Genomic DNA, 57,516 nt, shown 5'->3' on the forward strand with positions numbered 1-57,516 from the left:
AAGATCCGCGTCACGGTGCATCCGGAGCACTGCGATGTCTGGTTCTGGCTGATTCCGTTTGCCGGCGGCCGCTGTTCCATCGGCGTGGTGGCGGAAACCGCATTCCTGGAACAGTTCAAAGGTAGTGAAACCGAACGCCTGCAGACGCTGGTGATGCAGGATCCGGCATCGCGTGCATTGCTGCAGAATGCCGGCTGGGATACGCCGGCGCGCCAGATTGTCGGTTATTCATCCAACGTCAAATCTTTGTGCGGCAAGGGCTATGCCTTGCTCGGCAACGCCGGGGAATTCCTGGACCCGGTGTTTTCTTCCGGCGTCACCATCGCGCTCAAGTCGGCCAGTCTGGCCGCTGCCGTGTTGCAGCGCCAGTTCGCAGGAGAAACCGTGGACTGGGAAAGCGAATATGCGATACCGTTGAAAAAAGGCGTCGATACTTTCCGCACTTTTGTCGATTCCTGGTATTCGGGCGGTTTCCAGAAAGTCATTTTTTACGAAAAACAGCAGCCCGAGGTACGCCGCATGATTGCTGCCATCCTGGCCGGTTATGCCTGGGACGACAGCAATCCCTATGCAAAGGAAAGCAGGCGGCGCCTGAGAGCTTTGGAGGAAATATGCAGCTGAAACTGACCGGCCGTAGCGGCTGGCTGCGTACCGGTTTGCTGATTGGCCGTCTGGCTTGGATGCTGGCGCTTGCCGCCTGCACCACCACGCCGAAGCCACCAGCGCCTGCGCTTGCGCGGCTCGAACTGAAGCTGGCGCCGGCGGCCTTGGGCGCCAACATCAGTTTGCAGCAGCATTTGACGGTGGAGCGCCAAGGCCGCGTCGACCAGCTCGACGCCGCAGTGGAAGTCGACCAGCAGCAGTTCAACATGGTTGGCCTGGTGTTCGGCCAGCGCGTCCTGAGCATGAACTACGACGGCAAGACCTTGCAGTCCTGGCGCCATCCCATGCTGCCTTCCCAGGTGCGGGTGGAAGATGTGATGGAAGATACACAATTGACGCTATGGCCGCTCGCTGCGATCCGTGCGGCTTTGCCAGAGGACTGGCAGATCGAGCAGCAAGGGTTGCGGCGCACACTGTCGCTGCGGGGCGAGCCGGTCATGGTGATCGACTACAGTGCGCCGATCCCATGGGAGGGCAAAGTGCAACTCGACAATCTGCGCTATCACTATCATTTGACGATTGAATCGGTCAGCGACGCCGGCGCTCCTGCCGCTGCCGCCGTTACCCCCGCTGCGGCGCCATAACCATGTTTTATCTCAATCAACTCGGCATGGTGTGCCCGCTCGGTGAAAACCATGCGGAGATCAGCCGCCGCCTGTTTGCCGGCGACAGCGGCGTCGGCATGACCGCGCTCTGTTCGCCGGGGCGGGAGTTGGCGCTGGGTTGCGTCGAGACCTTGCTGCCCGATCTCAGTACGCTGCCGCTGGGCCAGCGCAGCCGCAATAACCAGCTGGCCCTGGCCGCGCTGGCCCAGATCCGGCCCGAGGTCGATGCCGCGATCCGGCGGTTCGGCCCGGAGCGGGTGGCGGTCGTGCTAGGCACCAGCACTTCCGGCATCGGGCAGAGCGAAGCGGCGTTTCGCCATCGCCTGGAAAGTCAGAGATTTCCCGCCGATTTCGACTATGCGCAGCAAGAAATGGCTTCGCCGGCGGCGACCCTGGCGTCGGTGCTGGGCGTGATCGGGCCCGCTTATGTGCATTCCAGCGCCTGCGCCTCGAGCAGCAAGGCGATGGCCAGCGCCGCGCGCCTGATCAAGATGGGACTGTGCGATGCGGTGCTGACCGGCGGCGTCGATTCGCTCTGCGCGTTTACCGTGGCCGGCTTCGGCGCACTGGAATCGGTCAGCGCGGCGCGCTGCAACCCGTTCAGCGCCAATCGCAACGGCATCAATATCGGCGAAGGCGCCGCCTTGTTTTTGATGAGCAAGGTCGAGGCAGCCGTGAGCCTGCGCGGCTGGGGCGAATCTTCCGACGGTTATCACATTTCAGCGCCGGATCCGTCCGGCGCCGGTGCGCGCAGCGCGATGGAACAGGCCATGGCGCGCGCCGGCGTGGCGCCGGCGCAAGTTGACTACATCAACCTGCATGGCACTGCCACCGTGCAGAACGACGCCATGGAAGGGCAAGTGGTCGGCGCCATGTTTGCGGACCATGTGGCGCTCAGCTCGACCAAGCCGTTTACCGGCCATGCGCTGGGAGCGGCCGGGGCGGTGGAAGCCGGCTTGTGCTGGCTGGCGATGCAGGACGACAATCCACTGGGCCGGCTGCCGCCGCATCTGTGGGATGGCGTCGGCGATCCTGGCTTGCCGCAGCTGAACCTGGCGCCGGTCGGCGCCCGCCTTGGACATCCCTTGCGCTGGGCTTTGAGTAACTCTTTTGCATTCGGCGGCGCCAATGCAAGCTTGCTGCTGGGGCGCGAATGATGGATCAGTTGCATGCGGTCGAAACCCTGGACATCCGCCGTTTTTTGCCGCACTCCGGCGTCATGGTGCTGCTGGACCGGCTGCTGGAAGTTGGCGTAGAGGATTTGCGGGCGGAAGTGGCGATCCGGCCAGACAGCCTGTTTTGCGACGGCCAAGGCGTGCCGGCCTGGGTTGGCGTCGAGTACATGGCGCAGGCGATCGCCGCCTACGCCGGGTATACCGCACAGTTGCGCGGCGAAGCGGTGAAAATCGGCTTCCTGCTGGGCACCCGCTGCTATGAGGTCAATTGTCCCGGTTTTGCCGTCGGCAGCGTGCTGCAGGTCCATGTGCAGAAGCTGCTGCAGGCAGACAATGGGATAGGATCGTTCGAATGCCAGATCCATGCCGCCGGGCAGCAGCTGGCAAGCGCCACTATTACCGTATTCCAGCCGGCTGACGCGGCTGTTTTTCTTGAGGGAAGTACCGAATGATGTTGGAATCGAACAAGGCAGCGCCGGCTGCCCGCCTGACCCAGAGCGTGCTGGTCACCGGCTCCAGCCGCGGCATCGGCAAGGCGATTGCATTGCGGCTGGCGCGCGAGGGCTACGATATCGTCTTGCATTGCCACCAACAGCGCGCGGCAGCCGATGCCGTGGAGCTGGCGGTGCGTGAGCTGGGCGTGCAGGCGCGGGTGCTGCAATTCGACATCGGCGACCGTCAGGCTAGCGCTGCCGCCTTGCTGGCGGATGTCGAGCAGCATGGCTGTTATTACGGCGTGGTATGCAATGCCGGTGTGGCGCGTGATAACGCTTTCCCTGCCATGCCGGGCGAAGACTGGGACCTGGTGCTGAAGACCAACCTGGACGGTTTCTACAATGTGCTCAATCCGCTGGTGATGCCGATGGTGCAACGGCGTGCGCCTGGCCGCATCGTCACCCTGGCTTCGGTGTCGGGCCTGATAGGCAACCGCGGCCAGGTCAACTATAGCGCCGCCAAGGCTGGGATCATCGGCGCCAGCAAGGCGCTGGCGATCGAGCTGGCCAAGCGCAACATCACGGTTAACTGCGTCGCCCCAGGTCTGATCGAAACCGACATGATCAGCGAGGTGCCGCTGGACGAAGCGCTCAAGCTGATTCCGGCGCGCCGGGTCGGCAAGCCGGAAGAGGTGGCGGCGACGGTGGCCTTCCTGATGCACGCCGATGCCGCCTACATCACGCGCCAGGTGATTTCGGTCAACGGAGGCATGGCATGACGCGTACGCTGACAGAACGGCGGGTAGTGGTGACCGGCATGGCCGGCATCAGCCCGATCGGCAACGGCTGGGATGCGATTCGCAGCCACCTCGGCAGTTATCGCAACGCCATCGTGCGTATGGACGACTGGGCCGGATACGACGGCCTCAACACCCAGCTAGGCGCGCCGGCCGCGGAATTTGCGCTGTCCGAGCGCTATAACCGCAAGAGCATGCGCAGCATGGGACGGGTGGCCTTGATGGCGACCCGCGCCAGCGAACTGGCGCTGACCGATGCCGGCCTGATTGACGATCCGGTGCTGAAAAGCGGCGCCTGCGGCGTCGCTTACGGTTCGTCTGCCGGCACACCGAAGGCGATCGGCGATTTCGGCCGGATGATGGATGAACGCAGCACGCGCGGCATCAACGCCACTACCTATATCAAAATGATGGCGCACACGGCGCCGGTCAATATCGGCGTATTTTTCGGCATTACCGGGCGCGTGATCACCACTTCCAGCGCCTGTACTTCGGGCAGCCAGGGCATCGGCTACGCCTATGAAGCTATCCGCAGCGGCCGCCAGGCAATCATGATCGCCGGCGGCGCCGAAGAATTGTGTGCGACCGAGGCTGCGGTATTCGACACCCTGTTCGCCACCAGCGTGCGCAACGACACGCCGGCCATGACGCCCAGCCCGTTCGACAGCAGCCGCGACGGCCTGGTGATCGGCGAGGGCGCCGGCAGCCTGATCCTGGAAGATTTCGACCATGCGCACGCCCGCGGCGCAAAAATGTACGCTGAAATCGTAGGCTTCGGCACCAACAGCGACGGCTGCCACGTCACCCATCCGAACGCCGACACCATGCAGGTTGCGATGACGCTGGCGCTGGCCGACGCCGCTTTGCCGGCAAGCGCCATCGGCTACATCAATGCCCACGGCACCGGCACCGAGCAGGGCGACATAGCCGAATCTCATGCAACCGCCGCCGTATTCGCGCGGCACACGCCGATCAGTTCGCTGAAAAGCTATACCGGCCACACGCTGGGCGCGTGCGGCGCCCTGGAAGCCTGGATCGGCATCGAAATGATGCGTTCCGGCTGGTTCGCGCCGACCATCAACCTGAAGCAGCTGGACCCGCTATGCGCCGAGCTGGACTACATTGTCGACGAGGGACGCAGCTTGCAATGCGAGTATTTCATGTCGAACAATTTTGCGTTTGGCGGCATCAATACCTCATTGATTTTCAAACGCCTGGATTAAACCATGCGGTCCGCGTTCATCCTGCTATACGACGCCAGTCAGCTGGCGGACGATGACCGCGACCGTTTTCTTGCCTGCCTGGGCGAGTCGGAGTTGCTGCGTTACCGGCGGTTTTTGCGGCCGCTGCGCCAGCGCGAGTTTTTGCTGGGGCGGATATTGCTGCGCTTCGCGGTTGCGCACCTGGCTGGAGTCGCATTTGATGTTGTGCAGGTCGCCGAGCGTAAAAACCAGGCGCCATTAGTCCAGCTGGCTGTCGGCGGCGCTGCGCTTCCTTTTTTCAGTTTGTCGCATAGCCGCGGTTGGGTGGCTTGCGCCGCCAGTGTCGATACCGCACTGGGTCTCGATGCCGAGACGCTGGATGCCGAGCGCGATGTGGACGCCATTGGCCGCGCCGCTTTTTCAGAGGCAGAGAGCAACTGGTTGTCGAGCCGTCCTGCCGAGGATAAAGCGGCGGATTTCTATGCCTTGTGGAGCAGCAAAGAGGCGCTGTTTAAATTGATGTCGGTGCAGGGGTACGGCAGTAGTCCAGCGCCGGAACACGTGGCCGCAGGCGCACGTTTGCGTTCAGGACAGGATTGGCATGCTCGCACGTGGACGCAGCAGGGCCTGGTCATTACTCTGTGCAGTCGCGAGCGTTTACAATCGGTAGCGCGGATTTGCCTGCTCGGCGCCGCGCCATCGGCCTGGAGGCTACAGCTGGACAGCCGCCGGCCTTAGAGTTTTTTCAGGCGTTTTGCATTGGCAGTGGCGCGTGCATGAATCGGCTGCAGGCCGGTCTGCGCAATATGCGCCAGCGAAGTGTTCAATTGCGAAACGACCTCCGCCGAGTTGCGCATGGTGTCGTGCGCCAGCTTGCTCTGGCGGTGTCCGGACTGGTGCAGGCTGCTGCTGCTGGCCACTGACAGCAGGTTGGCGGTGCCGTCCAGCATGTGCTGGATCGCCAGCCTGGCCACTTCCTGATGCAAGCTCATCATGCGGATCGCCATGGCATGCGCCGATTCGGCGGCAACTTCCATTTTTTCCTGGCTCATCAGGTTGAATTCATTGCGGTCGCTCTGGCTTGGCGCTGGTCCGGCCAGGGCCATGCGGGCGGTGCGATGGCCAATCACTTCTGCCGAGGCGTTCATCATTTCCCCGGTTTTGAACAGCAGGTCGGTCCAGGCGCTGAAAGGGCTGGCAGGACTGGCGACGGCGGTGTTGCGGACTCGGTACGACTTCATGGTGACTCCTTGGGACCAAATGGCCTTGATAGCGCTAACAATACCCCTTTTTAGGCATTCGCTGTGGCTTTTATGTGGCGCTGCAACATAATTTTGCAATTGCCCTGTTTACATAGAGAAAAGGCAACTAAAACACCGTGCAAAGTGTGTTTCCGCGGTACTTCGGTAAAATTCCAAAATCTTCATAAATGAGTAACATTGCTTCGGGTAAAATCCAGATATGAAAATTTTGATCAGCAACGATGATGGCTACCTGGCGCCGGGCATCATCGCCTTGGCGGATGCACTGGCGCCGATAGCCGAAATCGTGGTGGTAGCCCCCGACAGCAATCGCTCCGGCTCATCCAATTCGCTGACCCTGGATCGCCCTTTATCCGTGCAACGTGCCGAAAACGGTTTCTATTTTGTCAATGGAACGCCATCTGACTGCGTACACATTGCCTTGACCGGCTTGCTGAATTTTCGACCGGATCTGATCGTCTCCGGCATTAACCAAGGCCAGAACATGGGCGACGACACGCTGTATTCCGGCACCGTTGCGGCGGCCACCGAAGGTTTCCTGTTCGGCATTCCGGCCATCGCTTTTTCGCAGTTGCACAAAGGCTGGGACGAGCTGGAAACGGCGGCCATGGTGGCGCGGGAAATCGTCGAACGCCGCTTCGGCAACCTGCCGCAGCCCTACCTGCTGAACGTGAATATTCCCAACCTGCCTTACGACCAGCTGAAACCGGTATTGGCGACCCGCCTGGGAAAGCGGCACGAATCGGAAGCTGTCATCAAGGACAAGGATCCGCACGGCCGCGACATATACTGGATCGGTCCGCCGGGCGCGGCGCGCGATGCCGGCGAGGGCACCGATTTCCATGCGACCGCCAACGGCCATGTTTCGATTACTCCCTTGCAGATAGATCTGACCCATGCGGCGCAGCTGGCCGCGCTGAGGAAAGATTTGTCATGACCGACAAGGCCAAGCGTTTTCCGCTGACGCTGTCGTCGGTCGTCGACAAGAAGCCAGGCGCCGACCAGAACAAGCGCAGCGTAGCCACGCCGCAGACGGCAACAAAAAATGCCGCCTGGGAGAACTCTCGGCCGGCGCCGCGGACTGCCGCCGGCACGCCGCCGCTGGCGCCGGCAGGCAAGGCGATGGCGCGGCCGGCACAGAGTGCGAGCCATGTCGACCGCTCAGGCTCGATGGTATCCGACGGCGTGCGCAAAGCCATGGTGGACCGGGTCGCCAGGCAGGGCGTTAGCGACGCCAAGGTGCTGGCGGCGATGGAAGCCGTGCCGCGCCACATGTTCATGGAACCGGGCATGTCGAGCCAGGCATACATCGATGCTTCGCTGCCGATCGGCCACCACCAGACCATTTCGCAGCCGTATATCGTGGCGCGCATGATAGAGATCATGCGCGACAACCAGCAAGGCGGGGTCTTGAACCGGGTGCTGGAAATCGGCACCGGCTGCGGTTACCAGGCGGCGGTGCTGTCCCAGGTTGCGAAGGAAGTCTATTCGATAGAGCGGATCAAGCCCTTGCACGAACTGGCAAGAAGCAACTTGCGTCCGCTGCGGATCGGCAACATCCGTTTGCATTACGGAGATGGTATGCTTGGGCTGCCGCAGGTGGCGCCTTTCGACGGTATCATCCTGGCTGCAGCCGGCCTTGAAGTGCCGCAGGCATTGCTGGACCAGATGACGATCGGCGGCCGCCTGGTGGCTCCGGTCGGCGCCCGTCACCAGGTACTGCAGCTGATCCAGCGAACCGGTAAATTTGATTGGACCAGCACCACACTGGAAGACTGCCATTTTGTGCCTTTGCGTGCTGGAACGGTTTGAACAGCGCGGTTTGAGCAGCGCCGGATCGCTTGTTGTGTCCGGCACGAATTGACGAATCAATTGACGAATAATCAGCGACCACGTCGCACATACTAATTAACGTAATGAGAATGAAGAAAACTCGCTTTATAGCTTTGGGATTAATGGTAGGCACGCTTGCCGCATGTACCACTCCGCGCACTCCGGCGCCGGTAGTCGAACGGCGGCCAGGCGGCAGCGGCGCGGTAGCTACCGGGACTGCGCCCGAAACGCCGCGGGCCGCTGAAGGACGCGGCTCTTATACCGTGAAGCAGGGCGACACCCTGTACCGGATCGCGCTTGAATTCGGCCAGAGCTATCGCGATATCGTGGCCTGGAACAAGCTGGACAACGCCAACGACATCAAGGTCGGCCAGGTGCTGCGGGTGCAGCCTCCTGACAGCAGTTCAGGACCGGCCGGCGGCGCCCAGATCGGCAGCGTAGCTTCCGGCTCGGGAGTCGAGGTGCGTTCTTTGGGATCCGCACCATCAGCAGCGGCTGTCGCCAGCGGCGGCAACAAGAGCGGACCGCGCGGCGACAAGCGCCCGTATTCCGACAGCGCCCTGGCTGAGTTGCAAAAGCCCGATGTTGCGTCCAGCGAAACGCCTAAAGCGGCTGCAACGCCGGCCGTGGCGGCGCCTGCCGCAGCTGCCGGCAGCACCGCCGCGACAGCTGCGCCGGCAAGCGGCGATGAAGACAAGGTCGACTGGATGTGGCCGGCCGAAGGCAAGCAGGTCGGCGCTTTCGACCAGGGCAAGAAAGGCATCGATATTGCCGGCAAGGCCGGGCAGAATGTGGTCGCCGCGGCCGGCGGCAAGGTAATGTATGCCGGCAGCGGCATTCGCGGCTACGGTAATCTGGTTATCATCAAACATACCAGCAACTTGTTGTCCGCTTACGCGCATAATAAGAGCATCCTGGTGAAAGAGGGGCAGACGGTGAGCAAGGGCCAGAAAATTGCCGAGATGGGTAATTCGGACAGCGATGCGGTCAAGCTGCATTTCGAAATCCGCCAGCAAGGCAAACCTGTGGATCCATCGAAATTCTTACCTAGTCGATAAATGAGCAAACGGCCGACAGATCATCAGGATGACGAGCTTGACGATGCATCGGAGCGGATTGCCGATGACGGGCAAGAGGATGTTGATGCTGTCGCCGCCGAGCAGGACGTCGACGACGAGGTCGTGGTCGATGGCGTGGTGGTGGTGGTCGACGGCGTCGAGGAGCTGAAGAAAGTCCTGGCCGCCGAGCTGTCGACCGACACCACGCAGCACTACCTGAACCAGATCGGCACCCGGCCGCTGCTGTCTGTGACCGAAGAAGTGCATTTCGCCACCCTGGCGAAACAAGGCAATTTCGAAGCCCGGCAGAAAATGATCGAGCACAACCTGCGGCTGGTGGTTTCGATCGCCAAGCACTACATCAACCGCGGCGTCGCCTTGCTTGACCTGATCGAGGAAGGCAATCTCGGCCTGATGCGGGCGATCGACAAATTCGAGCCTGAGCGCGGTTTCCGTTTCTCTACTTACGCCACCTGGTGGATACGCCAGAGCATCGAGCGCGCCATCATGAACCAGGCGCGCACCGTGCGCTTGCCGGTGCACATGGTGCGTGAACTGAACCAGATCCTGCGCGCCAAATACCACCTGGAAGCGCAGCATCACGATGGCAAGGACGCCAGCGCCGAAGATATCGCCCACCTGGTCGACCGGCCGGTGGAAGATGTGCAGGATGTGCTGGCCTTGTCCGAGCACGCGGCGTCGCTGGATGCGCCGCTGGACCAGGATCCGCTGGCCAGCTTGATGGACCTGCTGCCGAGCGCCACCGAGGAAAATCCCGATTCGCGCGCCGAACAGCAGGAAATGTCGATCCTGGTGCGGGTCTGGCTGGAAAAGCTGACCGACAAGCAGCGTAACGTCATCATGCGCCGTTTCGGCCTGGACAACGACGACCCTTCGACGCTGGAAGAACTGGCGGCCGAAATCGGCGTCACCCGCGAGCGGGTGCGGCAGATTCAGCAGGAGGCGCTGCTCAAGCTGAAACGCTTGCTGGGCGCCAAAGGCGTCGGCAAAGACTCCTTTCTTTAAACCTGCGCCGGCTGGCGCTATAATCTCGCACCATTTTCTTTCTGCTATCGCCTCCGGCGATGAATAACTGTTTCCTATGCAACAAGACACTATCGATATCAAATCCCTAGACATGGATGCGCGCGGCATCGGCCATCTGCAAAATGAAGACGGCAGCCAGGGCAAGGTCATTTTTGTCGAAGGCGCCTTGCCGGGCGAGCGGGTGAGTTTCCTGTCGTATCGCAAGAAGCCGAAATGGGAGGCGGCCACCATGACTGCCTTGCACAAGGAATCGGTGTTGCGGGTGAGGCCGCAGTGTCCGGTATTCGGCATGTGCGGCGGCTGCGCCATGCAGCACCTGGAGCCGACGGCGCAGGTGGCGATCAAGCAGCGCGTGCTGGAAGACAACCTGTGGCATATCGGCAAGGTCAAGGCGGAATCGATGCTGCGGCCGATTTACGGCCCGACCTGGGGTTATCGTTACCGCGCCCGCATTTCAGTGCGCAACGTGCCGAAAAAGGGCGGTGTGCTGGTCGGTTTCCATGAAAGGAAATCCTCTTTCATCACCGACATGAAGACCTGCGAAATATTGCCGGCGAATGTGTCGGCGATGCTGGTGCCGCTGCGCCACCTGATCGGTTCGCTGAGCCTGATCGACCAGATTCCGCAGATCGAACTGGCGGTGGGCGAGGGGCCGCAAGGCAAGGTTACCGCGCTGGTGCTGCGCATCATGGCGGCGCCGACGGCCGACGATGAGGTCAAGCTGAAGGCGTTTGCCGACCAATACCAGGTGAACTGGTGGCTGCAAACCGCCGGCCCCGACAGCGCCTATCCGTTTTATCCGGCACAGGGCGAGCTGTATTACACCTTGCCGGAATTCGGCGTGCGGATGCCTTTCAAGCCCACCGATTTCACCCAGGTGAACCATCAGATCAACCGGGTGCTGGTGGCGCGCGCCTTGCGCCTGCTGGACGTGCAGCCGCACGAGCGGGTGGCTGACCTGTTTTGCGGCCTGGGGAATTTCACCTTGCCGCTGGCTACCCAGGCGCAGCAGGTGGTCGGCATCGAAGGCAGCCAGGCCCTGATCAACCGTGCCGGCGAAAATGCCGCGGTCAACCAGTTATCGGATAAAACCACTTTTCATTGCCGCAACCTGTTTGAGGCGAGCGCCGAGGATTTTGTCGCGCTGGGCAAATTCGACCGGATGCTGATCGACCCGCCGCGCGACGGTGCGGCGGCAGTGTGTGAAGCTCTGGTCGGCCTGGCGGCAATCGACCCGGCATTGATGCCGAAGCGGATTGTGTACGTTTCCTGCAACCCGTCGACCCTGGCGCGCGACGCCGGTTTGCTGATCGCCGGCGGTTATCGCCTGAGCCAGGCCGGGGTGGTGAACATGTTTCCGCATACGGCGCATGTGGAATCGATTGCGGTGTTCGACATGCCTTGATGCGTTTCGCCTGACAATAAAAAAACCGGCCAGAGGGCCGGTTTTTTTATACCTGGTGCTGCTTAGTTCCGGTTGCCGCCGAAAATCCCCAGCAGCGACAGCAGGTTGACAAAGATGTTGTAGACATCCAGGTACAGGCTTAGCGTCGCCGAGATGTAATTGGTCTCGCCGCCGTTGATGATGCGCTGCACGTCATACAGGATGTAGGCCGAGAAAATCGCAATGGCGATCACCGATACCGCCAGGTAAAGCGCCGGTATCTGCAGGAAAACATTGGCCAGCGATGCCAGCAGCAGCACCACGACGCCGGCGAACAGCCATTTCCCCATGTTCGAGAAATCGCGCTTGCTGACCGTGGCGATGCTTGCCATGACTACAAACACGCTGGCGGTGCCGCCGAAAGCCATCATGATCAGCGAGGCGCCGTTGGAGAAGCCGACCAGCGTATGGCCGATCAGGCGCGACAGCATCAGGCCCATGAAGAAGGTGAAACCGAGCAGAAGCAATACGCCCCAGCCGGTGTTCTTGGTCTTTTCAATTGCATAAAAGAAACCAAACGCCACGGCCATGAAAGCCATGAAGCCGATCAGCGGACTGTTTCTGAAGAAACTGAAGTCCATCTGTACACCCAGCCACGCGCCCGCAATCGTCGGCAACATGGACAGGGCCAGCAGCCAGTACGTGTTGCGCAGTACGCGGTGCTGTGCGCTCAGCGCGGTGCTGCCGGGCGAGTAGGTCGGTTGCAGGTTCGGGTTCATCAGGGACTCCTTTGGAAATTGCAAAAATACTAAATTGTTGCGATCATAGCATCTAACTTCAACATCATTACATGAGACAACAACGCCGCAAAGTGGTTCTCGGGCGTATTTTACGACTTTTCTATGGCATGCAGCTTGCGTTTTGGCTGGTTTTGACGATTCTACATGGGTGATTCGTGTTAAAATCAAAGGTTGATTGAACTATTAACCAGTCATTTAAATAAGCAGCTTAACCCTTTCATTTTATTGGAGTTTTTCAGATGGCAATTGAACGCACCCTGTCGATTATCAAACCGGACGCAGTGGCAAAGAACGTAATCGGTCAAATTTACACCCGTTTTGAAAACGCTGGCCTGAAAATCGTTGCTGCCCGCATGACGCACCTGTCGCGCGCAGAAGCTGAAGGTTTCTACGCGGTTCACAGCGCACGTCCTTTCTTCAAGGATCTGGTCGATTTCATGATCTCCGGCCCAGTGATGATCCAAGCGCTGGAAGGCGAAAACGCAGTACTGAAGCACCGCGACCTGATGGGCGCAACCGATCCTAAGAAGGCAGAAAAAGGCACTATCCGTGCTGACTTCGCTGACTCGATCGACGCTAACGCAGTGCACGGTTCGGACGCAGTGGAAGCGGCGAAAGTCGAAATCGCCTATTTCTTCCCGGCGTAATTTGTTTTAAATGTTTTGCATAGTTGGGGGCAGGGAAAAACGCTCATTGTTGTAAAGTGCGGCGACCCTGTCCTGCAATTATCTTGAATTGGAAATGCCATGACTGCTCTCACCAACCTGCTGGATCTGGATCCCGCACAACTGACCGCCTATTGCGGCGAGTTGGGTGAGAAGCCGTTTCGTGCAAAACAACTGCTGCGCTGGATTCATCAATTCGGCGCACACGATTTCGATGCAATGACCGATTTGGCCAAGTCATTGCGTGACAAGCTGGCGACCCGGGCCATGATCGCCGCTCCCGCAGTGATCAGCGATCACACCTCGACCGACGGCACCCGCAAGTGGCTGCTCGATGTCGGCCAGGGCAATGCGGTGGAGACGGTGTTCATCCCCGAAGAGAACCGCGGCACCCTGTGCATTTCGACCCAGGCCGGCTGCGCGGTGAATTGCCGCTTCTGTTCCACCGGCAAGCAAGGTTTCAGCCGTAACCTGACAGTCGGTGAAATCATCGGCCAGCTGTGGATGGCCGAGTTTGAACTGCGTAAATCGAAGGGCATCGAGCCCGGCCATAAAGGCGAGCGCCAGATCACCAACGTCGTGATGATGGGCATGGGCGAACCCTTGCTGAACTACGAACCGACTGTGACCGCGCTCAAGCTGATGCTGGACGATAACGCCTATGGCCTGTCGCGCCGCCGCGTGACCTTGTCCACCAGCGGAGTGGTGCCGATGATCGACAAGCTGTCGCAGGATTGCGCGGTGGCGATGGCGGTATCGCTGCACGCCTCCAACGATACCTTGCGCGACGGCCTGGTGCCGCTCAACAAGAAATACCCGCTGCGCGACCTGATGGCTGCCTGCAAGCGCTACCTGGAGTTTGCGCCGCGCGATTTCATCACCTTTGAATATTGCATGCTGGACGGCGTCAACGATACCGACGCCCACGCCCGCGAGCTGATCGCCCTGGTGCAGGGCCACGCAGGCGGGCCGGCCGTGCCTTGCAAATTCAACCTGATCCCGTTCAATCCTTTCCCTGAATCGGGATTGAAGCGCTCCAACAATCCGCGCATCAAGGCCTTCGCCCAGATCCTGATGGACGCCGGCATCGTCACCACCGTGCGCAAGACGCGCGGCGACGATATCGACGCCGCCTGCGGCCAGCTCGCCGGCGAAGTGCAGGACCGGACGCGGGTGCAGGAACGCATGCAGAAAATGACCGAATATCAGCAGAAATTCGGAAAGAACTTTGGCCGTATCATCGAGGTGTCTCAGTGATAGAAAAAGCAAGTAGCAAGCTCGGGAGCTGGCAAGGCCGGCTGGTGTTCGCCGCGGCCGCGTTGTCGTTATTGGCCGGCTTGAGTGCTTGCACCAGCCCGCCGCTCAGCAGTGACAGCGAGGGTGGTTCGCGCCGCGAACTGGCTACCAGTTCGGACCAGACTGAAGCTCAGCGCCGCGCCGGCATTCGCTTGCAGCTGGCGGTCGGTTATTACGAGCAGCACCAGCTGGAAGTTGCGCTGGACGAGATCAAGCAGGCCCTGGCGGCAGATCCTGAACTGGCCGACGCGTATAGCGTGCGCGGGCTGATCTACATGGGCATGTCTGAAAACCGCCTGGCCGACGACAATTTCCAGCGCGCCTTGCGGCTGTCACCGAACAATCCGGATTATGCCAACAACTATGGCTGGTTCCTGTGCCAGAACGGCCGCGCCAAGGAATCGATAGTGCATTTCGAGACGGCGCTGAAAAGCCGCAATTACCAGTCGCCGGCAAAAGCGCTGACCAACGCCGGTGTCTGCAGCCTCAAATTCAACGATACCGTGGCGGCGCAGCGTTACCTGTCGCAGGCGTTCCAGTTCGACGCCAGCAATCCTCTGACCAACGCCAAGCTGGCGCAGCTGGCGTATGACCGCAACGATTATGAAAAGGCCCGGTTTTATATCGGCCTCGTATTAAAAACCGATGTGCAGAATGCGGAAGCATTGTGGACAGCTATCAAAGTGGAGCGAAAGTTGGGTGACACAGCTGCAGAGGCAAGTTTGGTGACGCAATTGCGCCGTCGTTTTGGCGGCTCCCCGGAATTCGCAGCTTATCAGCGCGGGGCGTTTAATGAGTGAGCCTGAACAGCTGAAAATCACCGATGCCGATTCTGGCGAGGACGCAGTAGTTCCCGCAACTGCCAGCTCCGAACCGCTTTCGCTCGGCGCGCAACTGGGCGGCAGGCGGGAAGAGCTGGGCTGGTCGGTGCAGGACGTGGCCAGCCACCTGAAGCTGGCGCCGCGTCAGATCGACGCCATGGAAAAGGACAATTACGCTGCTTTGCCGACCATGGTGATGACGCGCGGTTTCATCCGTTCCTATGCAAAATTGCTGGGCCTGGATGCAGCCGCCTTGCTGGCGACCATCGCACCGCCGGCAACGGCGCGAGCGACAGTCAGCGTAGTGCATGGCAGCCCGTTGTCGACGCCTTTCTCGGAGTCCCGCTTCAGCTTGATGGGGCGTAATAAATTTGCCTATAAGTGGCTGGTGGTGCTGGCCGTGCTGCTGTTGCTGCTGGCGGTGGCGATACGGCTGGACGTGTTGCCGGTGGTGCAGAACACGTTGCAGTCGCTGGCTGAAAAATCAGCTGCTGCGGGCAGTACGGCAAGCACGGAAGACAAGGATAAGACTGCTGCGCCTGCAGTCGAAACGCAGGCGGCAGATACGGCAGCCAATGCGGCCTTGACTGCCACACCGGCTCCCGCTGCGAGTGCGGCGGCGGTGTCCGAGACCGGCGTCAATGCGGTCCCGGCGAACACCCAGATAGCGAACCCGGCCACGGCCAGCGGCGGCGAGCTGAACCTGAACTTCCGCCAGGACTCATGGGTCGAAATCAAACGCGCTGACAACACCGTGCTGGTTTCGCGCCTGGCCAAGGCCGGCAGTACGGAAACAGTCGACATGTCGCAGCCGGTCAATATCATTATCGGCAATCTTGCCGGCGTCGACGCGACGCTGCGCGGTGTGCCGGTGGACTTGAAGGCCGGTTCGAAAACCAATGTGGCCAGATTGACCCTGAAATAAGCGTGATGGAAAGAGAGCAGCCCATGCCGCAGACGAATTTGCCAACGAATTTAGCAATAAGCTCAGGCCCCAGCGTGCGCCGCCTTAGCCGCGGCGCAACGATCAGTTATGGCGAGCGCAAGATCATGGTCGGCGGCGGTGCGCCGGTAGTGGTGCAGTCGATGACCAATACCGACACCGCTGACGCGATCGGCACCGCGATCCAGATCAAGGACCTGGCGCGTGCCGGTTCCGAGCTGGTGCGCATTACCGTGAACAATCCGGAAGCGGCTGCGGCCGTGCCGGCGATCCGCGAGCAGCTGGACAAGATGGGGATAGATGTGCCGCTGGTGGGGGATTTTCACTACAACGGCCATACCCTGCTGAACGATTTCCCGAGTGCGCCCAGGCTTTGTCGAAATACCGCATCAATCCGGGCAACGTCGGCAAGGGCGCCAAGCGCGACACCCAGTATGCACAGATGATCGAAGCCGCCTGCAAGTATGACAAGCCGGTCCGCATCGGCGTCAACTGGGGTAGCCTGGACCAGGCCTTGCTGGCGCGCATCATGGATGAGAATGCCTTGCGCAGCCAGCCATGGCCGGCGCAGGCGGTCATGTATGAAGCGCTGGTGACCTCGGCGATAGAGAACGCGCAGCGCGCGGAAGAATTGGGACTGGCAGCCGACCGCATCATCCTGTCGTGCAAGGTGTCGGGCGTGCAGGACCTGATCGCCGTGTACCGCGAACTGGCGCGGCGTTGCGACTACCCCCTGCACCTGGGGCTGACTGAAGCCGGCATGGGCAGCAAGGGTATTGTGGCTTCGACCGCAGCCCTGTCGGTGCTGCTGCAGGAAGGCATAGGCGACACCATAAGGATTTCGCTGACGCCGGAGCCGGGCGGCGACCGCACGCGAGAAGTGATCGTCGGCCAGGAAATACTGCAAACCATGGGCTTGCGCAAATTCGCGCCGATGGTGATTGCCTGCCCTGGTTGCGGCCGCACTACCTCGACCGTGTTCCAGGACCTGGCCGACAAGATCCAGACCTATCTGCGCGACCAGATGCCGGTCTGGAAAAAAGCCTATCCCGGCGTCGAAGGCATGAATGTGGCGGTGATGGGCTGCATCGTGAACGGCCCGGGCGAATCCAAGCATGCGAATATCGGCATCAGCCTGCCTGGCACCGGCGAATCGCCGGCTGCGCCGGTGTTCATCGACGGCGAGAAAAAACTGACGCTGCGCGGTGAGCGGATCGCCGAAGAGTTCCAGGCGGTGGTGCTGGATTACGTGAAGAGCCATTATGGCCAGGCAGCGGCCTGATCCGAATAAATATCAACCATAAAAACTGACCACTACTGGTGTACTGAAAAAGAATGTCTGAAAATAAGAAAGCCGAAAAAATCGTCGGCGTAAAAGGTATGAACGATGTCCTGCCGGCCGATGCCGCCTTGTGGGAATTGTTTGAAAACACGGTGGAGTCGGTGCTGAAGAGCTACGGTTTCCAGAAAATCCGCACGCCTATCGTCGAACCTACCGCCTTGTTTGCGCGCGGCCTCGGCGCTGTCACCGACATCGTCGAAAAGGAAATGTATTCCTTCACCGATGCGATGAACGGTGACAACCTGACCCTGCGCCCCGAGAGCACGGCCGGCGTGGTGCGCGCGGCGATCGAGCATAACCTGACTTACGACGGCCCCAAGCGGCTCTGGTACAGCGGCCCGATGTTCCGCCACGAGCGTCCGCAACGCGGCCGTTACCGCCAGTTCCACCAGGTCGGCGCCGAAGCGCTTGGTTTTACCGGCCCGGATATCGACGCCGAGCTGATCATGCTGTGCCAGCGGCTGTGGGACGACCTCGGCTTGCAGGACGTGAAGCTGCAACTGAATTCGATCGGCGATGCGGAAGAGCGCAACCGTCACCGCACCGACCTGATTACCTATTTTGAGCAGCACAAGGAACTGCTGGACGCCGATGCGCAGCGTCGCCTGCACTCCAATCCTTTGCGCATCCTGGACACCAAGAATCCGGCCATGCAGGAAATGGTCAACGGCGCGCCGCAACTGCTGTCCTACCTGGGCACGGAATCGCTGGCGCACTTCGAAGGCGTGCAAAAGATCCTGAACTACAACAATATTCCTTTCACCATCAACCCGCGCCTGGTGCGCGGCATGGACTACTACAACCGTACCGTCTTCGAATGGGTCACCGACCAGCTCGGCTCGCAAGGTACGGTATGCGGCGGCGGCCGTTACGATCCGCTGGTGGAAATGTTCGGCGGCAAGCCGACTCCGGCCTGCGGTTTTGCGATGGGCATCGAGCGCTTGCTGGAACTGATGCGCGCGAACGGCGAGCAAGCCGTGCGCAACGAGTGCGATGTGTACCTGGTGCATCAGGGCGAGGCGGCGCAGCTGCAATCGTTCGTGCTGGCAGAGCGTTTGCGCAATGCCGGGCTGGATGTTGTGCTACATTGCGCCTCGGCCAATGCCGGCGGCAGCTTCAAGTCGCAGATGAAGCGCGCTGATGCCAGCGGCGCGGCCTACGCCATCATTATCGGCGAAGACGAAGTGGCGAACCAGACCGCGACCGTCAAGACCTTGCGCGCCGAGGGCGACGGCGATGCCGAAAAAGCTAGTGCCGGCAATCAAAGTGTCGTACCTTTCGATGCGGTAAGCGATTATCTGGTCGACCAGATCGTCGGCGCCGGCGACGATCATGACCACGACCATGGTGATCATGATGGCCATGGACATGTTCACTATCATCATTAAATTCATCACTAAAAACTAAAATCATATGGCATTCGATCTCGACGAACAGGAACAACTGGCAACGCTTAAGGATTGGTGGAATAAATACGGCAATCTGACGACCTGGGTGCTGATTATCGCCCTGGCTGCCTACGCCGGCTGGTCCGGCTGGAATTATTACCAGCGCAGCCAGTCCTTGCAGGCGTCGCAGCTTTACGACGAGCAGCAAAAGGCGGTGGCGGGCAAGGACAACGCCAAGGTGCAGCGCGCCGCTGCCGATATCCAGCAGAAATTCGGCCGTACGGCGTATGCCGGCATGGCGGCCTTGTCGGCCGCCAAGGTGGCGTTTGACGCCAATGACCTGAATGCGGCAAAGGAGCAGCTGCAATGGGTGGTCGACCATGGCCGCGACGAAGACTACAAGGCGCTGGCGCGGATCCGTCTGGCCGGCATCCTGCTCGACCAGAAGGCCTATGACGACGGCTTGAAAGTATTGGCGGCAGACCTGCCGGCGCCTTTCGCCAGCGCGGCGGCCGATCGCAAGGGCGACATCCTGGTAGCCCAGAACAAGCTGGACGAAGCGCGCGCCGCCTACCAGCTGGCCTTGGACAAGATGGAAAGCAAAAATCCTGGCAAGGAATTGATTCAATTGAAACTTGATGCGATTGGCGGAGCTCCAGCCAAAGCCGCGGCCTGATAATTCGGAAAAAGGAAGAATATGCGTGTGAAGACTCTACGAGCTACTCTGCGAGCTGTTGCCGCCTGTGCCGGTGCGTTGTTGATATTGGGCGGCTGCTCCTTGTTCAGTAGCAAGAAGACAAGTAACCAGCCAGCGCCTTTGGTTGAATTTACCCAAAGCCTCAAGGTGCAACCAGTCTGGAAGCAGTCGGTCGGCAGCGCCGCCATCTTCACCTTCTCGCCCGTGGTTGCAGGCGATAGCGTGTTTGCGGCAGCGGCTGACGGTACAGTGACGCGCATCAACGCCGCCAACGGCACGGTTGCCTGGCGCATCAGCGCCGGCACGCGCCTGACCGCCGGCGCCGGCAGCGACGGTAATACGGTTGCGGTGGCGGGGAGAAAGGCGTTGTGCTGGCGTTTGACGGCCAGGGCAAAAAAATCTGGCAGGCGCAAGCTTCCAGCGAGATCTTGTCGGCTCCGGCTGTAGGCCAGGGCCTGGTGATCGTACGCAGCCAGGACAACCGGATTGCGGCTTATGATGCCGCAACCGGCGAGCGTCGCTGGGCCGTGCTGCGCACCTTGCCGCCGTTGACCCTGCGTTCGGCGCCGGGCATCCTGGTTGTGCCGCAGGCAACTTTCCTGTCCTTGCCGGGCGGCCGCCTGTCAGCGTTGAACCTGACTAACGGCGGTCCTTGGTGGGAAATGGCGATCGGCGATCCGCGCGGCACTACCGAGCTGGAACGGGTAGCCGACGCTTCCGGCATGCCGGTGATTGTCGGCCGTGAAGTCTGCGCCGTCGCCTACCAGGGACGGGTCGGCTGCTTCGACGCCGGCAGCGGCACTGCACACTGGGCCAAGCCGTTTTCCAGCGATGTCGGCGTCGGCAGCGACGGCAAGAATATCTATGCAGCCGACGAGCATGGCGCGGTATCGGCATTCACCTTGGACAGCGGTGCGGTAGTATGGCAAAACAAGCAGCTCGCCAACCGTGTCCTGACTGCCCCGGCAGTCCTGCCTAAAGCGGTAGTCGTGGGCGACTTTGAAGGTTATATTCACTTCTTGTCGCGCGATGACGGCGCCCTGATAGCACGGATCCGTGCAGACAGCAGTGCGGTGCTGCCGAATCCGGTGGTGGCAGGCTCCAATGTGATTTTTCAAACAAAATCCGGAACACTGATCGCTATCGCGACAGAGTAACAACTAAGTAACAACTGAGTGAAAACAACTTAATGAAGCCAGTAATTGCACTTGTAGGACGTCCCAATGTCGGCAAATCGACCCTGTTTAATCGCCTGACGCGTTCACGCGATGCCTTGGTCGCCGATTTGCCCGGCTTGACTCGCGATCGCCACTACGGCGAAGGGCGGGTCGGCGAACGCCCGTTCCTGGTGATCGATACTGGCGGTTTCGAGCCGGTTGCCAAAGACGGCATCATGCACGAAATGGCAAAGCAGACCAAGCAGGCGGTGGCGGAAGCCGATATCGTGATTTTCATTGTCGACGGCCGTCAGGGCCTGACGCCGCACGACAAGACCATCACCGATTTCTTGCGCAAATCCGGCCGCTCCGTGATGCTGGTGGTGAACAAATCCGAAGGCATGAAGTACACCTCGGTCACCGCCGAGTTCTATGAACTCGGCATGGGCGATCCCTACGTCATTTCCGCCGCCCACGGCGACGGCGTGACTGACCTGGTGGAAGAGTCGCTCGACCTGGCTTTCTCCCAGCGCCCGTCGGAAGAGCCTGAGCCGGAAGACAAGGAGCGCGGCATCAAGATCGCCATCGTCGGCCGTCCGAATGTCGGCAAGTCGACCTTGGTCAACACTTTGCTGGGCGAAGAGCGTGTGATCGCGTTCGACATGCCGGGCACCACGCGCGACTCGATCGAGATCCCGTTCGAGCGCGACGGCAAGAAATACACCTTGATCGATACTGCCGGCATCCGCCGCCGCGGCAAAGTTTTCGAAGCTATCGAAAAGTTTTCCGTGGTCAAGACTTTACAGTCGATCTCGGAAGCCAATGTGGTCTTGCTGCTGCTCGACGCGCAACAGGATATTTCCGAACAGGATGCCCACATCGCCGGCTTTGTGCTGGAGACCGGGCGTGCGCTGGTGGTCGGCGTCAACAAATGGGATGGCTTGACCAGCGACCGCCGCGATGAAATCAAGATGGACATGGATCGCAAGCTGAACTTCCTGTCATTTGCGAAATTCCATTTCATTTCGGCGCTGAAATCTACCGGCATCACGCCGTTGATGAAATCGATAGATTCCGCATACGCGGCGGCCATGTCCAACCTGACTACGCCGAAGCTGACACGCGCCCTGATCGAAGCAGTAGAGCACCAGCAGCCGCGGCGCAAGGGTTCGATCCGTCCGAAGCTGCGTTATGCCCACCAGGGCGGCATGAATCCGCCTATCGTCGTGATCCACGGCAACGCCCTGGAGTCGATCGAAGACAACTATAAGCGTTATCTCGAAAAACATTTCAGAGAAACTTTTTCGCTGGTTGGGACTCCATTACGCATCGAGTTCAGATCCAGTCGGAATCCATACGCTCGCCAGGAAAAATAATTTTTTAAAAACACTTTTTCCGAGCAGTAAATCCGAAAATCGTTTACATTCGTAAAACACCCACCGAGTCATTCGCTTAGAATCTTATTGGTTCTATATTTTTAGTTTGCATCTGACTTCTAATCACAACAACACAGTGGAGTAGCCATGAGTAATAAAGGGCAATTGTTACAAGACCCGTTTTTGAACGCCTTGCGTAAAGAGCATGTTCCAGTGTCGATCTATCTGGTCAACGGCATCAAGCTCCAGGGTCATATCGAATCCTTCGATCAATACGTCGTTTTACTGCGTAATACCGTTACCCAAATGGTATACAAACACGCCATTTCAACCGTTGTTCCTGCACGCGCTGTCAATCTGAATCTTGAAGCCGAAGCAGAATAACTATTCACTGTCGGCGAGGGCCGCAGCTACACGAATGTACCCATGCGCGCAGCGCTAGTCGGAGTGGACTTCGGCAAAGGCGACTTTGCCGCAAGTCTGGAAGAACTGTCTTTGCTGGCCAAGTCAGCCGGCGCGGTGCCTCTCGTCACCATCACCGGCAAGCGCAGCAGTCCTGACGCCGCCTTGTTTGTCGGTTCAGGCAAAGCACAGGAAATCGCCGACGCGGTATTTGACGATGAGCTTGAAATAGTCATTTTCAACCACGCCTTGTCGCCAGCCCAGCAGCGCAATCTCGAACGTGTACTGAAAGTAAGAGTGCTGGATCGCACCAGCCTCATACTCGACATCTTTGCCCAAAGAGCCAAAAGCCATGAAGGTAAAGTGCAGGTAGAGCTTGCGCAGCTGCAACATCTGGCGACGCGGCTGATCCGCGGCTGGACTCACTTGGAGCGGCAAAAGGGCGGTATCGGCTTGCGCGGACCAGGTGAAACCCAGCTGGAAACCGACCGCCGTTTGCTCGGCGACCGGGTCAAGGCCCTGCGCGCCAGGCTCGACAAGCTGCACCGGCAACATGCAACGCAACGGCGCGCACGCGGGCGCAGTGCGACTATCTCGATTTCGCTGGTGGGTTACACCAATGCCGGCAAATCGACCTTGTTCAACGCGCTGGCGAAAGCCGGCGTGTATGCCGCGGATCAACTGTTTGCTACGCTGGACACGACATCCAGGCGGGTTTACCTGGGCGAAGCGGGCAGTGTGGTGATTTCCGATACGGTCGGCTTCATTCGTGAGCTGCCGCATCAACTGGTTGCCGCATTCCGGGCAACCCTGGAGGAAACCATCCATGCCGACCTGTTGCTGCACGTGGTGGATGCTGCAAGTCCGGCGCGTTTGGAGCAGATCGAGCAGGTGAACCTGGTGTTGAAAGAAATCGGCGCCGACCATATTCCGCAGATTCTGGTGTGGAACAAGATTGACGCAGCGGAACTGGAGCCGGCGGTCGAACGTGATGAGTATGATAAAATTCAGCGAGTTTTTGTTAGCGCGCAAAAAGGCCTGGGCCTGGATTTATTAAGGCAGGCCATCGCGGAATTCGTGACCGGCAATCGGCCGGGCGGCGATCCGGCGGCCGGCGATCCGGTGGCAACTGTATATCCGTTGCCAGCCGCGGAAAATACGCAGCAGCAGGTGTAAAGCATTGTTAAGCCGTTGTTTCAAAAGTAAGCGCCTCAAACGAGCATTCCCACCTATTTGTTTTATTTACTTAAAGATAACGATCGAATGCTTGGTACCTTATTCAAAAAACTTGGTGTGAAATTTTCGTTGAACGACCCGCAATGGGGCCGGAATTCGCAAAATGACAACAAGCAAAACAATGACGGCAAAAAGCCGAATAACGGCGGCCCGCCGGACTTGGACAAGCTGTGGCAGGATTTCAACCAGCGCCTGGCGCGCCTGCTGGGCAATAAAAACGGCGGTGGCGGCGATTCCAGCGGCGGCGGCTTCAATCCGGGCATGAAAGGCGCCGGTGTCGGCGTCGGCGCGATTGCGGCGGTGGTGGCCTTGCTGTGGCTGGCCAGCGGTTTCTTTACCGTGCAGGAAGGCCAGACCGGCGTTGTCATGACATTCGGCAAGTACAGCCACTCAACCACTCCTGGTTTCAACTGGCGCTGGCCTTACCCGATCCAGAGCCATGAAATCGTCAATGTTTCCCAGGTGCGCACGGTCGAAGTCGGCTATCGCGCCAACGCCAAGAACAAGCAACCCAAAGAAGCCCTGATGCTGACCGATGATGAAAACATCATCGATATCCAGTTCGCCGTCCAGTACACGCTGAAGAGCGCATCGGACTGGGTCTTCAACGTCCGCGATCCGGAAGAAACCGTGCGCCAGGTGGCGGAAACCGCGATTCGCGAGGTAGTCGGCAAGAACAAGATGGACTTCGTGCTGTACGAAGGCCGTGAAAAAGTCGCGCTCGACACCAGCCAGTTGATGCAGCAGATCCTGGATCGCTATAAGGTCGGCGTGCAGATCACCAATGTCACGATGCAGGGCGTACAGCCGCCGGAACAAGTGCAAGCCGCATTCGATGACGCGGTAAAAGCGGGGCAGGACCGCGAGCGCCAGAAAAACGAAGGCCAGGCTTACGCCAACGACGTGATTCCAAAAGCGCGCGGCGCGGCTTCGCGCCTGCTGCAGGAAGCGGAAGCATACAGCGCCCGCGTCACCGCCAATGCCGAGGGCGATGCTTCGCGCTTCAAGCAAGTGCTGACCGAATACCAGAAAGCGCCGGCCGTGACGCGCGACCGGATGTACCTGGACACCATGCAACAGATTTTTGCGAATACGACAAAAGTGATGGTTGATGCTAAAAGCGGGAGTAATTTATTGTATTTGCCATTGGATAAGCTGATTTCGCAGTCGGTGGCCAATGCCGTGCCGGGTGCGGCGGCAAGCAGCGCCGGCACCAGTGCATCGTCATCGGTGATGAAGGATGGCGCCAGCACGGTCGAAACCCGGCCGCAGCCGGATGACCGTTCGCGCGACAGCCGCGACTCGCGTGATCGGGAGGGACGATAATGAACCGCCTTATCTCCCTGCTGATATTCGTATTTGCCGCGCTGTGGCTGGTGTTTTCGACCATCTTCGTGGTTGACCAGCGCCAGTACGCGATCCTGTTCGCCCTTGGCGAAGTGAAACAGGTGATCAGCCAGCCCGGCCTGCATTTCAAGCTGCCGCCGCCGTTCCAGAACGTGGTGTTCCTCGACAAGCGCATATTGACCATCGATCCGCCGGATACCGACCGTTTCATCACGGCGGAAAAGATGAACATCCTGATCGACGCCTTTACCAAATGGCGGATTACCGATCCGAAACTGTATTTCGTCAGTTTCGGCGGCGATGAAAAGCGCGCCCAGGACCGCATGTCGCAAATCGTCAAGGCGGCGCTGAACGATGAAATCACCAAGCGCACAGTGCGTGAAGTGATCTCCGGCCAGCGTGGCAAGGTGATGGACGCGATCCGCAGCAAAGTGGCGGAAGAAGCCAAGCAGATCGGCGTCGATATCATCGATGTGCGCCTCAAGCGGGTTGATTATGTCGACCAGATCAATGCCTCGGTGTACGACCGCATGAAGTCCGAGCGCCTGCGGGTTGCCAATGAATTGCGTTCGACCGGTTCCGCGGATTCGGAAAAGATCCGCGCCGACGCCGACAAGCAGCGTACCGTGATCCTGGCGGAAGCTTATCGCGATGCTGAAAAGATGCGCGGCGAGGGCGATGCCAAGGCTTCGCAGATTTATGCCCAAGCGTTCGGCCAGAATCCGGAATTCTACAAGTTCTACCGTAGCCTTGAGGCTTACCGCGCCAGCTTCAAGACCCGCCAGGATCTGATGGTGATCGATCCGAACTCGGAATTCTTTAAATATTTCCGTAGTCCGGCTGGCGGCGGGCGGCAGCGCCTGCAAAAAAATAGGCCTTTTCTGCTGGGCTGAATTATCCGGGAATGGCGCCCTCGCTAGCGGCGCCATTCCTTATTTTCGACAGCCGTATATTGTTATTGCCGTATTGATAACCGGGCCCTGCATTTAGCCGAATTGATCCACAAAAGTAATTTTCCCTAGATTCATTTTTCTTATGCCGAATTGGCTTCTCCCTGAAAACATCGCCGACGTCTTGCCGTCCGAAGCGCGCAAGATCGAAGACCTGCGTCGCCTGATACTGGATAATTTCCGCCTGTACGGCTACGAGCTGGTCATGCCGCCCATGCTGGAGTACCTGGAATCCTTGCTGGCCGGCGCCGGCCAGGATACCGACCTGCGCACCTTCAAGCTGGTCGACCAGCTGTCCGGCCGTACCCTCGGCATCCGCGCCGACATGACCACCCAGGTGGCGCGCATCGACGCCCACCTGCTGAACCGCGAATCGGTCACCCGCCTGTGTTACGTCGGCAGCGTCTTGCATACCCGCCAGATCGGCTTGCACGCCACCCGCGAGCCGCTGCAGATCGGCGCCGAGATTTACGGCCACCTGGGCTTGGAAGCCGATGCCGAGATCCAGGAACTGGCACTGGCGACCCTGGCCCTGGCCGGGATCACCCAAGTACGCCTGGATTTGTGCCATGTTGGCATTTTGCGCACGATTATCGGCGGCGACGATGCCGCCAAGCTGGATGAAACCGAGCTGGTCGCCTTGCTGGAAGCCAAGGATGTGCCTGGCTTGCGCACCATCAGCGTCAATTACAAGCCGGATACCCGGGCCGCCTTGCTGGCCTTGCCCGGCCTGTATGGCGACGCCGGCGTCTTGCAGCAGGCGCGCCAGGTGCTGCCTGCGCTGCCGGCCATCGCCAAAGCCCTGGATGAACTGGAAACTTTGGCAGAAGCGGCCGGGAAAGATTGCGTTACCGTCGATTTAGCCGATTTACGCGGGTATCATTACGAAAGTGGGCTGATTTTCGCCGCTTACGTGCCTGGCCTGCCGAATGCGATTCTGCGCGGCGGCCGTTACGACGTTGGCGCGGCATTCGGCCGTTCACGCCCGGCCACCGGTTTTTCGATGGATCTGCGGGAACTGGCAAGACTGATTCCGGTAGCAACCCGCAAGCGCGCGATCCATGCGCCTTGGGGAATTGAAGCAGGTTTGAAGGAAAAGATCGTTGAATTGCGCAAGGCTGGGGAAGTTGTGATCCAGAGTCTGCCCGGCCATGAAAACGATCAAGACGAGTTCGATTGCGACCGCGCGGTTGTACTCGAAAATGGAAACTGGATTATCAAAAATTTGGACTAAGTGATGTTACAGAAAAGCACCGCAAAAAACGTCGTTGTGATTGGCACCCAATGGGGCGACGAAGGAAAAGGCAAGATCGTTGACTGGCTGACCGACCACGCACAGGCAGTCGTGCGTTTTCAGGGCGGCCATAACGCTGGCCATACATTGGTCATCGGCGGCCACAAGACGGCATTGCAGCTGATCCCGTCCGGCATCATGCGTCCCGGCGTGGCTTGCTACATCGGTAACGGCGTGGTGCTGTCGGTGCCCGACTTGCTGCGCGAGATCGACAAATTGCAGGTGGCCGGGGTGGAAGTGGCATCGCGCCTGAAGATCTCCGAAGCCTGTCCGATCATCCTGCCTTACCACACCGCACTCGATGCGGCGCGTGAAGCAGCGCGCGGCGACGCCAAGATCGGCACCACCGGCAAGGGCATCGGCCCGGCCTACGAAGACAAGGTTGCGCGCCGCGCGATCCGCGTCGCCGACCTGCTCAACGAGAAGCGTTTTGCGGAAAAGCTGGCAGCCAACCTGGAATACCACAACTTTGTCCTGACCAATTACCTGAAGGCGCCGGCGGTCGACTATCAAAAGACGCTGGACGACGCCCTGGCGACCGTGCCGCGCCTGCGGCCGATGGTGGCCGATGTGTCGAGCGACCTGTACGCAGCCTACAACAACGGCGCCAGCCTGCTGTTCGAAGGTGCGCAGGGCAGCCTGCTGGACGTTGACCACGGCACTTATCCGTTCGTCACATCGAGCAACTGCGTGGCCGGCAATGCCGCTGCCGGCAGCGGTGTCGGTCCTAACATGCTGCACTACATCCTGGGCATCACCAAGGCTTACACCACGCGTGTCGGCTCCGGTCCGTTCCCATCGGAACTGGCGACCGACGAGGGCGTCGGCAAGCACCTGGCCAGCGTCGGCCACGAATTCGGCACGGTGACCGGCCGTGCCCGCCGCTGCGGCTGGTTCGATGCCGCGCTGCTGAAACGTTCGGTGCAGATCAACGGCGTGTCCGGCATGTGCCTGACCAAGCTGGATGTGCTGGACGGCCTGGAAACGCTGAAGCTGTGCACCGGCTACACGCTCAACGGCAAGACCGTCGACATCTTCCCGGTCGGCGCCGAAGACGCTGCACTGTGCCAGCCGATCTACGAAGAAATGCCGGGCTGGAGCGAATCCACGGTCGGCGCCAAATCGATGGACGCCTTGCCGGCCACCGCCCGTGCCTACATCAAACGTATCGAAGAACTGGTAGGCGTGCCTATCGATATGGTTTCGACCGGTCCGGACCGCGAAGAAACCATCGTTTTGCGCCATCCATTTAAATAAAAGCAATATGAACAAATCAGATGATAAAGACCTGTGGGTCTCGTGGGATGAATATCACCGCATAATTGAAAAACTGGTACTGAACGTGCACGCCTCCGGCTGGCAGTTTGACCAGGTCTTGTGCCTGGCGCGCGGCGGCTTGCGTCCGGGCGATGTGTTTTCACGCATTTTCGACGTGCCGCTGGCGATCCTGTCCACCAGTTCTTATCGCGAAGATGCCGGCACGGTGCGTAGCGAACTCGATATCGGCAAGCACATCACCATGAGCCGCGGCGCCTTGTCGGGCCGGGTGCTGGTCGTAGACGACCTGGTCGATTCGGGCGTGACGCTGGACAAGGTCCTGCATCACCTGAAGGAAAACTATGCGCCGGTGACCGAGGTGAAATCGGCAGTGATCTGGTGGAAGGCATGTTCTTCGCTGAAACCGGATTTTTATGTCGATTACCTGCCGACCAATCCGTGGATCCACCAGCCTTTTGAAGAATACGACAGCCTGCGTCCGCACCAGCTGGAAGCATGGAGCAAAAAAGGCGTATCGAGATAATCGAACGCGCTGAACAAAAAGCCCCGTTGCTTATACAACGGGGCTTTTTACGCCTATTGTCCGAGGCTGACCCAGCTGGCGTCCTGCGCATGGCTGCGCAACACCGCTTCAATGAATTCCATGCCTTGCACGCCATCCTCGACCGTGGTGAGGAAACGGCTATGGCTCGGAATGGGCCGGCCATCGTTGCGCGCGGCGATCTGCTGGGCGGCGTCGACATAGAGCTGGGCAAACGCTTCCAGGTAGCCTTCCGGATGGCCGGCCGGCACCCGGGTAGCGTGCGCTGCTGCCTGGCCCTGCGCGCGGCCGCGCGTCAGGCATTGCGCCTGGCCGCCTTGCGGCGTGAACCACAGCTGGTTCGGGTTTTCCTGGTCGAACGCCAGGCTGGCCTTGCTGCCGTACAGGCGCAGCCGCAGTGCGTTCTCGCAGCCGGTGGCGACCTGGCTGGCCCACAGCGTGCCGCGCGCGCCATTGGCGTAGCGCAGCATCACCTGCACATGGTCATCGACCAGTCGTCCCGGCACAAAGGTATGCAGTTCGGCCAGCAACTGGGTCGGCGTCGCGCCGCTGACGTATTGCGCCAGCTGGTAGGCATGGCTGCCGACATCGCCCAGGGTGCCTGCCGGGCCGTTGCGTGCCGGATCGGAGCGCCAGCCGAGCGCCGCCGGATCTTGCGTGCCGTCGTCGGCAGCGGCGGCAGCAGCGGGTATTTCGTCGGCCAGCCAGTCCTGGGAATATTCCACTTGCAGCAGGCGCAATTCGCCTAGCGCGCCCGATTCGACCAGTTCCTTGGCATGGCGAACCATCGGATAACCGGTGTACGTATGGGTGAGGGCGAACACCAGGTTCTTGCGTTGCGCCAGGGTCGCCAGCGTTTGCGCCTCTTGCAGTGAGACGGCAAGCGGCTTGTCGCAGATGACATGGATGCCGGCTTCCAGGAAAGCGGTGGCGACCGGCGCATGCAGGTAGTTGGGGGTGACAATCGCCACCACGTCGATGCCGTCCGGGCGGGCCGCTTCACGCCGCGCCATGTCGCGATAATCGGAATAACTGCGGCTGCGGTCCAGGCGTATCGCGGCGGCGCTGGACGCCGCTCGCAGCGGGTTGCCGGACAGCGCTCCCGCCACCAGTTCGTAGTGGTCGTCGAGCCGCGCAGCCATGCGGTGCACGGCGCCGATGAAAGCGCCGTCGCCGCCGCCCACCATGCCCAGGCGCAAACGCCGTGGCAGCCTGGTTTCCTGCTTGCCGTGATTGATGCCCATGTCTAGTCCAATCCTAATATTTGTGCAATTTGCGCCGCCTGCACCTGGCCGCCGGCAAAATCGTCGAAGGCGCGTTCGCTGACGCGGATGATATGGCGGCGGATGAATTCCGCGCCCTCGGCCGCGCCGTCTTCCGGATGTTTCAGTGCGCATTCCCATTCCAGCACGGCCCAGCCGGGAAAATCGTATTGGGCCATCTTGGAAAAAATGGCTTTGAAATCGATCTGGCCATCGCCCAGCGAACGGAAGCGTCCGGCACGTTCCTGCCAGTCGGAAAATCCGCCGTAGACGCCTTGCCGGCCGTTAGGGCGGAACTCGGCGTCCTTGACGTGGAAGGCTTTGATGCGCCGGTGGTAGATGTCGATGAACGCCAGGTAGTCCAGCTGCTGCAGCAAGAAATGGCTTGGATCGTACAAGATGTTCGCGCGCGGATGATGATCGACCGCTTCCAGGAAACGTTCGAAAGTGACGCCGTCATGCAGGTCCTCGCCGGGATGCAGTTCATAACAAAGATCGACGCCGGCGTCGTCAAAAGCGTCGAGCACAGGACGCCAGCGCCGCGCCAGTTCGGCGAATGCAGTTTCCACCAGTCCGGCCGGACGCTGCGGCCAGGGATACAGGTAGGGCCAGGCCAGCGCGCCGGAAAAAGTGACGTGTGCGCGCAGGCCCAGTCGGCGCGAGGCGATGGCTGCGCAGCGCAGCTGGTCCTCGGCCCAGGCGCTGCGCGCCGCCGTATTGCCGCGCAGCGCCGGCGGCGCGAAGCCGTCGAACAGCACGTCGTAGGCCGGGTGTACCGCCAGCAGCTGGCCTTGCAAGTGGGTCGACAGTTCGCTGACCTGCAAGCCGTAGCCGGCCAGCATGCCGGCGATGTCGTCGCAATATGCCTGGCTTTGCGCCGCCTGTTCGAGGTCGAACAGGCGTACATCGGTGGGTAGCTGCAGCGCCTTGTAGCCCAGCGCGGAAGCCCACCTGGCCAGGTTTTCCAATGTGTCGAACGGCGCCTTGTCGCCCATGTACTGGGCCAGAAACAGGGCCGGACCTAGTATCGTTTTCACGGTGCAATCCTTTCGTGCAGAGCAACTGCGCCGCCGAAGCGGCGCGGCCCCGCATTAAAACGGCGAATCGGGGAAATAGAACTGCTTGGCGTTCTGGTTGGTGATCAGGACCGACGGGATGATGGTGGTCGCCGGCAGTTTCTCACCCTTGAGACGGGCCTCGGCAGTCATCTTGATGGCGTCGTAGATGAATTTCGGCGAATACGATACGTCGGCCTTGATCATCTTGTCGCCGTCGATGATTTTCTTGACGGCTCCCTTGGCGCCGGCGCCGCCGAAAATCTCCTTGATGTCGCTGCGTTTGGCCTGGTCGATGGCTTTCTGCACGCCGACCGCCATATCATCATCCGCCGCCCAGACCGCGTCGATCTGGCGGAAGCGCGTCAGGTAGTCCTGCATTACCTTGAAGGCGTCGTCGCGGTTCCAGTTGCCGTATTTGGCGTCGAGGATCTTGATGTCAGGATGGCCTTTCATGACGGCGCTGAAGGCGTCGAAACGTTCGTTATCGAGGGTGGTCGGGATGCCGCGCAGCACCACGATGTTGCCCTTGCCGTTGAGCTGCTTGGCCAGGTACTCGGCCGGCAGCTTGCCGAAGGCGGTATTGTCGCCGGCGACATAGGCGTCCTGGGCGGCGGTATTGGTCAGGCCGCGGTCAACCACCGTGACGTACACGCCCTTGCTTTTGACTTGCGTCACCGGCTGGGTAAGCGCAGCCGATTCCAGCGGGAAGATCACCAGCGCGTTGATCTTGTTGACGGTCAGCATGTCTTGCAGCTGGTTGGCTTGTTCCGATGCCGCGGCCGATGTCTTGACGATGATTTTCAGGTCGGGATGGGCTTTTTCCAGTTCTTTCTTGGCTTCGTTGGCCCACCACACGATGCCCGCGGTGAAACTGTGGGTAGCGGTAGGAATGGCGACGCCGAGCGTCACCTTTTCGGCGGCGTGGACGGGCAGGGCGGCACTGTATGCAAATGCGGCCAGGGCGGCAGCCGGCAGCAAGCCGCGGCTAAAAATACGATGGATCGAATGCATGGTATCTCCTCCAGTTGGTGGTGCCGCTATCGGCATCCGGTTTTGAAACTACAAACGACATAACGCTGCCGGCAGCAACACTCAATGCCGGCCGCGCTGGAAATAAGCGACTGCGATGATGACGACGCCTTGTACTGCCGCATTCAGGTACACGCTGATGATGCTGGTCAGGTTAAGGATGTTGCTGATCACCGATAGCAGGATCGCGCCCACCACGGTGCCGACGATGCGGCCGGAGCCGCCCTTGAGCGCGGTGCCGCCTACTACCACGGCGGCAATCGCTTCGAGTTCCCACAACAGGCCGGTGGTGGGCGAGGCTGAACCCAGGCGCGGCACGTACAGCACGGTGGCGATGCCGACGCATACACCCAGCAGCATATAAGTGCAGGTCTTGACGAAATCGACCCGGATGGCGGCGTAGCGGGCTACCTGTTCGTTCGAGCCGATCGCCTGCACGTGGCGGCCAAAAGCGGTACGGTTCAGTATCAGCGCGCCGCCAGCGCTACTGCCAGGAACACCCAGATAGGGATCGGCACACCCAGCAGGTTGGTGTAGTAGACCGGGCTGTACAGGTCGGACAGCTGGTTGTCCAGCGTCAGCGCGCCGCCGTCCGCCAGGTAGGTCAGCACCGAGCGGAAGATGCCCAGCGTGCCCAGCGTGACGATGAATGCTTCGATCTTGCCTTTGGTGATCAGCAAGCCGTGCAGCAAGCCGAAGACCAGGCCAAGCAGCAGCGCCATCGCGATGCCGGTCACGACGATGGCCAGCGGCCCGAGGGTGCCTGCGCTCATCAGCATGTTCATGAAATAAATCATGCTGCCGGCAATCAGCGCGGCCATGGAGCCGACCGACAGGTCGATGCCGCCAGAAATGATGACAAACGTCATGCCAACCGCAATGATGCCGATGAAAGCGGTGCGGGTCAGCACGTTCATCAGGTTGTCGACGGTGGCGAAATCGCCGTTGAGCAAGGTGCCGGCGATGCACAGGCCGACCAGTCCGAGCACCGGGCCCAGTCCCTTCAGATGATTGAGGTACTGGAAGAACCGGGCGGATGCGCGGGAATCAACGGGTGCCGGTAGCATGGGAAATCAACTCCTCTTCGGTCAGCTGATCGCTAGCCAACGTGGTTTGCAGAACGCCGGCGCGCATGACGGCGACGCGATGGCACAGGCCGATCAGTTCGATCAGTTCGGATGAAATGACAATTACCGCCCGCCCCTCGGCGGCCAGGCGCTGGATCAGGAAATAGATGTCGCGCTTGGCGCCGACGTCGACGCCGCGGGTCGGCTCGTCGAGGATGACAACCTGCGGGTCGGCATGCAGGTATTTGGCCAGCGCCAGCTTTTGCTGGTTGCCGCCGGATAGCATGCGCGCCTTCATTTGCACCTGCGCCTGAGGGTTGCCGGTGCGGATGTTGAAGTCCTGGATGGCGCGGGCCAGCGCCTGTTTTTCCGCCTGCAGGTCGAGCAGGGGATGGCTGTAGCGCTCCAGCGTCATCAGGGTCAGGTTTTCGCGCAGGCCGAGATCTACGTGCAGGCCCTTGCCTTTGCGGTCTTCGCTCAGGTAAGTCAGGCTATGCTGCATGGCTTGCCGCGGGCTGCGCAAGTCCAGTTGTTTGCCGCCGATGGCGATGCGGCCGCCGCTGCGCGGGCGCAGGCCGATCAGCGCCTCCATGGCTTCGGTGCGGCCGGCGCCGACCAGCCCGGCAAAACCCAGGATTTCACCGGCGCGTACTTCAAAACCGAGGTCCGGGATCCAGCCCGGCACCGCCAGGTTTTCCACCTTGAGCAGCACCGGCGCATCCGCCGCCGGCATCACCTTGGGCGGGAACATGTCCGACACATCGCGTCCCACCATCAGGTTCGCCATCTGGTGGCGGTCCAGGCTGGCGGTCGGCTCGCGCGCGACGAAACGGCCATCGCGCATGATGATCACTTCATCGGTATGGTTCTCGATTTCATCCAGCTTGTGCGAGATGTAAATGATGGTGACGCCTTGCTGCTTGAGCTGCGCCATCAAGGCAAACAGCCTTTGCGTCTCGTTCGATGTCAGGGTCGCGCTGGGTTCGTCCATGATCAGCAGGCGCGCCTTGCGCGACAAGGCCTTGGCAATTTCCACCAGCTGTTTTTCGGCGACGATCAGGGCGCTGACCTTGGTGTCCGGGCTCAGGTCGAGGCCGACCTGGGCCAGGCAGGCAGCTGCTTCGCTGCGCATGGCGGCGTCATCCAGCAGCCAGCCCTTGCGTTTTTCATGGCCGAGGAAAATGTTCTGGGCGATGGTCAGGTGCTCGGCCAGGTTGAATTCCTGGTGGATCAGGACGATGCCGCATGCCTCGGCCTGGCGCGAACCGGTGAAATGGCGACTCTTGCCGTCAATCGTCAGCTCGCCTTCGGTGATGCTTTCATAACCGGCCAGTATTTTCATCAAGGTCGATTTGCCGGCGCCGTTTTCACCCAGCAAGCCGTAGACCCGGCCCAGTTCGAGGTCGAAGCTGACGCCGTGCAGCACGCGCACTGCGCCAAAATCCTTGCGTATATTCTCGAAGCGGACGGCGACGCTCATCTCAACTGCTCTCCCTCTGGACCAGTTGATGCGGCAGCAGCACCCCTTGCACGGTTGCTTCCGGGTCGGCCAGCCGCTGCAGCAGCAACTGCGCGGCAGTTTCGCCGAGGGCGCGCATGGGCTGGGCGATGGTGGTCAGCGCCGGCCAGGTTTGCGCGGCAATGGCAATATCGTCGAAGCCCACCACGGCGACTTCTTCGGGGACGCGCTTGTTCAACTGGCGCATGGCGCTCAGGGCGCCGATAGCCAGTGTGTCGGATACGGCGAAGACGGCGCTGGGCGCGTCCGGCTGCGCCATCATCTGCAAGGTGGCGTGTTTGCCGGCCTCATAGTCGAGGTTGTCGACCTGCTGCCGCCATTCAGGGCGTGCCTGCAATCCGGCCGCCTGCAGGGCGTCGAGATAACCGCGCTGGCGCTCGCGCGCATAGCGGTAGCGCTGGTCCGAGTTGATCAGGCCGATCCGGGTATGGCCGCGGTTTATCAGGTGGCGCACGGCGTCGCCGGCGGCGCGGTAGTTGTCAACGCCGACATACGGTACGGCGATGTCGGGATCGAATTCACAGCAGGCGACCCACGGCAGGATATTCGATTCATTGGCAAGGGCATGCTGCACGGTATCCGGGTCAAGGCAGATCGCGCCGTCGGCGCGGTGCGTGCGCAGCAGGTCGAAATAGGCGCTCTCGCGCCCGGCTTCGGCGCCGGTGTCGCACAGCATGACGAAATAACCGTGCTCGCGCGCCACGCTGTCGATGCCACGCACGATTTCCGAATAAAACGGATTGCCGACGTCCGGCACCATGGTCAGCAGCAGGCGGCTGGTGGCGGTGCGCAGGTTGCGCGCCAGGTGGTTCAGCCGATAGCCCAGCGCTGTCACGGAGGTCATTACCTTGTCGCGGGTCCCGGGCCGTACGCCATCCATGTCGTTCATGACGCGAGACACGGTAGCCACGGATACGCCGGCATGCAGGGCGACAGCGGAGATCGAGGCAGACGTGGATTTAGGCGGCATGTGAGGAATTCGTTTGCGGTGGTCAATTTAAATGTAATCGATTACATTTGATTTATACGTGCTCGCCGCGTGGCTGGCAAGATGAATTCATGCTGTGATGCAACATCAAAATCGAACTTGGAAAAGGCAAGGAGGGGGAGAATCGAAGCGCAGGAAAGGAAGCAGTAAAGGAAGCAGTAAAGGAAGCAGTAAAGGAAGCAGTAAAGGAAGCAGTAAAGGGAAGAAAACCAAAACCGAGGGTATCACCGTGGTCAAACAAAAAAGGATATGTCTATGAGCAGCATTGCAAGCCGCAGCACCGTCGCAACGCCTTTCGAACAGCACCCGCAGACCTGGCGCGCCGTCATTTCGTCGTCCATCGGCAATGCGCTGGAATGGTTCGATGTCTTGCTGTACAGCGCCATGGCGGTCACCATCGCCAAACTGTTTTTCCCGACGGCGAACCAGACCGTTTCGCTGCTGATTACCTTTGCCACTTTCGGTGTGTCGTTTTTCATGCGGCCGCTGGGCGCGGTCGTCATCGGCGCCTATTCCGACCGTGTCGGCCGCAAGGCGGCCTTGACGCTGTCGATCCTGCTGATGATGATCGGCACCTTGCTGATCGCGATCATGCCGACCTATGCCCAGATCGGCTTGTGGGCGCCGGCCGGCATCGTGCTGGCGCGCTTGCTGCAAGGCTTTTCCGCCGGCGGCGAATTCGGCAGCTCGACCGCCTTCCTGGTGGAGCATGCGCCGCACCGGCGCGGATTCTTTTCCAGTTGGCAGGTCGCCAGCCAGGGCCTGAGCATCGTGCTGGCGGCGCTGGCAGGGGCGCTGCTGTCATCCCAGCTCAGTACCGAACAGCTGGAATCCTGGGGCTGGCGCCTGCCGTTTTTCTTTGGCTTGCTGATCGGACCGGCCGGTTATTACATCCGCAAGAACCTGGAAGAGTCGCCTGAATTCGCCCAGGCCGACGCTACCCGCACGCCGCTGCGCGACATCATGACCAGCCAGAAGATGCGGCTGCTGATCGGTTCCGGCAGCGTCATCATGGCTACCGTGTCGGTCTACCTGGTGGTCTACATGCCGACCTATGCGGTCAAGCAGCTGGGCATGACGTCGACCGCTTCGTTCAGCGCTACTATCCTGGCCGGCCTGATCATGCTGCTGTTCTCGCCGGTGGTCGGCCAGCTTTCCGACAAATATGGGCGCACCCCGTTCATGCTGGCCAGCAGCGTGCTGTTCGTGTTGCTGACTTATCCTTTGTTCGCCTGGCTGTCGTTCAACCCGAGCTTCATCAACCTGCTGCTGGTGCAAGGCGTGATCGGCCTGTTGATGACCATGTATTTTGCCTCGATGCCGGCGCTGCTGTCGGATATTTTCCCGGTCCAGACCCGGGGCACCGGCATGTCGCTGAGTTACAACATCGCGGTGATGATTTTCGGCGGTTTTGCAGGCATGACGATCACCTGGCTGATCGCCGTTACAGAGAACAAGCTGGCGGTGACCTTCTATGTAATCGGCGGTGCATTATTGAGCGTGATCGCTACGCTTGCAGCGCGTTACAAGTTGCGCCTGCGCTAACGGCCTGCGCGGCCCGTCCAGGAAATGCATGACAGTCGACGCCAGTGTGGCTTGTCTGTCATGCAAAAAATATTCGATTAAAAAAATAAACGAAAAATTGTTTCTATTTTAGGGATTCGTGCCTACAATGGCGGAAAGCGATACCAAAACAAACTACGCCAATTACACGGAGATAAAACATGACGAACGTGGTAACTGAGGTCGCAGTATTCGGCGCCGGCCGCATCGGCAAGATCCATGCGGGCAACCTGGTGCTGCAGCCAGGCGCCAACCTGAAATATGTCAGCGACATCAATACGCAAGCCGCACAGGAACTGGCTCAGCAGCATGGCGCGCAGGTGGCGGATATCGACAGTGTGCTGGCCGATGCGAGCATAGGCGCGGTGCTGATAGCCTCCAGCACCGACACTCACGCAGACCTGATCATGCGCGCGGCGGCGGCAGGCAAGGCGATTTTTTGCGAAAAGCCGGTAGACCTGACGCTGGAGCGCGCCAAGGCATGCGCGCGCGCGGTAGCAGACGCCGGAGTGACTTGCATGATCGGTTTCCAGCGCCGTTTCGATCCGACCTTCAGTGCATTGAAAACGCGCCTGGCAGCCGGCGAAATCGGCGATCCGGAAATGCTGATCGTCACCAGCCGCGACCCTGGTGCACCGCCGGTATCATATATCAAGAGCTCAGGCGGCATTTTCAAGGACATGCTGATCCACGATTTCGATATTTTCCGCTGGATACTGGAAGACGAAGCCGTCAGCATCTCGGCCACCGGCAGTTGCCTGACCGATCCGGCGATTGCCGAAGCCGGCGATATCGATTGCGCGGCTGTCACCATCCGCAGCCGCCGCGGCCGTTTGTGCCAGATCAACACCAGCCGTCGCGCCGCCTATGGCTACGATCAACGCTTTGAAGTGCTTGGCAGCAAAGGCATGCTGCAAGCCGGCAATCACAAGCCGACCGAGGTAGTCGCTGCCGGCGCCCATCACGTCAGCCAGGACAAGCCGGAGCACTTCTTCCTGGAGCGTTACCGGGCTGCATATGCCAGCGAGATTGCCCATTTCTTCGATGCCGTGGTCAACCAGGCTGCGGTGCGCACCACCATCGAAGACGGCGTCAAGGCGCTGGAACTGGCGGAAGCGGCGACGCTGTCCTGGCGTGAAAATCGTACTATCGAGCTGGCAAAATGAATCCATCATCACATCACGCGCCAATACTGAAGGTCGGCATCGTCGGCCTTGGCAGGTTAGGGCGCCGCCATGCAGAAAATCTCATGTCGCGCGTCGCCGGAGCAACCCTGGTTGCGGCCTGCAGTCCGCTGCAGAGTGAACTGGAATGGGCGCGCGATACCTTGCAGGTGCCGCACCTGTACGAAGACTACGCCGCTTTACTGGCGCATGGCGGCCTGGATGCGGTGTTTCTGGTGACGCCGACATCCCTGCATCCGCAGCAGATCATCCAGGCCCTGCGGGCCGGCAAGCACGTGTTTTGCGAAAAGCCGCTGTCGCTTGACCTGGAGGATTGCCGCCGCGTCAGCGCTGAAGCTGCGCTGCATCCGCAGCTGCAGGTCATGATCGGTTTTGTGCGGCGCTTCGACGCCAGCTATCAGGACGCCTACAGGAAAATCCAGCAAGGCGCCATCGGTTCGCCATTCATGGTGTATTCGCAAACCTGCGATCAATACGATCCGGATGGTTTCTTCGTCAAGTTTGCAGCGACCAGCGGCGGCATATTCCTCGACTGCAGCGTGCACGATATCGACCTGGCGCGCTGGCTGCTCGGCAATCCACAACCGGTCCGGGTCTACGCCAGCGGCACGCGCGCGATCCATCACGACCTGCAGCAGTTCCAGGATGTCGACAACGGCGTCGCCATTTGCGAATTCGATAATGGCAAGCTGGCCACTTTCTATGCGTCGCGCACCATGGCGCATGGGCATGACACCATGACTGAAATTACAGGAACGGCAGGGCGCTTGACCGTGGGCGGCAATGCGCGCAAGAACCGCCTGGAGATTGCCGACGCGCACGGCGTTCGCAATGAGTGCCTGCCCAGTTTCTTCGAGCGCTTCGAAGATGCTTTCCTGACCGAGGTCACCAGTTTCGTGGAGGCGATACGCCGCCAGCGCAAACTGGAGCTGACTCTGGATGACGCTACCGAGGCGACTCGCATCGGCATCGCGTTACGCGAATCGCTGCTGTCGAAACAGCCGGTGTTGCTCTGACAGCGTTTGCCTGCGCGATGGCAGCGGCATTTGATCGGGGAAAGTGACTATTTGATCGAATGCGATATTTGGCGACGGGGGAGAAAATGCGGGGTCAAGGTTTTACTTGCGTAGCAATGAAATACACGGCTGAAACCAGCAGTCCCACAGCGCCTGTCAATTTCCAGGTCAGCCCGTCCAGCACTTTATACAAGGTGGCGAACTCCTTGTGCATAACAGCGAATTCTTTGTACATAGTGGCTTCAAGATCTTTAACGTCCGCTTTTGTCGCGCAGTTATCCAGCCTGGTCTCTATACGAGAAAGGCGGTCGCGCGTCTCGATCGCGAATTCTTCAAGTTTGTTGACTCTTGCTTCCATGGCATCATCATAACCACCGCCTCCACCCGTGGCAAGCCCGGATTTCTCGCTCCGCCGCGTACTGCCCTTGCTCTCGATATGCTTAAGTTCAGCCATATTTCTCCCCAATCCGTATTGCCAGCTTACGGCGACTGCAGATGGGAAATTGTACTGTAATTATCTTGTCATTTATTCATCGTAACCTTCGATTGCGCCCGTTTCCTCCACATTAAGCTCAAGCCTATAAGCCAGCGCAATGAACAGGGCCTGGCAAAGGCACATGGCGTTGGTCAGCGAGCGAAATGCAAATGCGCTGCCTTCCTTGACGGTCAGCAATACCGATGCATGGCGGGCCAGCGGACTCAGCTGGCTGTCGGTGATCACCAGCGATTTTGCCTGGTGATGATGGGCCAACCGCACGCAGGCCTGGGTTTCCTTGCCGTAGGGCGTAAAGCTGATCGCGATCACGACGTCGTTCTTGCCTATGCTGCGGATCTGCTCGCGGATCATGCCGCCCAGGCCTGACAGCAGGTGCACGCGCTTGTTGGTGTGCTGCAAGGCATATACGATGTAGCTGGCGATAGGGAAGGAACGGCGCACCCCGATCACATAGATATTTTCGGCCTTCTGCAACAGCTTGACCGCTGCGTCGAACTGCACGTCGTCCATGCCGTTCAGCAGTTCGTCCAGGCCGCTGCGGCTGGCGGCGATGAATTCGCGCGCCATCGAACCACCGGTGAGCGGGGTTGGCTTGGCGTCGATCAGCTTGCGTATCCGTTGCTGGTAGTTTTGCGAAGGGATCGCCTGCGCCGTATAGGCATCGCGGAAAACCGCCTGCATCTCGCTGAAGCCACTGAAGCCGAATTGCTTGGCGAAGCGCACGATGGCGGACGGCTGCACATCGCAATGCTCGGCGATGTCGCTGATCCGTTCCAGCATCAGGCTGCTGCGGTGTTGCTCCACATAGGTGGCGATAATCTTCAGCTGGCGCGAAAGCGTTGCGTATTGTTCGGCGATTTGCAGCATCAGCTGGTCGACAGTCGGCGTATCTGCCATGGTGTTCTTTCTGATTTATGTCGTGAAGCAATTATAAAGAAAATTTGGCAAGTGAAAATAAAATTCTAATTTAAATTTAATTGAAAAAAACGTTGCATATTGAATCCGCTTGTTCTATTGTTTAATACCGATGACGCTGTCGGATCCGGGCGATCAGCCTAAAGGGTAGTGAACAAAACAACAACGGAGACAACTATGCAACGAATCAGATGCAAGGGCCTGGCCAGGGTCCTGATGGTGACGGCGCTGGCGATGAGCTTTGGCGCGATGAATGCCACTTATGCAGCAAATGAAAAATTCGTCCTGATCAGCCACGCACCGGATTCCGATTCCTGGTGGAACACTATCAAGAACGCCATCAAGCAGGCCGGCGAAGATTTCAACGTTACAGTCGATTACCGCAATCCGCCCAATGGCGACCTGGCCGACATGTCGCGTCTGATCGAGCAGGCCGCGGCCCGTCATTATGATGGCGTGATCGCCAGCATCGCCGATTTCAGCGTGCTGAAAAAAGCCATGGAAAACGTCACTGCCAAGAAAATCCCGCTGGTCACCATCAATTCCGGCACCCAGCAGCAAAGTGAAGAGCTGGGCGCGATCATGCACGTTGGCCAGCCGGAATACGACGCGGGCAAGGGCGCCGGCGAAAAAGCCAAGGCCGCCGGCATCAAGTCTTTCCTGTGCGTCAATCACTATGCCACCAATCCTTCTTCCTTCGAACGCTGCCGCGGTTTTGCCGAGGCTATCGGTGTCGATTATAAAAAATCAACGCTGGATGCGGGCCAGGATCCGACTGGCATAGAGAGCAAGGTCAGTGCCTATTTGCGCAACAATCCCGGCACCCAGGCGGTGCTGGCGCTTGGTCCGGATTCGGCTTCGCCAAGCTTGCGCGCGCTGCAAAAAATGGGCTTGAAAGGCAAGATGTGGTTCGCTACCTTCGACCTGTCGGAAGAAGTAGCCAAGGGCATCAAGGATGGTTCCGTGCAGTTTGCGATTGACCAGCAACCCTACCTGCAAGGTTATATCCCGGTCGCCGTGCTGGCCATCATGACGCAAAACAAGACCACCGATGTCGCCACCATCCAGGCCAAGCTGAAAGCCAATCCGAAGTTCCAGGCCCGGCTGGCCGAATATGGGCTGGCGCCGCTCTACGGACCGCGCCACATCAGCTCCGGTCCTGGCTACATCACCAAGGATAATCTCGACAAAGTGCTGAAATACGCTGGCCAGTATCGCTGATCCGGGCCTTGTTTTACACGGCTGCCCGTAACGGCGACGGCACGGGCAGCCGGCAAACGGAAATCCAGGGGGACTATGCACCCCGGGCTTTGTTACGCCCGCCGCATTTCGCCATTCCCCCGCCAGGCCGGTCCGACACGCGGCTAACGCGGTTAAGTTAATACATGCAGGAGATACACAATGAATTCAAGCAGTGTGCACGCTGACAAGCTTGGCGCCGACGGTGTCGCCCCGGCGCAGCAGAAGGCGGCGCCGAATGATGAGCGGGTCCGCAAGGAAGGGGCTTTGAAACGGTTCCTGGGACGTCCGGAATTTGCCTCGCTGGCAGGCGCGATCCTGGTCTTTATCGTATTCGGTTTCGCCGCCGGCGATTCCGGCATGTTCAACCTGGATGGCGTCGTCAACTGGATGCAGGTGGCGGCCTACCTGGGCCTGATCTCTATCGGCGCCTGCGTGCTGATGATCGCCGGCGAGTTCGATTTGTCAATCGGTTCGATGATCGGCTTTGCCGGCATGATGGTGGCGATTCCCACCGTCTATTTCCACTGGCCGTTCTGGCTCGCGGTACTGTTTGCCTTTGCCGGCTCGATGGCGCTGGGCTGGCTCAACGGCTACCTGGTAGTCAAGACCAGGCTGCCTTCCTTTATCGTCACGCTGGCGTTCATGTTCATCCTGCGCGGCCTGACGCTGGCGTTATCGATCATGTTCGCCAACCGTACCATCGTCAGCGGCGTCGGCGACCTCGCCGCGAACGACTGGCTGGGCAGCTGGCTGTTCACCGGCAATCTCGGCAGCGGGCTGTTCCACTGGATGGCCAATCATGGCTGGATCGCCACCATGGCCAACGGCCAGCCGCTGGTGGCAGGCATTCCCAAGGTGATCGCCTGGTGGCTGGTGCTGGCGCTGGGGGCGAGTTTTGTCCTGGCGCGCACCCAGTTCGGCAACTGGATCTTCGCCGTCGGCGGCGACGCCAACGCCGCCAAGAATGTCGGCGTGCCGGTGAAGCGGGTCAAGATTTCGCTGTTCGTATTCACCGCTTTCTGCGCCTGCCTGTTTGCCGTGCTGCAGGTGGCGGACGTCGGTTCGGCTGCGGCCGACCGCGGCTTGCAGAAGGAATTCGAAGCCATCATTGCTGCCGTGATCGGCGGCGCCTTGCTGACCGGCGGCTACGGTTCGGTGATCGGCGCCTGCTTCGGCGCCCTGATCTTCGGCGTGGTGCAGATCGGCATTACCTATACCAATCTCAATTCCGACTGGTTCCGCGTGTTCCTTGGCGTGATGCTGCTGGTGGCTGTATTGTTCAATAATTATGTCCGTCGCCGCGTGACGGAGGCGAGGTAATCATGAGTGAATCCATATTGGCCTTGGAAAACGTCAGCAAATATTTCGGTTCGGTGATCGCCTTGCAGAATGTCACATTGCGCTTGAAAAAGGGCGAAGTGCATTGCCTGCTGGGCGACAACGGCGCCGGCAAGTCGACCCTGATCAAGACGCTGGCGGGAGTACACAAGCCGTCCGAAGGAGAGTACCTGGTCGACGGCCAGCCGGTCTCTTTCAATTCGCCGAAAGAGGCGCTGGATGTCGGCGTGGCGACCGTGTACCAGGACCTGGCCCTGGTGCCGCTGCTGTCGGTGGCGCGCAATTTTTTCATGGGGCGCGAGCCAACCAAGAAGGTATTCGGCATCACCGTCATGGACATCAATTATGCGGCCGAAACGGCGCGTGAAAAGCTGGCTGAAATGGGCATCATGGTGCGCGATCCGCACCACGCGATAGGCACCATGTCGGGCGGCGAAAAACAGTGCCTGGCGATTGCCCGTGCAATCCATTTCGGCGCCCGCGTCCTGATCCTGGACGAACCGACCGCGGCGCTTGGCGTCAAGCAGTCTTTCAATGTGCTCAAGCTGATCCACAAAGCGCGCGAGCGCGGCATTTCGGTGATTTTCATCACCCATAATGTGCATCATGCCTACCCGATCGGGGACTCGTTTACCTTGCTCAACCGCGGTAAATCGATGGGTACTTTCACCAAGGATAATGTGACCAAGGATGAAGTGCTGGACATGATGGCGGGCGGCGCGGAAATGCAAACGCTGATGAACCAGTTAGAAGGCATCCAGGTTTAAAGGAATACACATGCAAGCCACAAACAATCAATTCGCCGCAGACCGTAAGCTCGACGTCATTTGCATCGGGCGCCTGGCGGTAGACCTGTATGCGCAGCAGGTCGGCGCGCCTCTGGCGGATGTCAGCAGCTTTGCCAAATACCTGGGCGGCTCTTCCGCCAACATCGCTTTCGGCTGCGCCAGGCTGGGCCTGAAATCGGCGATGCTGGCGCGGGTCGGCAATGAGCATAACGGCCAGTTCCTGACTGCGGCGCTGGCGGCCGAAGGCTGCGATGTCAGCCAGATCAAGGTCGATCCGGAGCGGCTGACCGCGCTGGTGATGCTGGGCCTGAAAGACAAAGACACTTTTCCCCTGATTTTTTACCGCGACAACTGCGCCGACATGGCGCTGGCGGAAGAAGACATCGATGAGGCGTTCATCGCCTCCAGCAAGGCGCTGCTGATTACCGGCACCCATTTTTCCACGCAGCAGGTGCATCGCAGCAGCAGCCTGGCGCTGGAATACGCGCGTCGCAACAACGTCCGCACGGTGCTCGACATCGACTACCGGCCGGTATTGTGGGGCCTGGCCCAAAAGGGCGACGGCGAGACGCGGTTCATCGCCAACGACGGCGTAACCAGTCACCTGCAAGGCATCCTGCCGAAATTCGACTTGGTGGTCGGCACCGAAGAAGAATTCATGATTGCCGGCGGCGGCCGCGACATCATCGCCTCCCTGCAGGCGGTGCGCGCCGTCAGCCAGGCGACGCTGGTGGTCAAGCGCGGGCCGCTGGGCTGCGCCGTGATCCACGGCGCGATTCCAAAGTCGCTGGATGAAGGTTTCAACTACAAGGGCGTGCGGGTCGAAGTACTCAATGTGCTGGGCGCCGGCGATGCCTTCCTGTCGGGTTTCCTGAAGGGCTGGCTGAACGGCGAAGACGATCAAAGCTGCTGCCGTTACGCCAATGCTTGCGGCGCCCTGGTGGTATCGCGCCATGCTTGTGCGCCGGCGATGCCGACGCCGGTCGAACTGGCATATTTCCTTGAGCATGCAGAACGCATGCAGCGGCCCGACCAGGATGCACACCTGCAGCGCCTGCACCGGGTCACGGCGCCACGCAAAACCTGGGATGAGGTGAATGTCTTCGCCTTTGACCATCGCAACCAGTTCTTTGAGCTGGCGCGCGAATTTGGCGGCGGCGCCGGCGAAGCGCGCCTGCCGCAGCTCAAGCAGCTGCTGGTGCAGGCGGTGGCGGCTACCGAGCAGGCGCTCGGATTGCAAGGGAAGATCGGCATATTGTCAGATGACCGTTATGGCCAGGATGCGTTGAATGCCGCTACCGGACGCGGCTGGTGGATCGGCCGCACAGTGGAACTGCCGCTCTCGAATCCGCTGGAATTCGACTACGGCCGTTCGATAGGTTCGCATCTGCTGAGCTGGCCGAAGGAGCACGTGGTCAAGTGCCTGGTGCAGTTTCATCCGGACGATGCGGTAGAAAAACGCCTGGAGCAGGAAGCGCAGATCCGCGGCCTGTACAACGCGGTGCAGGTCAGCGGCCATGAACTGCTGCTGGAAATCATCCCGCCCAAGGATTTGCCGAGGGCTGACGATACCGTGCTGCGCGGCATCAAGCGCCTGTACAACCTGGGAGTTTATCCCGAATGGTGGAAGCTGGAATCGATGTCGGCCCAGCAGTGGCAGGCGATCGACAGCCTGATTGCCGAGCGCGATCCCTATTGCCGCGGCGTAGTGCTGCTGGGGCTGGCGGCGCCGGTGGAAGAACTGGCCGCGGGCTTCCGTGCCTCGCGGCACAGCACGACCTGCCGTGGTTTCATGGTGGGACGGACGATTTTCCATGAGCCATCCAAGCTGTGGCTGCAAGGGCAAATAGACGATGCCGCCTTGATCCGGCAGGTAAGAACCACTTTCGAAAAACTCATCGGCGTCTGGCAGGCCAGTCGCAGCGAAGAGCAGGCAGCGGAGCGCGCAGCATGAATGCAAAAACCATACGCCTGACCATGGCGCAAGCATTGGTGCGTTACCTGGCCGCCTTGCGGGTCGATACGGCGGACGGCCAGGCGCCATTGTTCGGCGGCGTCTTTGCCATCTTCGGCCATGGCAACGTGGCTGGCCTGGGAGAGGCGCTGTACCAGCATCGGGAACAGTTGCCGACCTATCGCGCGCATAACGAACAGGCCATGGCGCATGCCGCGATCGCCTATGCCAAGACGCACATGCGACGGCGCATGATGGCGGTCACCAGCTCGATCGGCCCGGGCGCCACCAACTTGTTGACGGCGGCGGCCCTGGCTCACGTGAACCGCTTGCCGGTGTTGCTGCTGCCGGGCGATATCTTCGTTTCGCGGCGGCCCGATCCGGTGCTGCAGCAGGTGGAAAATTTCCAGGACGGCGGCGTCTCCGCCAACGATGCGTTCAAGCCTCTGTCGCGTTATTTTGACCGCATCTGCTATCCGGAGCAGTTGCTGACAGCCTTGCCGCGCGCGATCCAGGTGCTGACCGATGCCGCCGAATGCGGCCCGGTGACGCTGGCGTTGCCGCAAGACGTTCAGGCCATGGCTTACGATTATCCGGTTGAGTTTTTTGCGCCGCAGACGGTCAGGTTCCGCGCCCGCGGACCGGCGGCGGACGAGCTGCAAGAGGCGCTGGCATTGCTAAAAAACGCCCGGCAGCCCTTGATCGTGGCCGGCGGCGGCGTGTTGTATGGCGAAGCCACCGAAGCGCTGCGTGCTTTTGCTGAAAAACATGCGGTGCCGGTGGCGGAAACCCAGGCCGGCAAAAGCGCCTTGGCCTGGCGCCATCCCTTGCAGCTGGGGGCGCTCGGCGTGACCGGTTCGCCGGCTGCCAATGCGCTGGCGCAGAAGGCCGATGTTGTGATTGCGGTAGGCACCCGGCTGCAGGATTTCACTACCGGTTCGCACTCCCTGTTCGGCCAGGCAAAACTGCTGTGCATCAATGTCAACGCGGTCGACGCCATGAAATGGCAGGGCACGCCGATGTTGTCCGACGCCCGGCTGGGGCTGGCTGCCTTGTCGCAAGGCTTGCAGGACTGGCGTTCCAGCACCGGCTGGCACGCATTGGCGCTGGAGCAGGCCAACAGCTGGCGCGCCACGGTCGACAAGATCACCGGCCAGAGGGAAATAGAAGCGCCGGCCCTGCCGTATGACGGCGAGGTGATTGGCGCGGTCCAGCGGTCCAGCATCGACTCGACCGTGCACGATATCGTGGTCTGCGCCGCCGGCACCTTGCCGGCCGAGCTGCACAAGCTGTGGCGCACTTCGACGCCGGGTGGTTACCACGTCGAATATGGCTATTCGTGCATGGGCTATGAAATCGCCGGTGCGCTCGGCGTCAAGCTGGCGCAGCCGGAGCGCGACGTGATCGTGATGGTGGGCGACGGCAGCTACCTGATGATGAATTCGGAGATCGCCACCTCAGTCATGCTGGGCAAGAAACTGATCATCGTGGTGCTGGACAACCGCGGCTACGGCTGCATCAACCGCCTGCAGCAGGCTTGCGGCGGGGCGCCGTTCAACAACATGCTGGAAGACTGCCTGCAAGGGCCGCAGGGGGCGCCGGCCATCGATTTTGCTGGGCATGCAAGATCGCTTGGCGCGCTGGCGGAAAACGTCAAGACCATCGCCCAGCTGGAAGCTGCGCTGCAACGGGCGCGCGCCGCCGACCGCACCTACCTGGTATGCATCGATACCGACCCCGCGCGCACTACCGACGATGGCGGCTGCTGGTGGGAGGTGGCGGTGCCGGAGGTATCTGAACGGCCGCAGGTGCAAGCCGCGCGCGCCGAATATGAACAAGCCCGCCACAGTCAAAAAGTGTGAGTGTTAATAATGTAATGCAGCGGAGAGACCATGACATTTAACGTAAAGATCGGCATCAACCCGATTTCCTGGATGAACGACGACTTGCCTTCGCTGGGCGGCGAGACGCCGCTGGAAACGGCGCTGGCCGAAGGCGCGCAGATTGGCTATCGCGGCTTCGAACTGGGTAACAAGTTTCCCAAGGAGGCGGCTGCGCTGGCGGCCGTGCTCGGCAAATACCAGCTGGAATGCATTTCGGGCTGGTATTCCGGCCGCCTGGCGACCGGCTCGGTCGAGGATGAAATCGCCGCTGTCGGCCCGCATCTGCGGCTGCTGGCGGAAAACGGCTCCAAGGTCATGGTGTATGGCGAAGTAGCCAACGCCATCCAGGGTCGGCCGGATCCCTTGTACAAGCGGCCACGTTTCCTGAACGACCTGGAATGGCGCCAGTATGCCGACCGGTTGACCGCTTTTGCGCGCTTCACCTTGTCGCACGGGGTGCGCCTGGCTTACCACCATCATATGGGCGCCTACGTTGAAACCCCGGCCGATGTCGAACGCCTGATGGCACTGACCGGCGATGAAGTCGGTTTGCTGTTCGACAGTGGTCACATCATGTTTGCCGGCGGCGATCCCTTGCAGGTGCTGCAGCAACATATCAAACGCGTCTGCCATGTCCATTGCAAGGATGTGCGGCCGGCGGTGGTGAAAATGGCGCGCAACGGCAACTGGAGTTTCCTGCAGGCGGTGATCAACGGTGCGTTTACGGTGCCGGGCGACGGCGCCATCGATTTCGACGGTCTGCTGCGTCTGCTGCACAGGCATGGTTACGCCGGCTGGCTGGTGGTCGAAGCGGAGCAGGATCCGGCTGTCGCTCCCAGCTATCAATATGCCGACATGGGTTATCGCCATCTGGCCGGACTGGTGCAGGCCATCGGCAACGAGCAGGAGGCAGCATGAGCCTGCTTGTCAAAGGCCAGCCGCAAGGACGGGAAATCGTCAGCGTCACGCCGCAGTCGGCCAATTGGCGCTTTGTCGGTTTTGCCGCCTACCGCCTGGCGGCTGCTGAACGGATCCGCTTCGATACCGCCGAGCGCGAAGTGTGCATAGTGGTGTTGCGCGGGGTGGTCAGCGTGCAAGCCGGCGACCAAACATGGAAAGAAATCGGCGAGCGCCAAAGTGTATTTGACCAGGTTTCTCCGTACGCCGTGTATGTGCCGCACAACCATGCCGTCACCGTCGGCGCCCACGGCGACGCGGAAATTGCAGTCTGCAGCGCACCCGGCCATGGCGACCTGGGGGCGCGACTGATCGAGCCGGGCATGGCCAAGCGTTCGGTGCGCGGGCAGGGCAGCAATACGCGCTATGTCTGCGATATCCTGCCGCAGGGCGAGCCGGCCGACCATCTGCTGGTGGTGGAAGTGGTTACGCCCGGCGGCCATTCTTCAAGCTATCCGCCGCACAAGCACGATACCGATAACCTGCCGCAAGAGAGTTCGCTCGAAGAGACCTATTACCATCGCCTCAATCCGCCGCAGGGTTTTGCTTTCCAGCGCGTATATACCGATGATCGTTCGCTCGACGAATCGATGGCGGTGGAAAACCACGATGTGGTGATGGTGCCGCGCGGTTATCACCCGGTGGTGGCGCCGCACGGCTACGACAGCTATTACCTGAACGTGATGGCGGGGCCCAGGCGTGAATGGCATTTCAAGAACGATCCGGCCCATGAATGGATGTTGCAGCGTTGATCCGATGCCGGACCAGGGCGCCGTCTATCAAGCGTCGTAAAAAATTGCATAAAAATCGCAAACTCCGATTGACCGAAGCTATCAAATGCACGTATTATTCGGTCTTCGGAATTGCAGTGAGTCTTACGGGGCTTCGCATTACGGCCCACGTGGCGGAATTGGTAGACGCGCATGGTTCAGGTCCATGTGCCGCAAGGTGTGGGGGTTCGAGTCCCTCCGTGGGCACCAGGAAACTGGTGTGAGAAGTGTAGAGAAACCGCATAAACAGTCATGTTTATGCGGTTTTTTTGTTTTCCGGGCTGTCTTTGCCGGTTTGTCATGAGGGAAGTTTGCCGTATTATGTAAAAATCATAACAAGTTCGAGGCTGTCCATGGTTTTTATCGCATCGCTCGCGTTGCTTTCCCTGTTTGTGCTGTGGGGTGCGCTGTCGCCGCTGAGCCTGGCTGCTGTGATGCAAGCGGCGCTGGGCAGCACGATCGTTAATTTCGGCTGGTTCTACCTGCTCTCGATGTTCAGCTTCCTGGTGTTTGCGCTTTACCTGGCGTTCGGCCGCTTTGGCGCGATCCGCCTCGGCGGCGAGGATGCCGAGCCGGATTTCAGCCGGCATAGCTGGTTTGCCATGCTGTTTGCCGCCGGCATGGGAATCGGGCTGGTGTTCTGGGGCGTGGCGGAACCGGTTTCGCATTTTGCCACGCCGCCCAGCGGTCCGGCCGGCGGTCCCGAGGCAGCCCGGATCGGCTTGCGCTATGCGTTTTTCCATTGGGGCTTGCATCCATGGGCGGCCTATTGCGTGGTGGCGCTGGCCCTGGCATTTTTCCAGTTCAACCGCAATCGGCCGATGCTGATGAGCACCACCTTCGAGCCGCTGATCGGCAAATATGCCCAAGGTTTCCTCGGCCAGGCCATCGATATCCTGGCGATCATCGCTACCGCCATCGGCGTCGCTACCTCGCTCGGCTTCGGCACCCTCCAGATCAGCAGCGGCTTGCACAAGGTGTTTGGACTGGATAACGGCCTCAGCTTGCAGCTATCGGTAATTGCGGTGGCCGCGGTGCTCTACCTGGCCTCGTCGCTCAGCGGCCTCGACCGCGGCGTCAAGATCCTCAGCAACCTCAACATGGTGCTGGCGCTGCTGCTGATGCTGTTTGTGCTGGCATTGGGGCCGACCCTGTTCATCATGGATGCGCTGACCACCACGCTGGGCGATTACCTGGACAACCTGATCAGCATGAGCATGCGCATGACGCCGTTTTCCAAAGGCACCTGGATTGCCGACTGGACCTTGTTCTACTGGGCCTGGTGGGTGACCTGGGCGCCGTTTGTCGGCACCTTCATTGCGCGCATTTCGCGCGGCCGCACCATCCGCGAATTCGTCACCGGCGTATTGCTGGTGCCGTCACTGATCAGTTTCCTCTGGTTCGCCACCTTTGGCGGCGCCGCGCTGCACGGCATCATGTTCGAGCATCTGCCGCTGGTGGATATCGTCAAGCAGGACAGTTCGCTGGCCTTGTTTGCCTTGCTCGATCACCTGCCGTGGGCTACCTTGACGTCACTGATTGCGATCGTGCTGGTGTCGGTATTTTTCATCACTTCCGCCGATTCGGCCACCTTCGTGCTGGGCATGATGAGCAGCAAGGGTAGCCCGGCGCCGTCGGCCCGGATCAAGCTGACCTGGGGTGTGCTGACTGCCCTGATCGCGGCGGTGCTGCTGATGGCCGGCGGCTTGAAAGGCTTGCAGACAACCTCGATCGTGATTGCCTTGCCGTTCATGATCATCATGCTGCTGATGTGCGTGAGCCTGTTCCGCGCGCTGGGCGAGGAGGCCGATACTCTGGAACGCCGGCGCCACGCGCGCGATCGGCTGCTGGAGCGTTTGCTGCGGGAGCGCGAGCAAACGCCGTCCTGATCCTTGATTCAAGCGGCTTCAGATTCTGGCCGGCGCCGCCGGGCAGCCGCGCCAGTTGGTGCCTGCCGGAATCGATTCGCCTTTCATCACCAGCGTCAGCGCGCCCAGCTTGGCGTTGTCGTTGACCGTCGCGCTGTACAGCACGAAGCTGCGCGGCCCCATGTAAACCCGGCTGCCGATGTTGACGTGGTCGATCTTCATGACCCGGTCTTCGAACAAGTGCGTCTGCGGGCAGGCCTGGGCGTTCAGTTCGCTGTAGTCGCCGATGGTGACGCAGTCGAATTCGGTGATGTCGGTGGTATTCATGTAAACCCCGCGGCCGATATGGCAGCCCAGCAGGTTCAGGGCCAGCGGCAGCCACGGTGTGCCGCGCAGGTAGCTCATGAAATTCGGTATTGCGATTCCTTCATACAAATTGGTGACGCCTTCAGACAGCCAGACGAAACGCGTCCACATCGGTACGCTGCATTTCTTGTAGCGCCCGATCAGCAGCCACTTGAGGGCGGCGATGAAGATGAAGGTGCCGATGCCGTACAGCAGGCCGGCGCTGGTGAGCAAGGAAACCACTTCGCCCCACTGGCCGGCGCCGGCCAGCGGCATCAGGTTCAGCACAACGGTATAACCGACCGCGATCACGATCGCATGCGGCGACACGATGCGGAAGCCTTCCACCAGCGCACGGCCCAGGCGGCGCCGGCGCGACGGACGGAACGTCAGGTGTTCCGGGAAACCGCTGGTCTGCTCGCGCGCCGGCAGGTTGATCGGCGGCGAGCCGAGCCAGGTGTCGCCGGGCTGCATGCGGCCATTGTCCGGCGTGCGCGAATGGACGCCGATCAGGACATTTTCCGGCAGGATGCTGCCGTCCGGCACATAAGCGCCGTTGCCGACGAAGCTGCGGCGCGAGATTACGGTCGGCTTCATGGTCATCCAGCCGCCGTCGATCTGTTCGTCGCCGAGCAAGACGGCATCGGCGATAAAGGTGTCGTCGCCCAGGGTCAGCATGTCCGGCACCACGCCCAGCGCGGTCGATATCTCGGCATGGCGGCCGACCTTGGCGCCCAGCAGGCGGTACCAGAGCGGCGCGTAGACGGTAGCGTAGACGCCATGCAAGACGCTCAGGCTGGATTCCTGAATCTGGTTGACCAGCCATTTGCTGCAATAGATATTGCTGCGCACCGGCCAGCTGCCGGCCCGCATGCGCGGCAGCAGGCTCCAGCGGATGCCGGCCGAGAGCAGGGCGGTGCACACGATCAGCACGGCAGTGGCAGGGAACGCCATGACGAAATATTTGGACAGCTGGAACGGCACATTGCCGTTGCTTTGCAGCCAGGGGAAACGATCGGTATCGTCGAGCCAGTCGATCAGGATGAAGCTGGGAAACACCGGCATGAAGAACAGGGTGGTGATCAGGAAAGCGCCGAACAGGAAAAATACCGATTCACCCAGCTGGCGCCTGCGCGTAACCGGCGGCCGCGGCGGTTTGGAGGCGTGATCGAAAACACCGGCATCGCGCGCCGGCGAACCGGTCCAGATGCGGCCCGCCGGCACCGCCTGACCTTCGCTGATGGCGCTCTGGCCTTCCACATGACCGAAGGCGCCGACATTCGTGTTGCCTTCCATGACGACATAGGAACCGATACAGCTTTCGCGCTGCAATGTAATCGGGCCTAGCCACAGCTCGCCGTGTTCGACGCGGGCATTTTCAAAATTGACGGCATTGCCGATGCTCACGCCGTCCTCTATGGTAAGCAGGTCGTGCGCGCGCAAGGTCATGGAGCCGATAACGACTTCCGAGCCGATGCGCGCACCCAGCGCCCGCAGCCACCAGCTGTACAAGGTCGAGCCGCTCAGCAGGTAGGCCGGCGCCGCTTCGATCAGGCGGTCGGCCAGCCACCAGCGGTAATAGGTCAAGCCCCAGAGCGGATAGCGGCCGGCTTTCAGGCGTCCGGCGATCAGCCATTTGGCGGCAATCGCAATGGCGAACTCAAACAGGGTGGCCAGCAGGAATACGCCTACCGACACCACGATTGCCAGGGCAATCGAATCGCCTGGATCGCCGGTGAAGAAGTGATAGGTGAAAAACGGCGCCAGCCATTGCATCATGCGCATTGCCACCAGCCACGGCACGGCGGCGGCCTGGGCGGCGCCGCACAGCCAGCGTTTCAGGTCCGACGGCGGGCTCCAGCTGGTGTCGACCGCGATGCCGGCCGCCGGCGCTACCGCCAGCACCTGGGCGATGCGGCCGACGGTGCGGTTCATGTAAATGTCGCGCACCGTCACATGGGCAAAATCGGGATTGGCGCGCAGGGCGGAGGCGAGTTTTGCCGCGAACAGCGAATGGCCGCCGAGATCGTTGAAAAAATCGGCGCTGCGCTGGATAGGCTGGCCAGGGAACAGTTTGTTCAACGCCGCGAACAGGGCCAGTTCGGCCGGCGTTTCAGGGACGTCGGAATCAAGGCCGCCGGCGCTGGTTAGCGCCAACGGCCTGGCTTTCAGAGTCTTGCGGTCGATCTTGCCGGAAGTCAGGCGCGGCATCTCTTGCATCGCTTCGAAGAAACCCGGCACCATATAGGGCGGCAGCCGTTCAGCCAAGGCGCTGCGCAGAACCGCAGGCACGATTTCTGCGCCGCTTTCGGCGACGATGAAAGCGATCAGCTGGTCGATGCCATCCTCCTGGCGCAATACGACCGCTACCGTGCCGACTCCCGGCTGGCGCGCCAGCACTTCTTCGATTTCACCCAGTTCGACGCGGAAGCCGCGGATCTTTACCTGGTCGTCGGTGCGGCCCAGGCACTGGACCCGGCCATCGGCTTCGATCCGGGCCAGGTCGCCGGTACGATACAGGCGGCGGTCATGTTCGCCGCTGGCCCAAGGATTGGCCAGGAATTTTTCGGCAGTCAGTTCCGGCCGTCCCAGATAGCCTTCGGCAACGCCGGGGCCGGTAATGCACAGTTCGCCGACTTCGCCGCGCGGCAGCAGGAGCAGGCCGTTTTCCGGAGACGGCTCAGTCCCCACCTCAGTCACTACCTCAGTCATCACCTTAATCACTAGCAAACCGTAATTCGGCAAGGGCCGGCCTATGGTGACCGTTTCATTGGCATGCAACTCAGCCAGGCTGGCCGATACCGTGGCTTCGGTCGGGCCGTAGGTGTTGAAGATATGCCGGCCGCTCCGTGTCCAGCGGCTGACCAGCGCTTCCGGGCACATTTCGCCGCCCAGGTTGATGATGCGCAGGCTTGGCACGTCCTGGTTGAACAAGGCCAGCAGGGTCGGCACGGCGTGCAATACGGTAATGCCTTGTGCGGCCAGCGCCGGCGGCAAGGCTTCCGGATCGGACGCCAGCTCCTTGGGCGCGATCCAGAGCGTGGCGCCGGCCAGGTAGCTGATCCAGATTTCTTCGAACGACATGTCGAAGGCTACCGAAAAGCCCTGGTAGACGCGATCGCTGGCGGTAACTCCCAATACCGCGTTTTCACTGCGCAGGAAATGGCAGATCGCGCCCTGGGTGATGGCGATGCCTTTCGGCTTGCCGGTCGAGCCGGAAGTGTAGATGACATAGGCCGGATCGCCGCGCTGCACGTTCTGGCGGCGCAGCAACGGCGCCTCTGTGGGCGCCAGCAATTGCTCGGCGGTCCAGACCTGGCAGCGGCCCGCGTCCAGGCGCGGCGCGAACTGCTGGCAGCTGACGATACCCGGCGCTTGCGCGTCCTCCAGGCAGACAGCGATCCGCTCCGGCGGCGTATCGGCATCCAGCGGCAGCCATGCGGCGCCGCTCTTGGCGATGCCGGCCTGCATGATCAGCAGGTCAATGCCGCGCGGCAGCCACAAGCCGACGATCTGGCCCGGACCGACGCCTGCAGCGATCAGGCGTGAAGCGACCAGGTCGGCGCAATGGTTGAATTCCTGATAACTCAGCTGGCGCTCGCCGAACACCATGGCGGTCTGGGCCGGCATGCGCTCGGCGGTCGCTTCAAGCAAGTCGGCCAGTACCTCATCGCGTATCAGCTCAGGCCGTGCCGGCCCTTGCAGAACGTCCGGGTGACTGGAAAAACCGCTGGCAGCCGCGTTATCGGCGAGCAAAGACTGAGTCATGGATAAGGCAAATAAAAGGGACGGGTGAACGATGGCAAGCGGGCGATGGTAGCACGCTGATATAGGTAACGTTCAGACAATTTTGCGCTGGACCGACGCTGTGGTTTTCCTGCTGGCGGCGGGCCTCACCTGCGCTTGTCCGAGGGCGTTTACGCGAGTGTAGGCAAGGCATTTTTTTATTCCCCGCTAACTAACTTGCAAATTGGAAACTATTGGTCGTATGATGGGGTATTCAGGGCCGGGTTTCAAGTACTGTCGTTTTTCGCAATTTCCTGCAATTCCGCTAAAGCTTTCTGACTGTGCAGTGTTTTTGCCAGTGGAGATCAGTGAGGTTTTGTGATGCAGCGATTGAAGAAATTTTTCACCATGGACAGCGGCATGCGCTGGATCAAGGTGATCTTGCCTTTCCTGGCGATTGTGGCCTTGATGGTGGGGCTGCTGGCGTTCAGCATGAACATCCTGTCTTCGGTGCGCGCTTTGGTCGGCGGCGAGAGCCTGTGGTCGAAGGCGCAGAAAGAGGCGGTGTTCTATCTGAACCAGTATGCGGTGACGCATGCCGAGGCCGACTACCAGAATGTGCTGAAGGCGCTGGCGGTGCCCATGGGCGGCCGCCGCGCCAGGGATGAACTGGACAAATCCGAGCCGGATTTGCAAGTGGTGCGGCAAGGTGTCCTGGACGGCGGCAACCATCCCGACGACATCGACGGCATCATCAGCCTGTACCGCAACTTCAAGAATTTCAGCCTGTTGCGGGAACCGATCGCCAACTGGAAGATAGGCGACCAGCTGATCGCCGATCTGAGCGTGGAAGCCAGCCGTCTGCATGCGGCGATTGCCGGCGGCAATCCGGATCCGCAAACCATGATCGCCAGCGTCGCCCGCATCCGCGAGATCGACGCCCGCCTGGCCCCCCTGGAATTGCGCTTTTCCGCCAGCCTGGGGGAATCCTCGCGCCGGGTCCAGCGCCTGCTGCTGTTTGCGACGCTGACCATCGCCGTCGGGCTGATGATTTTCGGCAGCTGGATTTCGCGCTATATCCTGACCAAGAGCGACCAGTTCGAAGAAGCACTGAAGGTCAGCCAGGAACGGCTGCACCTGGCGATGCTGGGCAGTAACGACGGTTTGTGGGACTGGGATATCCAGGCCGACAATATCTACTATTCGCCGCGCCTGAAGGAGTTGCTGGGGTACTCCCTGGAAGAAGAGGAGCCGACGCCGCTGCAGTTCCTGAACTGCATCTATCCGTCGGACCTGGATGCGGTGCGCGCCAAACTGACTTCGCACCTGCACGACAATTCGCCGTGCGACATCGAGTTCCGGATCGTCACCAAGGGCGGGGAATTGCGCTGGGTCCGTTCGTGCGCGCAGTCCACCAGCAATTCGGCGGGCGAGCCGGTGCGCATGGCTGGTTCGTTTACCGACATCACCGCCCGCAAGCGCTCCGAGGAGCAGCTGTATGCCGCCAAGGAACGCGCCCAGGTCACATTGGAATCGATAGGCGAGGCGGTGATCA

50 protein-coding genes, 1 tRNA gene and 2 pseudogenes (2 of these 53 only partly in view) are annotated in these 57,516 nt (G+C 60.4%); 42 read left to right on the plus strand and 11 right to left on the minus strand.

Going from position 1 to position 57,516, the window contains the following annotated elements:
- The 7 genes in view from CFter6_RS10875 to CFter6_RS10905 are tightly spaced (at most 3 nt apart) and all read left to right on the plus strand, a layout consistent with a single transcriptional unit that may run on beyond the window.
- Positions 1–621, plus strand: the end of a protein-coding gene (locus CFter6_RS10875) for an NAD(P)/FAD-dependent oxidoreductase (RefSeq protein ID WP_061539931.1). The gene continues 624 nt to the left of window position 1, outside the view; 621 of the gene's 1,245 nt are visible here — the last part of the coding sequence; its start codon lies beyond the left edge, outside the window; the stop codon is at positions 619–621.
- Positions 612–1,247 carry a DUF3261 domain-containing protein gene (locus tag CFter6_RS10880; protein WP_061539932.1) on the plus strand — a complete coding sequence of 212 codons (636 nt, stop codon included), beginning with the start codon at positions 612–614 and terminating at the stop codon, positions 1,245–1,247. Before CFter6_RS10875 ends, CFter6_RS10880 begins: the two co-directional genes overlap by 10 nt.
- A 2-nt stretch (positions 1,248–1,249) precedes the next feature.
- Positions 1,250–2,425 (plus strand): beta-ketoacyl-ACP synthase, encoded by a 1,176-nt coding sequence (locus CFter6_RS10885; protein ID WP_061539933.1) that lies wholly within the window; start codon positions 1,250–1,252, stop codon positions 2,423–2,425.
- On the plus strand, positions 2,422–2,895 hold the full coding sequence (locus tag CFter6_RS10890; protein ID WP_082814703.1) for a hotdog family protein: 474 nt from the start codon (positions 2,422–2,424) through the stop codon (positions 2,893–2,895). Before CFter6_RS10885 ends, CFter6_RS10890 begins: the two co-directional genes overlap by 4 nt.
- Complete coding sequence (gene fabG / locus CFter6_RS10895) at positions 2,892–3,656, plus strand: 3-ketoacyl-ACP reductase FabG2 (RefSeq protein ID WP_061539935.1); 765 nt, start codon at positions 2,892–2,894, stop codon at positions 3,654–3,656. The genes CFter6_RS10890 and fabG overlap by 4 nt, the downstream gene beginning before the upstream one ends.
- On the plus strand, positions 3,653–4,897 hold the full coding sequence (locus CFter6_RS10900) for a beta-ketoacyl-ACP synthase (protein ID WP_061539936.1): 1,245 nt from the start codon (positions 3,653–3,655) through the stop codon (positions 4,895–4,897). Before fabG ends, CFter6_RS10900 begins: the two co-directional genes overlap by 4 nt.
- A gap of 3 nt (positions 4,898–4,900) precedes the next feature.
- On the plus strand, positions 4,901–5,614 hold the full coding sequence (locus CFter6_RS10905; protein ID WP_061539937.1) for a 4'-phosphopantetheinyl transferase family protein: 714 nt from the start codon (positions 4,901–4,903) through the stop codon (positions 5,612–5,614).
- On the opposite strand, the gene CFter6_RS10910 is transcribed toward CFter6_RS10905, so the two are convergent.
- Positions 5,611–6,117, minus strand: coding sequence for a polyhydroxyalkanoate granule-associated phasin (locus CFter6_RS10910; RefSeq protein ID WP_061539938.1), 507 nt, complete (start codon positions 6,115–6,117; stop codon positions 5,611–5,613). The two genes, CFter6_RS10905 and CFter6_RS10910, sit on opposite strands and share 4 nt — an antisense overlap.
- Before the next feature lie 220 nt (positions 6,118–6,337).
- Here CFter6_RS10910 and surE point away from each other — a divergent pair, with 220 nt between their 5' ends.
- From surE to rlmD, 5 genes are all read left to right on the plus strand, one after another.
- Complete coding sequence (gene surE / locus CFter6_RS10915) at positions 6,338–7,075, plus strand: 5'/3'-nucleotidase SurE (protein ID WP_061539939.1); 738 nt, start codon at positions 6,338–6,340, stop codon at positions 7,073–7,075.
- On the plus strand, positions 7,072–7,950 hold the full coding sequence (locus CFter6_RS10920) for a protein-L-isoaspartate(D-aspartate) O-methyltransferase (RefSeq protein ID WP_061539940.1): 879 nt from the start codon (positions 7,072–7,074) through the stop codon (positions 7,948–7,950). The genes surE and CFter6_RS10920 overlap by 4 nt, the downstream gene beginning before the upstream one ends.
- Before the next feature lie 110 nt (positions 7,951–8,060).
- Positions 8,061–9,029 (plus strand): peptidoglycan DD-metalloendopeptidase family protein, encoded by a 969-nt coding sequence (locus CFter6_RS10925; protein WP_061539941.1) that lies wholly within the window; start codon positions 8,061–8,063, stop codon positions 9,027–9,029.
- The gene (gene rpoS / locus CFter6_RS10930; RefSeq protein WP_183081756.1) at positions 9,030–10,055 is read left to right on the plus strand and encodes an RNA polymerase sigma factor RpoS; all 1,026 of its coding nucleotides are present in this window, start codon (positions 9,030–9,032) and stop codon (positions 10,053–10,055) included.
- A gap of 76 nt (positions 10,056–10,131) precedes the next feature.
- Positions 10,132–11,481, plus strand: a complete 1,350-nt coding sequence (gene rlmD / locus CFter6_RS10935) for a 23S rRNA (uracil(1939)-C(5))-methyltransferase RlmD (RefSeq protein WP_061539942.1) — start codon at positions 10,132–10,134, stop codon at positions 11,479–11,481.
- A 62-nt stretch (positions 11,482–11,543) separates the two neighbouring features.
- Here rlmD and CFter6_RS10940 read toward each other — a convergent pair whose 3' ends face one another.
- Positions 11,544–12,239 carry a Bax inhibitor-1/YccA family protein gene (locus tag CFter6_RS10940; protein ID WP_061539943.1) on the minus strand — a complete coding sequence of 232 codons (696 nt, stop codon included), beginning with the start codon at positions 12,237–12,239 and terminating at the stop codon, positions 11,544–11,546.
- Positions 12,240–12,499: 260 nt separating this feature from the next.
- Between CFter6_RS10940 and ndk the strand changes: the two genes are divergently transcribed.
- The 17 genes and pseudogenes from ndk to CFter6_RS11020 all read left to right on the plus strand — a co-directional run bounded on the left by ndk (position 12,500) and on the right by CFter6_RS11020 (position 28,975).
- On the plus strand, positions 12,500–12,907 hold the full coding sequence (gene ndk, locus CFter6_RS10945; protein WP_061539944.1) for a nucleoside-diphosphate kinase: 408 nt from the start codon (positions 12,500–12,502) through the stop codon (positions 12,905–12,907).
- Positions 12,908–13,006: 99 nt separating this feature from the next.
- Positions 13,007–14,182 (plus strand): dual-specificity RNA methyltransferase RlmN, encoded by a 1,176-nt coding sequence (gene rlmN / locus CFter6_RS10950; RefSeq protein ID WP_014005899.1) that lies wholly within the window; start codon positions 13,007–13,009, stop codon positions 14,180–14,182.
- The gene (gene pilW / locus CFter6_RS10955) at positions 14,179–15,021 is read left to right on the plus strand and encodes a type IV pilus biogenesis/stability protein PilW (protein WP_061539945.1); all 843 of its coding nucleotides are present in this window, start codon (positions 14,179–14,181) and stop codon (positions 15,019–15,021) included. The genes rlmN and pilW overlap by 4 nt, the downstream gene beginning before the upstream one ends.
- Positions 15,014–15,967: a helix-turn-helix domain-containing protein gene (locus CFter6_RS10960; protein WP_061539946.1), complete on the plus strand. Its 954-nt coding sequence runs from the start codon at positions 15,014–15,016 to the stop codon at positions 15,965–15,967. The genes pilW and CFter6_RS10960 overlap by 8 nt, the downstream gene beginning before the upstream one ends.
- Before the next feature lie 23 nt (positions 15,968–15,990).
- A pseudogene (ispG, locus tag CFter6_RS10965) lies at positions 15,991–17,267 on the plus strand (flavodoxin-dependent (E)-4-hydroxy-3-methylbut-2-enyl-diphosphate synthase).
- A 53-nt stretch (positions 17,268–17,320) separates the two neighbouring features.
- A complete protein-coding gene (gene hisS, locus CFter6_RS10970; RefSeq protein ID WP_061539947.1) occupies positions 17,321–18,715 on the plus strand; it encodes a histidine--tRNA ligase in 1,395 nt (464 codons plus the stop codon).
- A gap of 25 nt (positions 18,716–18,740) precedes the next feature.
- On the plus strand, positions 18,741–19,391 hold the full coding sequence (locus tag CFter6_RS10975; protein ID WP_061539948.1) for a tetratricopeptide repeat protein: 651 nt from the start codon (positions 18,741–18,743) through the stop codon (positions 19,389–19,391).
- A 141-nt stretch (positions 19,392–19,532) separates the two neighbouring features.
- Positions 19,533–19,859, plus strand: a complete 327-nt coding sequence (locus CFter6_RS26805) for an outer membrane protein assembly factor BamB family protein (RefSeq protein ID WP_335340324.1) — start codon at positions 19,533–19,535, stop codon at positions 19,857–19,859.
- Positions 19,781–20,569 (plus strand): outer membrane protein assembly factor BamB, encoded by a 789-nt coding sequence (gene bamB, locus CFter6_RS10980; RefSeq protein WP_335340325.1) that lies wholly within the window; start codon positions 19,781–19,783, stop codon positions 20,567–20,569. Before CFter6_RS26805 ends, bamB begins: the two co-directional genes overlap by 79 nt.
- Positions 20,570–20,601: 32 nt before the next feature.
- Positions 20,602–21,945, plus strand: coding sequence for a ribosome biogenesis GTPase Der (gene der / locus CFter6_RS10985; protein WP_014005905.1), 1,344 nt, complete (start codon positions 20,602–20,604; stop codon positions 21,943–21,945).
- Positions 21,946–22,092: 147 nt separating this feature from the next.
- Positions 22,093–22,329: an RNA chaperone Hfq gene (gene hfq / locus CFter6_RS10990; protein ID WP_061539949.1), complete on the plus strand. Its 237-nt coding sequence runs from the start codon at positions 22,093–22,095 to the stop codon at positions 22,327–22,329.
- A gap of 42 nt (positions 22,330–22,371) precedes the next feature.
- Positions 22,372–23,523 (plus strand): GTPase HflX, encoded by a 1,152-nt coding sequence (hflX, locus tag CFter6_RS10995; RefSeq protein ID WP_061539950.1) that lies wholly within the window; start codon positions 22,372–22,374, stop codon positions 23,521–23,523.
- An 87-nt stretch (positions 23,524–23,610) separates the two neighbouring features.
- Positions 23,611–24,909: an FtsH protease activity modulator HflK gene (hflK, locus tag CFter6_RS11000; RefSeq protein ID WP_061539951.1), complete on the plus strand. Its 1,299-nt coding sequence runs from the start codon at positions 23,611–23,613 to the stop codon at positions 24,907–24,909.
- Positions 24,909–25,823, plus strand: a complete 915-nt coding sequence (gene hflC / locus CFter6_RS11005; protein ID WP_061539952.1) for a protease modulator HflC — start codon at positions 24,909–24,911, stop codon at positions 25,821–25,823. The genes hflK and hflC overlap by 1 nt, the downstream gene beginning before the upstream one ends.
- A 142-nt stretch (positions 25,824–25,965) precedes the next feature.
- Positions 25,966–27,114 (plus strand): ATP phosphoribosyltransferase regulatory subunit, encoded by a 1,149-nt coding sequence (locus tag CFter6_RS11010; RefSeq protein WP_061539953.1) that lies wholly within the window; start codon positions 25,966–25,968, stop codon positions 27,112–27,114.
- 3 nt (positions 27,115–27,117) lie between these two features.
- Positions 27,118–28,431, plus strand: a complete 1,314-nt coding sequence (locus CFter6_RS11015) for an adenylosuccinate synthase (RefSeq protein ID WP_061539954.1) — start codon at positions 27,118–27,120, stop codon at positions 28,429–28,431.
- Positions 28,432–28,438: 7 nt separating this feature from the next.
- On the plus strand, positions 28,439–28,975 hold the full coding sequence (locus CFter6_RS11020; RefSeq protein WP_014005912.1) for a phosphoribosyltransferase: 537 nt from the start codon (positions 28,439–28,441) through the stop codon (positions 28,973–28,975).
- Between the two features lie 53 nt (positions 28,976–29,028).
- Here CFter6_RS11020 and CFter6_RS11025 read toward each other — a convergent pair whose 3' ends face one another.
- The 6 genes and pseudogenes from CFter6_RS11025 to CFter6_RS11050 form a co-directional block, all read right to left on the minus strand.
- A complete protein-coding gene (locus CFter6_RS11025) occupies positions 29,029–30,237 on the minus strand; it encodes a Gfo/Idh/MocA family protein (RefSeq protein WP_061539955.1) in 1,209 nt (402 codons plus the stop codon).
- A 2-nt stretch (positions 30,238–30,239) separates the two neighbouring features.
- Positions 30,240–31,292 (minus strand): sugar phosphate isomerase/epimerase family protein, encoded by a 1,053-nt coding sequence (locus tag CFter6_RS11030; protein ID WP_061539956.1) that lies wholly within the window; start codon positions 31,290–31,292, stop codon positions 30,240–30,242.
- A gap of 54 nt (positions 31,293–31,346) precedes the next feature.
- Positions 31,347–32,324: a substrate-binding domain-containing protein gene (locus CFter6_RS11035; protein WP_061539957.1), complete on the minus strand. Its 978-nt coding sequence runs from the start codon at positions 32,322–32,324 to the stop codon at positions 31,347–31,349.
- Between the two features lie 81 nt (positions 32,325–32,405).
- Positions 32,406–33,409, minus strand: a pseudogene (locus tag CFter6_RS11040) (ABC transporter permease).
- On the minus strand, positions 33,390–34,889 hold the full coding sequence (locus CFter6_RS11045) for a sugar ABC transporter ATP-binding protein (RefSeq protein ID WP_061539958.1): 1,500 nt from the start codon (positions 34,887–34,889) through the stop codon (positions 33,390–33,392). Before CFter6_RS11045 ends, CFter6_RS11040 begins: the two are co-directional and overlap by 20 nt.
- 1 nt (position 34,890) lies before the next feature.
- Positions 34,891–35,898, minus strand: coding sequence for a LacI family DNA-binding transcriptional regulator (locus tag CFter6_RS11050; RefSeq protein ID WP_082814704.1), 1,008 nt, complete (start codon positions 35,896–35,898; stop codon positions 34,891–34,893).
- 273 nt (positions 35,899–36,171) lie between these two features.
- On the opposite strand from CFter6_RS11050, the gene CFter6_RS11055 reads away from it, so the two are divergent.
- From CFter6_RS11055 to CFter6_RS11065, 3 genes are all read left to right on the plus strand, one after another.
- Entirely contained in the window at positions 36,172–37,461 is a 1,290-nt protein-coding gene (locus tag CFter6_RS11055) for an MFS transporter (protein WP_061539960.1), read from the plus strand.
- A gap of 179 nt (positions 37,462–37,640) precedes the next feature.
- A complete protein-coding gene (gene iolG / locus CFter6_RS11060; RefSeq protein WP_061539961.1) occupies positions 37,641–38,645 on the plus strand; it encodes an inositol 2-dehydrogenase in 1,005 nt (334 codons plus the stop codon).
- The gene (locus CFter6_RS11065; RefSeq protein ID WP_061539962.1) at positions 38,642–39,679 is read left to right on the plus strand and encodes a Gfo/Idh/MocA family oxidoreductase; all 1,038 of its coding nucleotides are present in this window, start codon (positions 38,642–38,644) and stop codon (positions 39,677–39,679) included. The genes iolG and CFter6_RS11065 overlap by 4 nt, the downstream gene beginning before the upstream one ends.
- A 94-nt stretch (positions 39,680–39,773) precedes the next feature.
- Here the strand turns inward: CFter6_RS11065 and CFter6_RS11070 are convergent, their stop codons facing one another.
- Together CFter6_RS11070 and CFter6_RS11075 are read right to left on the minus strand one after the other, a co-directional pair.
- Entirely contained in the window at positions 39,774–40,133 is a 360-nt protein-coding gene (locus CFter6_RS11070) for a hypothetical protein (RefSeq protein ID WP_061539963.1), read from the minus strand.
- A 72-nt stretch (positions 40,134–40,205) separates the two neighbouring features.
- Positions 40,206–41,072, minus strand: coding sequence for a MurR/RpiR family transcriptional regulator (locus CFter6_RS11075; RefSeq protein WP_014005921.1), 867 nt, complete (start codon positions 41,070–41,072; stop codon positions 40,206–40,208).
- Positions 41,073–41,306: 234 nt separating this feature from the next.
- Here CFter6_RS11075 and CFter6_RS11080 point away from each other — a divergent pair, with 234 nt between their 5' ends.
- From CFter6_RS11080 to CFter6_RS11120, 9 genes are all read left to right on the plus strand, one after another.
- Entirely contained in the window at positions 41,307–42,311 is a 1,005-nt protein-coding gene (locus tag CFter6_RS11080; RefSeq protein WP_236904667.1) for a sugar ABC transporter substrate-binding protein, read from the plus strand.
- A 180-nt stretch (positions 42,312–42,491) separates the two neighbouring features.
- Positions 42,492–43,652: an ABC transporter permease gene (locus tag CFter6_RS11085; protein WP_082814705.1), complete on the plus strand. Its 1,161-nt coding sequence runs from the start codon at positions 42,492–42,494 to the stop codon at positions 43,650–43,652.
- Positions 43,653–43,654: 2 nt separating this feature from the next.
- Positions 43,655–44,437: an ATP-binding cassette domain-containing protein gene (locus CFter6_RS11090; protein ID WP_061539965.1), complete on the plus strand. Its 783-nt coding sequence runs from the start codon at positions 43,655–43,657 to the stop codon at positions 44,435–44,437.
- Positions 44,438–44,447: 10 nt separating this feature from the next.
- Positions 44,448–46,412 carry a bifunctional 5-dehydro-2-deoxygluconokinase/5-dehydro-2-deoxyphosphogluconate aldolase gene (locus CFter6_RS11095; RefSeq protein WP_061539966.1) on the plus strand — a complete coding sequence of 655 codons (1,965 nt, stop codon included), beginning with the start codon at positions 44,448–44,450 and terminating at the stop codon, positions 46,410–46,412.
- Positions 46,409–48,274, plus strand: a complete 1,866-nt coding sequence (iolD, locus tag CFter6_RS11100; RefSeq protein WP_061539967.1) for a 3D-(3,5/4)-trihydroxycyclohexane-1,2-dione acylhydrolase (decyclizing) — start codon at positions 46,409–46,411, stop codon at positions 48,272–48,274. The genes CFter6_RS11095 and iolD overlap by 4 nt, the downstream gene beginning before the upstream one ends.
- Positions 48,275–48,304: 30 nt before the next feature.
- Positions 48,305–49,213, plus strand: a complete 909-nt coding sequence (gene iolE, locus CFter6_RS11105) for a myo-inosose-2 dehydratase (protein WP_061539968.1) — start codon at positions 48,305–48,307, stop codon at positions 49,211–49,213.
- Complete coding sequence (iolB, locus tag CFter6_RS11110) at positions 49,210–50,004, plus strand: 5-deoxy-glucuronate isomerase (RefSeq protein WP_061539969.1); 795 nt, start codon at positions 49,210–49,212, stop codon at positions 50,002–50,004. The genes iolE and iolB overlap by 4 nt, the downstream gene beginning before the upstream one ends.
- A gap of 143 nt (positions 50,005–50,147) precedes the next feature.
- Positions 50,148–50,232, plus strand: a tRNA-Leu gene (locus CFter6_RS11115).
- A gap of 143 nt (positions 50,233–50,375) precedes the next feature.
- Positions 50,376–51,911 carry a glycine betaine uptake BCCT transporter gene (locus CFter6_RS11120; RefSeq protein ID WP_061539970.1) on the plus strand — a complete coding sequence of 512 codons (1,536 nt, stop codon included), beginning with the start codon at positions 50,376–50,378 and terminating at the stop codon, positions 51,909–51,911.
- Positions 51,912–51,929: 18 nt separating this feature from the next.
- Here CFter6_RS11120 and CFter6_RS11125 read toward each other — a convergent pair whose 3' ends face one another.
- Positions 51,930–56,003, minus strand: coding sequence for a Pls/PosA family non-ribosomal peptide synthetase (locus CFter6_RS11125; RefSeq protein WP_061539971.1), 4,074 nt, complete (start codon positions 56,001–56,003; stop codon positions 51,930–51,932).
- Positions 56,004–56,342: 339 nt separating this feature from the next.
- Here CFter6_RS11125 and CFter6_RS11130 point away from each other — a divergent pair, with 339 nt between their 5' ends.
- Positions 56,343–57,516, plus strand: the 5' end (the start) of a protein-coding gene (locus CFter6_RS11130; protein WP_082814706.1) for an EAL domain-containing protein. The gene runs 1,649 nt beyond the window's last position; only the first 1,174 of its 2,823 coding nucleotides appear in the window; its start codon is at positions 56,343–56,345; its stop codon lies beyond the right edge, outside the window.

Origin of the sequence: Collimonas fungivorans (genome assembly GCF_001584145.1) — a bacterium.
GTDB lineage: Bacteria > Pseudomonadota > Gammaproteobacteria > Burkholderiales > Burkholderiaceae_D > Collimonas > Collimonas fungivorans.

What these genes read in the sequence shown, in the direction of transcription:
- CFter6_RS10880 (WP_061539932.1), top strand. Translation starts at nt 612, where the DNA reads ATGCAGCTGAAACTGACCGGCCGTAGCGGCTGGCTGCGTACCGGTTTG.
- CFter6_RS10885 (WP_061539933.1), top strand. Translation starts at nt 1,250, where the DNA reads ATGTTTTATCTCAATCAACTCGGCATGGTGTGCCCGCTCGGTGAAAAC.
- CFter6_RS10890 (WP_082814703.1), top strand. Translation starts at nt 2,422, where the DNA reads ATGATGGATCAGTTGCATGCGGTCGAAACCCTGGACATCCGCCGTTTT.
- fabG (WP_061539935.1), top strand. Translation starts at nt 2,892, where the DNA reads ATGATGTTGGAATCGAACAAGGCAGCGCCGGCTGCCCGCCTGACCCAG.
- CFter6_RS10900 (WP_061539936.1), top strand. Translation starts at nt 3,653, where the DNA reads ATGACGCGTACGCTGACAGAACGGCGGGTAGTGGTGACCGGCATGGCC.
- CFter6_RS10905 (WP_061539937.1), top strand. Translation starts at nt 4,901, where the DNA reads ATGCGGTCCGCGTTCATCCTGCTATACGACGCCAGTCAGCTGGCGGAC.
- CFter6_RS10910 (WP_061539938.1), bottom strand. Translation starts at nt 6,117, where the DNA reads ATGAAGTCGTACCGAGTCCGCAACACCGCCGTCGCCAGTCCTGCCAGC.
- surE (WP_061539939.1), top strand. Translation starts at nt 6,338, where the DNA reads ATGAAAATTTTGATCAGCAACGATGATGGCTACCTGGCGCCGGGCATC.
- CFter6_RS10920 (WP_061539940.1), top strand. Translation starts at nt 7,072, where the DNA reads ATGACCGACAAGGCCAAGCGTTTTCCGCTGACGCTGTCGTCGGTCGTC.
- CFter6_RS10925 (WP_061539941.1), top strand. Translation starts at nt 8,061, where the DNA reads ATGAAGAAAACTCGCTTTATAGCTTTGGGATTAATGGTAGGCACGCTT.
- rpoS (WP_183081756.1), top strand. Translation starts at nt 9,030, where the DNA reads ATGAGCAAACGGCCGACAGATCATCAGGATGACGAGCTTGACGATGCA.
- rlmD (WP_061539942.1), top strand. Translation starts at nt 10,132, where the DNA reads ATGCAACAAGACACTATCGATATCAAATCCCTAGACATGGATGCGCGC.
- CFter6_RS10940 (WP_061539943.1), bottom strand. Translation starts at nt 12,239, where the DNA reads ATGAACCCGAACCTGCAACCGACCTACTCGCCCGGCAGCACCGCGCTG.
- ndk (WP_061539944.1), top strand. Translation starts at nt 12,500, where the DNA reads ATGGCAATTGAACGCACCCTGTCGATTATCAAACCGGACGCAGTGGCA.
- rlmN (WP_014005899.1), top strand. Translation starts at nt 13,007, where the DNA reads ATGACTGCTCTCACCAACCTGCTGGATCTGGATCCCGCACAACTGACC.
- CFter6_RS10960 (WP_061539946.1), top strand. Translation starts at nt 15,014, where the DNA reads ATGAGTGAGCCTGAACAGCTGAAAATCACCGATGCCGATTCTGGCGAG.
- hisS (WP_061539947.1), top strand. Translation starts at nt 17,321, where the DNA reads ATGTCTGAAAATAAGAAAGCCGAAAAAATCGTCGGCGTAAAAGGTATG.
- CFter6_RS10975 (WP_061539948.1), top strand. Translation starts at nt 18,741, where the DNA reads ATGGCATTCGATCTCGACGAACAGGAACAACTGGCAACGCTTAAGGAT.
- der (WP_014005905.1), top strand. Translation starts at nt 20,602, where the DNA reads ATGAAGCCAGTAATTGCACTTGTAGGACGTCCCAATGTCGGCAAATCG.
- hfq (WP_061539949.1), top strand. Translation starts at nt 22,093, where the DNA reads ATGAGTAATAAAGGGCAATTGTTACAAGACCCGTTTTTGAACGCCTTG.
- hflX (WP_061539950.1), top strand. Translation starts at nt 22,372, where the DNA reads ATGCGCGCAGCGCTAGTCGGAGTGGACTTCGGCAAAGGCGACTTTGCC.
- hflK (WP_061539951.1), top strand. Translation starts at nt 23,611, where the DNA reads ATGCTTGGTACCTTATTCAAAAAACTTGGTGTGAAATTTTCGTTGAAC.
- hflC (WP_061539952.1), top strand. Translation starts at nt 24,909, where the DNA reads ATGAACCGCCTTATCTCCCTGCTGATATTCGTATTTGCCGCGCTGTGG.
- CFter6_RS11010 (WP_061539953.1), top strand. Translation starts at nt 25,966, where the DNA reads ATGCCGAATTGGCTTCTCCCTGAAAACATCGCCGACGTCTTGCCGTCC.
- CFter6_RS11015 (WP_061539954.1), top strand. Translation starts at nt 27,118, where the DNA reads ATGTTACAGAAAAGCACCGCAAAAAACGTCGTTGTGATTGGCACCCAA.
- CFter6_RS11020 (WP_014005912.1), top strand. Translation starts at nt 28,439, where the DNA reads ATGAACAAATCAGATGATAAAGACCTGTGGGTCTCGTGGGATGAATAT.
- CFter6_RS11025 (WP_061539955.1), bottom strand. Translation starts at nt 30,237, where the DNA reads ATGGGCATCAATCACGGCAAGCAGGAAACCAGGCTGCCACGGCGTTTG.
- CFter6_RS11035 (WP_061539957.1), bottom strand. Translation starts at nt 32,324, where the DNA reads ATGCATTCGATCCATCGTATTTTTAGCCGCGGCTTGCTGCCGGCTGCC.
- CFter6_RS11045 (WP_061539958.1), bottom strand. Translation starts at nt 34,889, where the DNA reads ATGAGCGTCGCCGTCCGCTTCGAGAATATACGCAAGGATTTTGGCGCA.
- CFter6_RS11050 (WP_082814704.1), bottom strand. Translation starts at nt 35,898, where the DNA reads ATGCCGCCTAAATCCACGTCTGCCTCGATCTCCGCTGTCGCCCTGCAT.
- CFter6_RS11055 (WP_061539960.1), top strand. Translation starts at nt 36,172, where the DNA reads ATGAGCAGCATTGCAAGCCGCAGCACCGTCGCAACGCCTTTCGAACAG.
- iolG (WP_061539961.1), top strand. Translation starts at nt 37,641, where the DNA reads ATGACGAACGTGGTAACTGAGGTCGCAGTATTCGGCGCCGGCCGCATC.
- CFter6_RS11065 (WP_061539962.1), top strand. Translation starts at nt 38,642, where the DNA reads ATGAATCCATCATCACATCACGCGCCAATACTGAAGGTCGGCATCGTC.
- CFter6_RS11070 (WP_061539963.1), bottom strand. Translation starts at nt 40,133, where the DNA reads ATGGCTGAACTTAAGCATATCGAGAGCAAGGGCAGTACGCGGCGGAGC.
- CFter6_RS11075 (WP_014005921.1), bottom strand. Translation starts at nt 41,072, where the DNA reads ATGGCAGATACGCCGACTGTCGACCAGCTGATGCTGCAAATCGCCGAA.
- CFter6_RS11080 (WP_236904667.1), top strand. Translation starts at nt 41,307, where the DNA reads ATGGTGACGGCGCTGGCGATGAGCTTTGGCGCGATGAATGCCACTTAT.
- CFter6_RS11085 (WP_082814705.1), top strand. Translation starts at nt 42,492, where the DNA reads ATGAATTCAAGCAGTGTGCACGCTGACAAGCTTGGCGCCGACGGTGTC.
- CFter6_RS11090 (WP_061539965.1), top strand. Translation starts at nt 43,655, where the DNA reads ATGAGTGAATCCATATTGGCCTTGGAAAACGTCAGCAAATATTTCGGT.
- CFter6_RS11095 (WP_061539966.1), top strand. Translation starts at nt 44,448, where the DNA reads ATGCAAGCCACAAACAATCAATTCGCCGCAGACCGTAAGCTCGACGTC.
- iolD (WP_061539967.1), top strand. Translation starts at nt 46,409, where the DNA reads ATGAATGCAAAAACCATACGCCTGACCATGGCGCAAGCATTGGTGCGT.
- iolE (WP_061539968.1), top strand. Translation starts at nt 48,305, where the DNA reads ATGACATTTAACGTAAAGATCGGCATCAACCCGATTTCCTGGATGAAC.
- iolB (WP_061539969.1), top strand. Translation starts at nt 49,210, where the DNA reads ATGAGCCTGCTTGTCAAAGGCCAGCCGCAAGGACGGGAAATCGTCAGC.
- CFter6_RS11120 (WP_061539970.1), top strand. Translation starts at nt 50,376, where the DNA reads ATGGTTTTTATCGCATCGCTCGCGTTGCTTTCCCTGTTTGTGCTGTGG.
- CFter6_RS11125 (WP_061539971.1), bottom strand. Translation starts at nt 56,003, where the DNA reads ATGACTCAGTCTTTGCTCGCCGATAACGCGGCTGCCAGCGGTTTTTCC.